Origin of the sequence: Corynebacterium afermentans subsp. lipophilum (assembly GCF_030408375.1) — a bacterium.
GTDB lineage: Bacteria > Actinomycetota > Actinomycetes > Mycobacteriales > Mycobacteriaceae > Corynebacterium > Corynebacterium lipophilum.
Map to the genome: position 1 here is coordinate 1,233,675 of NZ_CP046530.1, position 56,316 is coordinate 1,289,990.

Annotated in this window: 57 protein-coding genes (2 of these 57 running past the window's edge); 16 read left to right on the forward strand and 41 right to left on the reverse strand. The window is 66.9% G+C overall.

Annotated features, from left to right (window positions below; genetic code table 11):
• On the reverse strand, nucleotides 1-1,024 hold the 5' portion of the coding sequence (gene sufB, locus CAFEL_RS05910) for a Fe-S cluster assembly protein SufB (RefSeq protein ID WP_290171956.1). 422 nt of this gene lie to the left of the window's left edge; 1,024 of the gene's 1,446 nt are visible here — the first part of the coding sequence; its start codon is at nucleotides 1,022-1,024; its stop codon lies off the left edge, out of view.
• Nucleotides 1,017-1,673 carry a helix-turn-helix transcriptional regulator gene (locus CAFEL_RS05915; protein WP_194559815.1) on the reverse strand — a complete coding sequence of 219 codons (657 nt, stop codon included), beginning with the start codon at nucleotides 1,671-1,673 and terminating at the stop codon, nucleotides 1,017-1,019. Before CAFEL_RS05915 ends, sufB begins: the two co-directional genes overlap by 8 nt.
• Before the next feature lie 224 nt (nucleotides 1,674-1,897).
• On the opposite strand from CAFEL_RS05915, the gene mptB reads away from it, so the two are divergent.
• The 5 genes from mptB to CAFEL_RS05940 are packed head-to-tail and all read left to right on the forward strand — an operon-like array spanning nucleotide 1,898 to nucleotide 7,250.
• Nucleotides 1,898-3,610, forward strand: a complete 1,713-nt coding sequence (gene mptB / locus CAFEL_RS05920) for a polyprenol phosphomannose-dependent alpha 1,6 mannosyltransferase MptB (protein WP_290171958.1) — start codon at nucleotides 1,898-1,900, stop codon at nucleotides 3,608-3,610.
• A complete protein-coding gene (locus tag CAFEL_RS05925) occupies nucleotides 3,603-4,529 on the forward strand; it encodes an ABC transporter ATP-binding protein (RefSeq protein ID WP_194559299.1) in 927 nt (308 codons plus the stop codon). Before mptB ends, CAFEL_RS05925 begins: the two co-directional genes overlap by 8 nt.
• Complete coding sequence (locus tag CAFEL_RS05930; protein WP_194559300.1) at nucleotides 4,529-5,293, forward strand: ABC transporter permease; 765 nt, start codon at nucleotides 4,529-4,531, stop codon at nucleotides 5,291-5,293. The genes CAFEL_RS05925 and CAFEL_RS05930 overlap by 1 nt, the downstream gene beginning before the upstream one ends.
• Before the next feature lie 48 nt (nucleotides 5,294-5,341).
• A complete protein-coding gene (locus tag CAFEL_RS05935; RefSeq protein ID WP_194559301.1) occupies nucleotides 5,342-6,292 on the forward strand; it encodes a COX15/CtaA family protein in 951 nt (316 codons plus the stop codon).
• Between the two features lies 1 nt (nucleotide 6,293).
• Nucleotides 6,294-7,250: a quinone oxidoreductase family protein gene (locus tag CAFEL_RS05940; RefSeq protein WP_194559302.1), complete on the forward strand. Its 957-nt coding sequence runs from the start codon at nucleotides 6,294-6,296 to the stop codon at nucleotides 7,248-7,250.
• Here CAFEL_RS05940 and CAFEL_RS05945 read toward each other — a convergent pair.
• Complete coding sequence (locus CAFEL_RS05945; RefSeq protein WP_267238656.1) at nucleotides 7,247-8,164, reverse strand: heme o synthase; 918 nt, start codon at nucleotides 8,162-8,164, stop codon at nucleotides 7,247-7,249. The two genes, CAFEL_RS05940 and CAFEL_RS05945, sit on opposite strands and share 4 nt — an antisense overlap.
• Nucleotides 8,165-8,320: 156 nt before the next feature.
• Here CAFEL_RS05945 and tkt point away from each other — a divergent pair, with 156 nt between their 5' ends.
• From tkt to pgl, 5 genes are read left to right on the forward strand one after another with little or no spacing between them, the layout of a single operon-like run.
• Nucleotides 8,321-10,492: a transketolase gene (gene tkt / locus CAFEL_RS05950; protein WP_194559304.1), complete on the forward strand. Its 2,172-nt coding sequence runs from the start codon at nucleotides 8,321-8,323 to the stop codon at nucleotides 10,490-10,492.
• Between the two features lie 9 nt (nucleotides 10,493-10,501).
• A complete protein-coding gene (gene tal / locus CAFEL_RS05955) occupies nucleotides 10,502-11,593 on the forward strand; it encodes a transaldolase (protein WP_194559305.1) in 1,092 nt (363 codons plus the stop codon).
• A gap of 1 nt (nucleotide 11,594) precedes the next feature.
• Nucleotides 11,595-13,133: a glucose-6-phosphate dehydrogenase gene (gene zwf / locus CAFEL_RS05960; RefSeq protein WP_194559306.1), complete on the forward strand. Its 1,539-nt coding sequence runs from the start codon at nucleotides 11,595-11,597 to the stop codon at nucleotides 13,131-13,133.
• A 17-nt stretch (nucleotides 13,134-13,150) separates the two neighbouring features.
• Nucleotides 13,151-14,080, forward strand: a complete 930-nt coding sequence (locus CAFEL_RS05965) for a glucose-6-phosphate dehydrogenase assembly protein OpcA (RefSeq protein WP_194559307.1) — start codon at nucleotides 13,151-13,153, stop codon at nucleotides 14,078-14,080.
• A complete protein-coding gene (gene pgl, locus CAFEL_RS05970; RefSeq protein WP_194559308.1) occupies nucleotides 14,070-14,753 on the forward strand; it encodes a 6-phosphogluconolactonase in 684 nt (227 codons plus the stop codon). Before CAFEL_RS05965 ends, pgl begins: the two co-directional genes overlap by 11 nt.
• A 23-nt stretch (nucleotides 14,754-14,776) precedes the next feature.
• Here pgl and secG read toward each other — a convergent pair whose 3' ends face one another.
• From secG to CAFEL_RS06060, 18 genes are all read right to left on the reverse strand, one after another.
• Nucleotides 14,777-15,013, reverse strand: a complete 237-nt coding sequence (gene secG, locus CAFEL_RS05975) for a preprotein translocase subunit SecG (RefSeq protein WP_070473991.1) — start codon at nucleotides 15,011-15,013, stop codon at nucleotides 14,777-14,779.
• An 81-nt stretch (nucleotides 15,014-15,094) separates the two neighbouring features.
• Nucleotides 15,095-15,868: a triose-phosphate isomerase gene (gene tpiA, locus CAFEL_RS05980; protein ID WP_194559309.1), complete on the reverse strand. Its 774-nt coding sequence runs from the start codon at nucleotides 15,866-15,868 to the stop codon at nucleotides 15,095-15,097.
• 14 nt (nucleotides 15,869-15,882) lie between these two features.
• The gene (locus tag CAFEL_RS05985) at nucleotides 15,883-17,094 is read right to left on the reverse strand and encodes a phosphoglycerate kinase (protein WP_194559310.1); all 1,212 of its coding nucleotides are present in this window, start codon (nucleotides 17,092-17,094) and stop codon (nucleotides 15,883-15,885) included.
• Nucleotides 17,095-17,185: 91 nt separating this feature from the next.
• Nucleotides 17,186-18,196 (reverse strand): type I glyceraldehyde-3-phosphate dehydrogenase, encoded by a 1,011-nt coding sequence (gene gap / locus CAFEL_RS05990; protein ID WP_194559311.1) that lies wholly within the window; start codon nucleotides 18,194-18,196, stop codon nucleotides 17,186-17,188.
• Nucleotides 18,197-18,434: 238 nt separating this feature from the next.
• Nucleotides 18,435-19,403 (reverse strand): DNA-binding protein WhiA, encoded by a 969-nt coding sequence (gene whiA, locus CAFEL_RS05995; RefSeq protein ID WP_194559312.1) that lies wholly within the window; start codon nucleotides 19,401-19,403, stop codon nucleotides 18,435-18,437.
• Between the two features lie 50 nt (nucleotides 19,404-19,453).
• Nucleotides 19,454-20,419 (reverse strand): gluconeogenesis factor YvcK family protein, encoded by a 966-nt coding sequence (locus tag CAFEL_RS06000; protein WP_194559313.1) that lies wholly within the window; start codon nucleotides 20,417-20,419, stop codon nucleotides 19,454-19,456.
• 34 nt (nucleotides 20,420-20,453) lie between these two features.
• Nucleotides 20,454-21,365, reverse strand: coding sequence for an RNase adapter RapZ (gene rapZ / locus CAFEL_RS06005; RefSeq protein WP_228496168.1), 912 nt, complete (start codon nucleotides 21,363-21,365; stop codon nucleotides 20,454-20,456).
• Between the two features lie 55 nt (nucleotides 21,366-21,420).
• On the reverse strand, nucleotides 21,421-23,481 hold the full coding sequence (uvrC, locus tag CAFEL_RS06010) for an excinuclease ABC subunit UvrC (RefSeq protein WP_194559315.1): 2,061 nt from the start codon (nucleotides 23,479-23,481) through the stop codon (nucleotides 21,421-21,423).
• Nucleotides 23,482-23,484: 3 nt separating this feature from the next.
• Nucleotides 23,485-24,018 (reverse strand): PH domain-containing protein, encoded by a 534-nt coding sequence (locus tag CAFEL_RS06015; RefSeq protein ID WP_194559316.1) that lies wholly within the window; start codon nucleotides 24,016-24,018, stop codon nucleotides 23,485-23,487.
• 77 nt (nucleotides 24,019-24,095) lie between these two features.
• Complete coding sequence (gene ribH, locus CAFEL_RS06020) at nucleotides 24,096-24,581, reverse strand: 6,7-dimethyl-8-ribityllumazine synthase (protein ID WP_194559317.1); 486 nt, start codon at nucleotides 24,579-24,581, stop codon at nucleotides 24,096-24,098.
• Nucleotides 24,582-24,604: 23 nt separating this feature from the next.
• The gene (locus CAFEL_RS06025; protein WP_194559318.1) at nucleotides 24,605-25,858 is read right to left on the reverse strand and encodes a bifunctional 3,4-dihydroxy-2-butanone-4-phosphate synthase/GTP cyclohydrolase II; all 1,254 of its coding nucleotides are present in this window, start codon (nucleotides 25,856-25,858) and stop codon (nucleotides 24,605-24,607) included.
• A gap of 11 nt (nucleotides 25,859-25,869) precedes the next feature.
• Complete coding sequence (locus CAFEL_RS06030) at nucleotides 25,870-26,457, reverse strand: riboflavin synthase (protein WP_194559319.1); 588 nt, start codon at nucleotides 26,455-26,457, stop codon at nucleotides 25,870-25,872.
• Nucleotides 26,438-27,436: a bifunctional diaminohydroxyphosphoribosylaminopyrimidine deaminase/5-amino-6-(5-phosphoribosylamino)uracil reductase RibD gene (gene ribD / locus CAFEL_RS06035; protein ID WP_290171959.1), complete on the reverse strand. Its 999-nt coding sequence runs from the start codon at nucleotides 27,434-27,436 to the stop codon at nucleotides 26,438-26,440. Before ribD ends, CAFEL_RS06030 begins: the two co-directional genes overlap by 20 nt.
• Entirely contained in the window at nucleotides 27,433-28,095 is a 663-nt protein-coding gene (gene rpe / locus CAFEL_RS06040) for a ribulose-phosphate 3-epimerase (RefSeq protein WP_194559320.1), read from the reverse strand. The genes ribD and rpe overlap by 4 nt, the downstream gene beginning before the upstream one ends.
• 10 nt (nucleotides 28,096-28,105) lie before the next feature.
• Entirely contained in the window at nucleotides 28,106-29,584 is a 1,479-nt protein-coding gene (locus CAFEL_RS06045; protein WP_194559321.1) for an RsmB/NOP family class I SAM-dependent RNA methyltransferase, read from the reverse strand.
• Nucleotides 29,581-30,510, reverse strand: a complete 930-nt coding sequence (gene fmt, locus CAFEL_RS06050; protein ID WP_194559322.1) for a methionyl-tRNA formyltransferase — start codon at nucleotides 30,508-30,510, stop codon at nucleotides 29,581-29,583. Before fmt ends, CAFEL_RS06045 begins: the two co-directional genes overlap by 4 nt.
• A 13-nt stretch (nucleotides 30,511-30,523) precedes the next feature.
• A complete protein-coding gene (gene def, locus CAFEL_RS06055; RefSeq protein ID WP_194559323.1) occupies nucleotides 30,524-31,015 on the reverse strand; it encodes a peptide deformylase in 492 nt (163 codons plus the stop codon).
• A 40-nt stretch (nucleotides 31,016-31,055) separates the two neighbouring features.
• Complete coding sequence (locus tag CAFEL_RS06060) at nucleotides 31,056-33,065, reverse strand: primosomal protein N' (RefSeq protein WP_194559324.1); 2,010 nt, start codon at nucleotides 33,063-33,065, stop codon at nucleotides 31,056-31,058.
• 136 nt (nucleotides 33,066-33,201) lie between these two features.
• Here CAFEL_RS06060 and CAFEL_RS06065 point away from each other — a divergent pair, with 136 nt between their 5' ends.
• The 3 genes from CAFEL_RS06065 to CAFEL_RS06075 are packed head-to-tail and all read left to right on the forward strand — an operon-like array spanning nucleotide 33,202 to nucleotide 35,421.
• Entirely contained in the window at nucleotides 33,202-34,185 is a 984-nt protein-coding gene (locus CAFEL_RS06065; RefSeq protein ID WP_194559325.1) for a polysaccharide deacetylase family protein, read from the forward strand.
• A gap of 15 nt (nucleotides 34,186-34,200) precedes the next feature.
• Complete coding sequence (locus CAFEL_RS06070; RefSeq protein ID WP_194559326.1) at nucleotides 34,201-34,560, forward strand: hypothetical protein; 360 nt, start codon at nucleotides 34,201-34,203, stop codon at nucleotides 34,558-34,560.
• Nucleotides 34,561-34,563: 3 nt separating this feature from the next.
• Nucleotides 34,564-35,421: a hypothetical protein gene (locus CAFEL_RS06075; RefSeq protein ID WP_194559327.1), complete on the forward strand. Its 858-nt coding sequence runs from the start codon at nucleotides 34,564-34,566 to the stop codon at nucleotides 35,419-35,421.
• Here CAFEL_RS06075 and metK read toward each other — a convergent pair.
• The 11 genes from metK to pyrR form a co-directional block, all read right to left on the reverse strand.
• Nucleotides 35,418-36,635 carry a methionine adenosyltransferase gene (gene metK / locus CAFEL_RS06080; protein WP_194559328.1) on the reverse strand — a complete coding sequence of 406 codons (1,218 nt, stop codon included), beginning with the start codon at nucleotides 36,633-36,635 and terminating at the stop codon, nucleotides 35,418-35,420. The genes CAFEL_RS06075 and metK overlap by 4 nt on opposite strands.
• A 145-nt stretch (nucleotides 36,636-36,780) precedes the next feature.
• Nucleotides 36,781-38,034: a bifunctional phosphopantothenoylcysteine decarboxylase/phosphopantothenate--cysteine ligase CoaBC gene (coaBC, locus tag CAFEL_RS06085; protein ID WP_194559329.1), complete on the reverse strand. Its 1,254-nt coding sequence runs from the start codon at nucleotides 38,032-38,034 to the stop codon at nucleotides 36,781-36,783.
• An 89-nt stretch (nucleotides 38,035-38,123) separates the two neighbouring features.
• Nucleotides 38,124-38,420: a DNA-directed RNA polymerase subunit omega gene (gene rpoZ, locus CAFEL_RS06090; protein WP_194559819.1), complete on the reverse strand. Its 297-nt coding sequence runs from the start codon at nucleotides 38,418-38,420 to the stop codon at nucleotides 38,124-38,126.
• 35 nt (nucleotides 38,421-38,455) lie between these two features.
• Entirely contained in the window at nucleotides 38,456-39,043 is a 588-nt protein-coding gene (gene gmk / locus CAFEL_RS06095; protein WP_194559330.1) for a guanylate kinase, read from the reverse strand.
• Nucleotides 39,044-39,045: 2 nt separating this feature from the next.
• Complete coding sequence (mihF, locus tag CAFEL_RS06100; RefSeq protein ID WP_034999332.1) at nucleotides 39,046-39,369, reverse strand: integration host factor, actinobacterial type; 324 nt, start codon at nucleotides 39,367-39,369, stop codon at nucleotides 39,046-39,048.
• Nucleotides 39,370-39,591: 222 nt separating this feature from the next.
• Nucleotides 39,592-40,419, reverse strand: a complete 828-nt coding sequence (gene pyrF / locus CAFEL_RS06105; RefSeq protein ID WP_194559331.1) for an orotidine-5'-phosphate decarboxylase — start codon at nucleotides 40,417-40,419, stop codon at nucleotides 39,592-39,594.
• The gene (gene carB / locus CAFEL_RS06110; RefSeq protein WP_194559332.1) at nucleotides 40,419-43,802 is read right to left on the reverse strand and encodes a carbamoyl-phosphate synthase large subunit; all 3,384 of its coding nucleotides are present in this window, start codon (nucleotides 43,800-43,802) and stop codon (nucleotides 40,419-40,421) included. Before carB ends, pyrF begins: the two co-directional genes overlap by 1 nt.
• A gap of 23 nt (nucleotides 43,803-43,825) precedes the next feature.
• Nucleotides 43,826-44,305, reverse strand: a complete 480-nt coding sequence (locus CAFEL_RS06115; RefSeq protein WP_194559333.1) for a carbamoyl-phosphate synthase domain-containing protein — start codon at nucleotides 44,303-44,305, stop codon at nucleotides 43,826-43,828.
• A 3-nt stretch (nucleotides 44,306-44,308) separates the two neighbouring features.
• Nucleotides 44,309-45,592: a dihydroorotase gene (locus CAFEL_RS06120; protein WP_194559334.1), complete on the reverse strand. Its 1,284-nt coding sequence runs from the start codon at nucleotides 45,590-45,592 to the stop codon at nucleotides 44,309-44,311.
• On the reverse strand, nucleotides 45,589-46,539 hold the full coding sequence (locus CAFEL_RS06125) for an aspartate carbamoyltransferase catalytic subunit (protein ID WP_194559335.1): 951 nt from the start codon (nucleotides 46,537-46,539) through the stop codon (nucleotides 45,589-45,591). Before CAFEL_RS06125 ends, CAFEL_RS06120 begins: the two co-directional genes overlap by 4 nt.
• Nucleotides 46,536-47,111: a bifunctional pyr operon transcriptional regulator/uracil phosphoribosyltransferase PyrR gene (gene pyrR / locus CAFEL_RS06130; RefSeq protein ID WP_194559336.1), complete on the reverse strand. Its 576-nt coding sequence runs from the start codon at nucleotides 47,109-47,111 to the stop codon at nucleotides 46,536-46,538. The genes CAFEL_RS06125 and pyrR overlap by 4 nt, the downstream gene beginning before the upstream one ends.
• Before the next feature lie 130 nt (nucleotides 47,112-47,241).
• On the opposite strand from pyrR, the gene CAFEL_RS06135 reads away from it, so the two are divergent.
• The 3 genes from CAFEL_RS06135 to CAFEL_RS06145 are packed head-to-tail and all read left to right on the forward strand — an operon-like array spanning nucleotide 47,242 to nucleotide 49,528.
• Nucleotides 47,242-48,573 (forward strand): TIGR01777 family oxidoreductase, encoded by a 1,332-nt coding sequence (locus CAFEL_RS06135; RefSeq protein WP_194559337.1) that lies wholly within the window; start codon nucleotides 47,242-47,244, stop codon nucleotides 48,571-48,573.
• Entirely contained in the window at nucleotides 48,570-49,052 is a 483-nt protein-coding gene (locus tag CAFEL_RS06140) for a YbjN domain-containing protein (RefSeq protein WP_290171961.1), read from the forward strand. The genes CAFEL_RS06135 and CAFEL_RS06140 overlap by 4 nt, the downstream gene beginning before the upstream one ends.
• Nucleotides 49,052-49,528: a YbjN domain-containing protein gene (locus CAFEL_RS06145; protein WP_194559338.1), complete on the forward strand. Its 477-nt coding sequence runs from the start codon at nucleotides 49,052-49,054 to the stop codon at nucleotides 49,526-49,528. The genes CAFEL_RS06140 and CAFEL_RS06145 overlap by 1 nt, the downstream gene beginning before the upstream one ends.
• On the opposite strand, the gene CAFEL_RS06150 is transcribed toward CAFEL_RS06145, so the two are convergent.
• The 9 genes from CAFEL_RS06150 to CAFEL_RS06190 form a co-directional block, all read right to left on the reverse strand.
• The gene (locus CAFEL_RS06150; RefSeq protein WP_194559339.1) at nucleotides 49,525-50,367 is read right to left on the reverse strand and encodes a PPK2 family polyphosphate kinase; all 843 of its coding nucleotides are present in this window, start codon (nucleotides 50,365-50,367) and stop codon (nucleotides 49,525-49,527) included. The two genes, CAFEL_RS06145 and CAFEL_RS06150, sit on opposite strands and share 4 nt — an antisense overlap.
• A 113-nt stretch (nucleotides 50,368-50,480) precedes the next feature.
• Nucleotides 50,481-51,062 carry a transcription antitermination factor NusB gene (nusB, locus tag CAFEL_RS06155; protein ID WP_194559340.1) on the reverse strand — a complete coding sequence of 194 codons (582 nt, stop codon included), beginning with the start codon at nucleotides 51,060-51,062 and terminating at the stop codon, nucleotides 50,481-50,483.
• Nucleotides 51,062-51,625, reverse strand: coding sequence for an elongation factor P (gene efp / locus CAFEL_RS06160; protein WP_194559341.1), 564 nt, complete (start codon nucleotides 51,623-51,625; stop codon nucleotides 51,062-51,064). Before efp ends, nusB begins: the two co-directional genes overlap by 1 nt.
• Before the next feature lie 51 nt (nucleotides 51,626-51,676).
• Nucleotides 51,677-52,768: an aminopeptidase P family protein gene (locus tag CAFEL_RS06165; protein ID WP_194559342.1), complete on the reverse strand. Its 1,092-nt coding sequence runs from the start codon at nucleotides 52,766-52,768 to the stop codon at nucleotides 51,677-51,679.
• Complete coding sequence (aroQ, locus tag CAFEL_RS06170; RefSeq protein WP_194559343.1) at nucleotides 52,768-53,202, reverse strand: type II 3-dehydroquinate dehydratase; 435 nt, start codon at nucleotides 53,200-53,202, stop codon at nucleotides 52,768-52,770. Before aroQ ends, CAFEL_RS06165 begins: the two co-directional genes overlap by 1 nt.
• A 2-nt stretch (nucleotides 53,203-53,204) precedes the next feature.
• Nucleotides 53,205-54,257, reverse strand: a complete 1,053-nt coding sequence (aroB, locus tag CAFEL_RS06175; RefSeq protein WP_194559344.1) for a 3-dehydroquinate synthase — start codon at nucleotides 54,255-54,257, stop codon at nucleotides 53,205-53,207.
• Between the two features lie 31 nt (nucleotides 54,258-54,288).
• Nucleotides 54,289-54,804 carry a shikimate kinase gene (locus CAFEL_RS06180; protein ID WP_194559821.1) on the reverse strand — a complete coding sequence of 172 codons (516 nt, stop codon included), beginning with the start codon at nucleotides 54,802-54,804 and terminating at the stop codon, nucleotides 54,289-54,291.
• Nucleotides 54,805-54,953: 149 nt separating this feature from the next.
• Nucleotides 54,954-56,177, reverse strand: coding sequence for a chorismate synthase (aroC, locus tag CAFEL_RS06185; RefSeq protein ID WP_194559345.1), 1,224 nt, complete (start codon nucleotides 56,175-56,177; stop codon nucleotides 54,954-54,956).
• Between the two features lie 37 nt (nucleotides 56,178-56,214).
• A protein-coding gene (locus CAFEL_RS06190; protein WP_290171963.1) for a prepilin peptidase crosses the window boundary here: on the reverse strand, nucleotides 56,215-56,316 show its 3' portion. Its footprint extends 324 nt past the window's final position; the window shows 102 of its 426 coding nt (coding positions 325-426); its start codon lies beyond the right edge, outside the window; the stop codon is at nucleotides 56,215-56,217.

Sequence of the window (56,316 nt, forward strand, 5' to 3'; positions counted from 1 at the left end):
CCTGGAACTGGCCCTCGCCCGCGAACGCGACGGAAAGGACCTCGCCGCGGGCGTGCTCGCCGGTCATCCACACGGCCGGGTACTTCATGGTGACCTTGGAGCCGATGTTGCCGTCGACCCACTCCATGGTCGCGCCCTCTTCAGCCTTCGCACGCTTGGTCACCAGGTTGTAGACGTTGTTCGACCAGTTCTGGATGGTGGTGTAGCGGCAGCGGCCGCCCTTCTTCACAATGATCTCCACCACGGCGGAGTGCAGCGAGTCTGACTTGTAGATCGGCGCGGTGCAGCCCTCGACGTAGTGCACGTACGCGTCCTCGTCGACGATGATGAGGGTGCGCTCGAACTGGCCCATGTTCTCCGTGTTGATGCGGAAGTAGGCCTGCAGCGGGATGTCCACGTGGACCCCCGGCGGGACGTAGATGAAGGAGCCGCCGGACCACACAGCGGTGTTCAGCGCGGAGAACTTGTTGTCGCCGGCCGGAATGACGGAGCCGAAGTGCTCCTTGAACAGGTCCTCGTGCTCGCGCAGCGCGGTGTCGGTGTCGACGAAGATGACGCCCTTTTCCTCCAGGTCCTCGCGGATCTGGTGGTAGACCACCTCGGACTCGTACTGCGCAGCAACACCTGCGACGAGGCGCTGCTTCTCCGCCTCGGGGATGCCCAGCTTGTCGTAGGTGTTCTTGATGTCCTCCGGCAGGTCGTCCCAGCTGGCGGCTTGCTCCTCGGTGGAGCGGACGTAGTACTTGATGTTGTCGAAGTCGATGTCGGACAGGTCCGCGCCCCAGGTGGGCATCGGCTTCTTGTCAAAGACCTCCAGCGCCTTCACACGCTGGTTGAGCATCCATTCCGGCTCACCCTTGATGCCGGAGATGTCGCGCACGACCTCTTCGTTCAGGCCGCGGCGCGCGGAGGCGCCGGCGGCGTCAGAGTCGTGCCAGCCGTAGTTGTAGGCGCCGATCGACTCGATGATCTCGTCGTCGTTCATCGGCTTCTCAAGGCCTGGTGTGGGCTTCACTTCAGTCATGGTCAGCCGCTCCTTTCGTTGCTGTTCCCGCCGGGCGCGTTCGGGTCCGCGCCGCGGCAAGGGGGATGTTAGTTGTGCAGATGCCGTCGCCGTCGGAGATGAGGGCGAGCGGCTGCACATGCGTATCGACGATCCGTGCCACCGCTTCCCTTTCTGCCTCGCAGAACTCCGGGTGCGCCGCGGCGACCGCGGACACCGGGCAGTGGTGCTGGCAGATCTGGATGCCAGCGTCGGTGCGGTGGACGCTCGGGGCGTAGCCGTGCTTCTCCAGCGCGGCGGCGACGCGCCTCGCCGTCACCTCCGGGTCGTCTGATGGCTCTACGTCGCCGAGGATCTTTTCCACGCGGGCGCGGGCGAAGTCGCGCACCGCGGCCTCGCCCCCGATCTGCTGGATCAGTTCCACGGCGTCAAGCGCGAGTCCGTCGTAATGCGAACCGAAGCGCTCGCGACCTGCGGCGGTGAGCTGGAAGTGCTTGGCCGGCCGGCCGCGCCCCTGCTCCTCGCCCGCGACGGCGCGTGGCGCGCAGGGTTCCGCAAGCTTTTCCTCGACGAGCTTGTCCACGTGCCTGCGCACGCCGGCCGCCGAGAGGTCGAGCTCTTCCGCAATGTCGCTGGCCGTTACCGGGCCCCGCTTGAGCAGGACCGACATCACCTGCGAGCGCGTGTCGCCGCCAACGCGGGACGCGTCCGCAGGAGCGGGGGTGCGGGTATTCGGCGTAGCCGCAGTATCCGCTGTTTCCGCTGTTTCCACGATGGCACCACCTTTCGCTCAATGTGGTCTGGGTCGCTGCCTTTTAACAACACTAGTGTGTTCTAAATATTCCCGCTGCACCGGGTGGGCGCGTGTCGGGGCGCACCTTAGACTGTTCAACCGTGACTGCACCCGACCGCCCGCACGGCTCCCGACGCCCACGCCGCGCCCCGCGCCTGAGCGTAGCCAGCGAGCTGCCCCGCTTCGGCAGGCCCGGGTCCCGCTCAACCCTGCTGCATGACCCGGCTGCGTCTGCGCAGACCGCTCCGTCGAGTGTCGCGGTGCGCGCCCGCGAGCGCGGCCGGTTCTCGGTGCTGCGCTGGGTGGGTGCCGCCGGGTCGTGCCTGACCGCCTTCGCGGGCATCGGCGGCGGCGCCCTGCCGGTCGTGGAAAACCCGTGGCAGAACTTCCCCTTCGGCGCGGAGATGGGCCGCATGATGCTCACCGCCAACGCGCTCGTGCTCATCGGCGTCGGCGTATTGGTTGCCGCATGGCTGGCTATGGCCCCGTTCGTCGGGGCGTCGCCGGGCGCTGCGCGCGGAGCGCGGGTGAGCAACCCGGAGATGCTGCGCACCTTCATCGCCTGGGTGATCCCGCTGCTCGCCACCGCCCCACTGTTCACCCAGGACATCTACTCCTACCTGGCTAACGGCAGCATCGTGCGCCAGGGGCTCGACCCGTACTCCTCCGGCCCCGTGGAGCTGCTGGGCGTCGAGCACCACCTCGCCCGCTCCGTGCCGTTTATTTGGGCGCACTCCCCCAGCCCATACGGTCCGGTGGCGCTCGGCACCGCGGCGGTGATCTCGCAAATCACCGGCGACTCGATCTTTTGGGGCGTTCTCGCCCACCGCGCCGTGTCGGTCGCGGGCATCCTCGCCGCGGCCTGGGCAGTGCTCGCGCTGGCGAAGCGCTGCGGCGTGACCGGCCCGGCCGCGCTGTGGCTGGGCATCCTCAACCCGCTGACGGTGCTGCACATGGTGGGCGGCATCCACAACGAGGCCATCATGACGGGCCTGCTGCTCGTCGGCCTCGAGGTGGGGCTGCGAGGAATCGACCGGCTCGAGCTCGACCGCCGCTCCGGCTGGGCGCTGCTCGCCGCCTCTGCCGCACTGATCAGCTGCGCCGGCATGGTGAAGGTGATCGGCTTTTTGGCCCTCGGTTTCACCGGCATGACCCTCGCCCGCCACCTGCGCACCCGCCCGCAGCGCCAGCGCAGCGGCCCCCGCGCAATCGCCACGTCCGCCGCCCTGCATGCAGCCATGCTGGTGGCCACCGCCATCGCGGTCTCGCTGGCCTCCGGCATCGGCCTGGGCTGGGTTACCGGCCAGGGCGGCGCCGCCCAGATCCGTAGCTGGCTGTCGCTAACCACCGATATCGGCATCGCCGGCGGGTTCCTCGGCATGAACCTGGGCCTAGGCGACCACACGGACGCCATGCTCAGCGTGACCCGCTGGGCGGGCCTCAGCGTCGCCGCGGCGTTCGCGGTGCGCATGCTTTGGGCGACCTACCGCGGCACCATCCACCCGGTTGGCGGGCTCGGCGTGTCCACGTTCGTTTTGGTGGTGCTGTTTCCCGTCGTGCACCCCTGGTACCCGCTGTGGGCCGTGCTTCCCCTGGCGGCGTGGGCGAACCGTTTCACCTTCCGTGCCTCGGTGGCCGGGTACTCGGCGCTAGTAAGCTTCCTCGTCCTCCCGCGCGGTCTGAAGCTCCAAGCGGGGGCCGTGGCCACGATTTACGGCTCCGCCATCGTCGGGTTCGTCCTCCTCGCGGTGTGCGTGACCCTGACGCTTCGGGTGTGGCGGCGCAGGCGGTCTACACTCATCAGCCATGAGTGATCACGCGCTGGTCGTCGAAAGTGTTGTCAAGCGCTTCGGCGAGAAAACGGCGGTTGACGGGCTCTCTTTCACGGCGCGGCGCGGCGAGCTGCTGGCGCTTTTGGGCCCCAACGGCGCCGGCAAAACCACCACCATCGAGATGTGCGAGGGCTTTACCAAGCCCACCTCCGGGTCGATCCGGGTGCTCGGCATCGACCCGGTCGCACAACCGCAAAAGGTGCGCGACCGCATCGGCATCATGCTTCAGGGCGGCGGCTCCTACGCCGGCGTGTCCGTGGAGGAGATGCTCAACCTGGCCGCCAGCTACAACAAGCACCCCCACGATCCGCGGTGGCTCATGGAGCTGGTGGGCCTGGAAGGCGCGGCCAAGACCACCTACCGGCGTCTGTCGGGCGGCCAGCAGCAGCGCCTGTCGCTGGCACTGGCGTTGATCGGCCGGCCCGAGCTGATCTTTTTGGACGAACCCACCGCTGGCCTGGACGCCCAGTCTCGCATGGCGGTGTGGGACATCATCTCGGCGCTCAAGCGCGACGGGGTGAGCGTCCTGCTCACCACCCACCTCATGGACGAGGCGGAAAGACTCGCCGACGACGTGGTCATCATCGACCACGGCACCGTCGTCGCCCAGGGCTCCCCCGATGCGCTGACCAGCCACGAGGAGTTTCCTCTGCTCGCTGTCGAGACGGCGGAGGCGCTCGACGTGCACAGGCTTAACGACGAGCTCACGCCCGCCGGCCTCACCGTCGAAGAAATCCGCCCCCGCAGCTACCGAATCAAGGGCACGGGGTCGCCGGAGGTCGTCGAGAAGCTGGCGCGCGAGGCCGCACGGCAAGGAGTGCTGATCCGCGAGCTGAGCGTGTCCCACCGCAACTTGGAGGACGTGTTTTTGGACCTCACAGGAAGGGAGCTGAGGAGCTGATGGAAAAGCTCACCCCCGGCATTTTCGCCCCGGCGCCGCAGCGGGCGTCCTTCGGACAGATGGCCGCGGCACAAGGGCGCATCGAGGCGAAACTGATGCTGCGCCACGGCGAGCAGCTGCTGCTCAACGTGCTGATCCCCGCGGCGATCCTGCTGGCCGCCCACTTCGCGCCGATCCTCGGCGACAACACCGAGTTCGACGTGCTGGTGCCAATGGTCTTCGCCGTGGCCGCAACCGGCGCCGGCTTCACCGGGCAAGCCATCGCCGTCGCCTTTGACCGCCGCTACGGGGCGCTGAAGCGCACCGGCGCGTCCGGGGTGCCGCCCTGGACCATCATCGTGGGCAAGATCCTCGGCGTGCTGGCCACGGTGGTGGTGCAGCTGGTGGTGCTCGGCGCGATCGCGCTGGCGCTGGGGTGGCGTGTCTCCCCTGGCGGCGCTGTGTTCGGGCTGGCGACGCTCCTCGTCGGCGTCGCCGCGTTCACCGCGATGGGGCTGTTGATGGGCGGCACCCTGCGAGCCGAGCTGGTGCTGGCCCTTGCGAACCTGATCTGGCTGGTGCTCATGGGCATCCTCGGCTGGGTGGGCTACTCCGGCGACATCGCGCACGCCGGGTGGTGGAACGCAGTGCCCACCGTGGCGTTGGCAGGCGCGCTGGTGCAAGCACTGTCGTTGCAGGTCAACTGGGTGGCGTGGGCCTCACTCGCCGCCTGGGGGGTAGCCGCGATGACCGCGGCCGTGCGCCTGTTCCGCTTTGACGGCTAGGCGCGATACACTCACCACGATCAACATCGTCCGAAAGTTGGAGAAACAGTGACCGCAACCACAGCTGAGACCCACCCGCGTTCCTGGAGGGAGGCCTGGCGCGACCCCTCGCTGAAGCTGCAGCGCACCCTCGCCATAGTGTTGCTGCTGTGCCAGGGCGGCATCACCGTCACCGGCTCGCTGGTGCGCGTGACCGGCTCCGGCCTCGGCTGCGACACCTGGCCGCTCTGCCACGAGGGGTCACTCGTGCCGGTCGCTGGCGCGGCACCTTGGATCCACCAGGCCATCGAGTTCGGCAACCGCCTCCTCGCCTTCGTGGTCGCCGCGGCCGCCGCGCTCGTGCTCCTTGCCGTGATCCGCGCCGGGCGCCGCAAGGACATCAAGACGCTGGCTTGGATCTCCCTGATCGGCGTGGTCGTGCAGGCCGTCATCGGCGGCATCTCCGTTCGGCTGGACCTGCGTTGGTGGTCCGTGGCGGTGCACTTCCTGCCGTCGATGGTGCTCGTGTTCGTCGCCGCGATGCTGTACATGCGCATTGCCGAAACCGACTCCGCGGTACCCACCCGCCGCTACCCCGGCTCGGCACAGACGTGGACGCTCATCGCCGCCGCGGCACTGTGCCTCGTGCTCGTCACCGGCACCATGGTCACCGGCTCCGGCCCGCACTCCGGCGACGCGGGCGCGGGCATGCAGGGCCGCCTCGAGTTGGACACGCGCGTGCTCGCCTACGTGCACTCGGCGTGCATGTACCTCTACCTCATCGCCACGATCATTACCACGGTGCTGCTGCGCAACTCCGGTGCCCCGGACGACGCCAAGCGCACCGCGTACGTGCTCATCGCCATGATCCTGGTGCAGTGGGCCATCGGCGTGATCCAGTTCCGCATGGGGGTTCCGCGCTGGACAATTCCTGCGCATATCGCCATGTCGTCGGTCGTGGTTGCGTTTAGCGGCTTCCTTTTTGCACATCGGAAGCGCAGGTTGCCTACGCTCGTGTGACATGAAAGCAATCGTTGTCACATCCCATGGCGGCCCGGAAGTCCTCGAGTACAAGGACGCCGAGCCGCCACAGCCGTCTGAGGGGCAGTTGCTTGTCGACGTCACCTACGCCGGCATCAACTACATCGACACCTACTTCCGCTCCGGAACGTACCCCTCGAATCCGCCCTACATCCCGGGCACGGAGGGCTGCGGCCGCGTGGTGGAAGATCCCTTGGGCAAGATCGCGCCCGGCACCCTAGTGGCCTGGCACGCCGCCGAAGGCTCCTACGCCGAGCAGGTGGCGGTGGACCGCAACCGTTTGGTGGCCGTGCCGGAAGGTGTGGCGCCGGAAGTGGCGGCCTCGATGCTGCTGCAGGGCATGACCTCGCACTACCTGCTCCACGGCGTGCGCGAGACCAAGCCTGGCGACACCATGGTGGTCACCGCCGGCGCCGGCGGCGTCGGGCTGATACTGACCCAGATGGCGGCAGCCGAGGAGGCGACCGTGTACTCGGTGGTCTCCACCGACGAGAAGGAAAAGCTCGCCTACGAGGCTGGCGCAACCAAGGTGTTCCGCTACGGCGAGGACTTGGCTGAGCGGATCAAGGCCGAAAACGGCGGCGGCGTGGACGTGGTCTACGACGGCGTCGGGCAGGACACCTTCGAGATGTGCCTGGACGTCACCCGCCCGCGAGGGTTGGTGTGCTCCTTCGGCTCCGCCTCGGGCGACGTCGAGCCGTTCAAAATCCAGGAACTCAACGCCCACGGCGCGCTGTTTCTCACCCGCCCGTCGCTGAAGCACTACGTGGCCACCGACGACGAGTTCCTCATGCGCGCTCAGGCCGTGGCCCGGGCGGTGGAGGAAGGCACGGTGAAGATCCGGGTCCACCCGCCCTACGCACTAGAAAATGCCCGCCAGGCCCACGAGGACCTGCAGGCGCGCAAAACCACCGGCTCGGTTGTGCTGAAGGTCTAGAACAGCAGCTGGCCCACGGTCTCCCAGCCGAGCACCGCGTCGAAGGACAGCCCCAGAAACAGCGCGGCGAGGTAGTTGTTAGAGAGGATGAACAGCTTCAGCGGCTTGACGTTCTCACCGCGCACAATCCCTTGGTGCAGCTTGGTCGCCATGACCAAAAACGCCACGCCGGAGATGATCGCGGCTGCCAGGTAGATCCAGGACGCGGCCGGCACCAGCAGAAGGGACACCGCCACGGTGAGCCAGGAGTAGATCACGATCTGGCGCGAGGTCTCCTCGGCGGAGGCCACCACTGGCAGCATGGGTACGTTGGCCCGGGCGTAGTCGTCCTTGTACTTCATCGCCAGCGCCCAGGTGTGCGGCGGGGTCCAGAAGAAGATGATCAAAAACAGCACGATGGCCTGCCACCAGTTGTCGGCGGAGCCGTCGTGGACGTTGTCGCGGATCACGGCCCAGCCCACCATCACGGGCATGCAGCCTGCGGCGCCGCCCCAGATGACGTTTTGCCATGTGCGGCGCTTCAGCCACTTCGTGTAGACGAAGATGTAGAAGAAGTTGGTCAGCAGGATGAAAAACGCCGCCAGCCAGGAGTTACACAGCACCCCGAGCCACAGCACGGACAGCACCAGCATGACCCAGGCGAACACGGCCGCCTTCTGCTTGGACACCGAGTGCCGCACCAGCGGGCGGGCGCGGGTGCGGCCCATCTTTTGGTCGATGTCGTAGTCCGCGACCATGTTGAACGTGTTCGCGGCCGCGGCACCCATCCAGCCGCCGAGCAGGGTGCCCAGCACGAGCCAGAGGTGCACCTCGCCGCGGTGTGCCTGCAGCATCGCGGGGATCGCGGCGACCAAGAGAAGTTCAATGACCCTCGGCTTCGTCAACGCGAAATATGCCTTGATGGTCTCCAACAACTCTCTCCTTTTTGTACCGCCGTCGGGCGCGGGCAATCATACCTTTGGACGATGGTAGCTCCAACCTGCGTGAGTCAACGAATCGAGCAACGGGTGGGGCCGGTGGCGTCGATAAGCGATATGCTTTTGTGCGACCTTAAAGAAAGCGAGGAACCCATGACGCTGCCCCCGAAACTGCAGGCAATGACCGAGCGTAACTACCCGCAGGACTGGACCGAGACCGACACCCGCGCCGTTGACACGGCCAGGGTGCTCGCGGCGGACGCGGTGGAAAACTGCGGCTCCGGCCACCCCGGCACCGCCATGAGCCTCGCGCCGCTGGCCTACACCTTGTTCCAGCGCGTGATGGACGTGGACCCAGCCGACAAGGACTGGGTGGGCCGCGACCGCTTCGTGCTGTCCAACGGCCACTCCTCGCTCACGCAGTACGTGCAGCTTTACCTCGGCGGCTTCGGGCTGGAGCTGCAGGACCTTAAAGACTTGCGCACCTGGGGCTCGAAGACCCCGGGCCACCCGGAGTACAACCACACCGACCACATCGAAATCACCACCGGCCCGCTCGGCCAGGGCCTCGCCTCGGCCGTGGGCATGGCGATGGCTTCTCGACGTGAGCGTGGCCTGTTCGACCCCGACTCCCCCGCCGGCGAGTCCCCTTTCGACCACTACATCTACGTCGTGGCCGGCGACGGCTGCCTGCAGGAAGGCGTGACCGCGGAAGCCTCCTCGCTGGCCGGCACGCAGCAACTGGGCAACCTCATCTTGTTCTGGGACGACAACCGCATCTCCATCGAGGACGACACCCAGATCGCGTTCACCGAGGACGTGCTGAAGCGTTACGACGCCTACGGCTGGCAGACCCTCACCGTCGAATCCGGCGAGGACGTCGCCGCCATCGAGGCCGCCGTGGCCGAGGCGAAGGCGGAGCCGACAAGGCCGACGATTATCCGCGTCAAGACCGTGATCGGCTACCCGGCCCCGAACCTGATGAACACCGGTGCCATCCACGGTGCGGCACTCGGTGCCGAGGAGGTCGCCGCGGTGAAGGAAGCGCTCGGCTTCGACCCAGCCGTGAACTTCCCTGAAGAAGACGAGGTGATCGCCCACACGCGCAAGCTGCGCGAGCGCGCAGCTTCCAAGCGGGCTGCCTGGGACGAGAAGTTCAACGCCTGGGCCGAGGCGAACCCGGAGCGCAAGGCGCTGCTTGACCGCCTCACCGCCCGCGAACTGCCGGCCGATTGGAAGAAGGACTTCCCCACCTGGGAGCCGGATGCGAAGGGGGTGGCCACCCGCAAGGCCTCCGCCGCCGCGATCCAGGCCGCCGCGGTCGCGCTGCCTGAGCTGTGGGGCGGCTCCGCCGACCTGGCCGGGTCCAACAACACCCTGATCGAGGGCGAGAAGTCCTTCGGCCCGCGCTCCATTTCCACCGAGATGTTCTCCGCCGACCCCTACGGCCGCAACCTGCACTTCGGCATCCGCGAGCACGCCATGGGCGCGGTGATGAACGGCATCGCCCTGCACGGCGGCACCCGCGTCTACGGCGGCACCTTCCTCATCTTCTCCGAGTACCTCTACCCCGCCATCCGCGTCGCCGCCCTGTCCGGCATCGACGGCTACTACGTGTTCACCCACGATTCCATCGGCCTTGGCGAGGATGGCCCGACCCACCAGCCGGTGGAGACCCTCGCCGCCCTGCGCGCCATCCCAGACGTGGCCGTGATCCGCCCGGCAGACGCGAACGAGACCTCCGCCGCCTGGATCGCCGCGCTGGAGGCGAAGGAGCAGCCGAAGGCGCTGGCGCTGTCCCGCCAGAACCTGCCGGTGCTCGAGGGCACCAAGGAGAAGGCTTTCGAGGGCGTGGCCCGCGGCGCCTACGTGCTAGTCAAGGAGTCTGCCGAGATCCCGGATGTGATCCTTTTGGCCTCCGGCTCCGAGGTGCAGTACGCCGTGGGTGCCGCCAAGGCGCTCGAGGCCGAGGGCACCGCGACCCGCGTGGTGTCCGTGCCGTCCATGGACTGGTTCATGGAACAGGACGACGCCTACATCGACTCCGTGCTGCCGCGCGACGTAAAGGCCCGCGTCTCCGTGGAAGCCGCGACCTCGATGCCGTGGTTCCGCTTCCTGGGAGAGTACGGCCGCGCCGTGTCCCTGGAGCACTTCGGCGCCTCCGCCCCTGGTGCGGAGCTGTTCGAGCGCTTCGGCTTCACCACCGACAACGTCGTGCGCACCGCACGCGAGACCCTCGAGTGCGTGCGCGAAGAGCGCAGCGTGGCCACGAGCGTGCGCGTGGGAGACACCGAGGCTGAGCCGACCCGCGGCGACGGAAAGTAGGGTTGCGGCATGACTGCTATCGACGATCTGTACCAGGCCGGCACCTCCACCTGGCTCGACGACCTCTCCCGCGAGCGCATCGCCACCGGCAACCTCGCCGAGGTGAAGGACGCGAAATCCATCGTGGGTGTGACCACGAACCCGGCGATCTTCGCCGCCGCCATGGGTTCCGGCAACCACTACGACGAGCAGCTCGCCGAGCTGAAGCAGGCTGGCACCACCGCCGACGCCGCCGTCTACGCCATGAGCGTGAAGGACGTGCAGGACGCCTGCGACCTGTTCCGCGACACCTACGAGGCCACCGGCGGCAAGGACGGCCGCGTCTCCATCGAGGTGGACCCGCGCTTCGCCGCCGACGAACAAAAGACCATCGCGCAGGCCCGCGAGCTGTGGCAGCTGGTGGACCGCGACAACCTCATGATCAAGATCCCGGCGACCGACGAGTCGCTGCCCGCCGTCACCGCCGCCTTGGCCGAGGGCATCTCCGTCAACGTCACCCTGATCTTCTCCGTGGAGCGCTACCAGCAGGTCATCGACGCCTACAAGGACGGCATCCGCAAGGCCGCCGCCAACGGCCACGATGTCAGCCGCATCCACTCGGTGGCGTCGTTCTTCGTCTCCCGCATGGACACCGAGGTGGACAAGCGCCTCGAGGCCATCGGTACCGACGAAGCGCTGGCGCTGCGCGGCAAGGCGGGCATCGCCAACGCGCGGTTGGCGTATGCGCTGTTTGAGCGTGAGTTCGGCGAAGTTGACGTCGCTAAGCTTCCTGCAAATGCGAACGCCCAGCGCCCCCTGTGGGCGTCGACCGGTGTGAAGAACCCGGACTACCCGGCGACGATGTACGTCACCGAGCTCGCCGGCCCGCAGACCGTGAATACGATGCCGGAGAAGACGCTCGACGCCGTGCTTCGCGACGGCGGCGTGCACGGCGACACCCTCACCGGTACCGAAGCCGTCTCTCGCGAGACCTTCGCGGCGCTGCGCGGCGTGGGCATCGACCTCGACGACGTAGTGGCGGTGTTGGAGCGCGAAGGCGTGGAGAAGTTCGTGGACGCGTGGCAGGAGCTGCTCGATTCCATGACTGCTAGGCTCGCCTAACGTGACTTCTCCGCACCAGCAGTGGGCCAACCCGCTGCGCTCCCCCGCCGACAAACGTCTCCCCCAGATCGCCGGGCCCTCCGGCATGGTGATCTTCGGGGTCACCGGCGACCTCGCCCGCAAGAAGCTGCTGCCGGCCGTCTACGACCTGGCTAACAGAGGTCTTCTGCCCGGCGGGTTCACGCTGGTCGGCTACGGGCGGCGCGACTGGTCCAAGGCGGACTTCGAGGCGTACGTGCGCAAGGCTATTGACGAAGGCGCGCGCACCGAATTCCACGAGAACGTCTGGCAGCGCCTCGCCGAGGGCCTAGAGTTCGTTCAGGGCAACTTCGACGACGACGCCGCCTTCGACCGGCTCGCTGCCACCTGCAAACGCAGCGACGCCGAGCGCGGCACCGCAGGCAACTGGGCCTACTACCTCTCCGTGCCGCCCGAGTTCTTCGCGGAGGTGGTTCACCAGCTGGACCGCTCCGGCATGGCGCACGAGGGCGAGAACCAGTGGCGCCGCGTGATCATTGAAAAGCCGTTCGGCCACGACCTCGAGTCCGCCAAGGAGCTCAACGAGGTCGTCGGTGCGGTGTTCGACGAGCGGTCCGTGTTCCGCATCGACCACTACCTGGGCAAGGAAACTGTCCAGAACATCCTTGCGCTGCGCTTCTCCAACCAGATGTTTGAGCCGGTGTGGAACTCCCACTACATCGACCACGTGCAGATCACCATGGCCGAGGACATCGGCCTGGGCGGGCGTGCCAGCTACTACGACGGCATCGGCGCTGCCCGCGACGTGATCCAGAACCACCTGATCCAGCTGCTCGCCCTGGTGGCTATGGAGGAGCCGACCTCGTTTTCTCCCGGACAGCTGCGCGCCGAGAAGCTCAAGGTACTGCGCGCCACCTCGGCGGTGGGCCCGTTCGGCAAAACCACCGCACGCGGGCAGTACACCGCCGGGTGGCAGGGCTCGAAGAAGGTGGTCGGCCTGCGCGAGGAGGAAGGCTTCGACCCGAACTCCACCACCGAGACGTTCGCGGCCTGCACCCTACAGATCGATTCCCGCCGCTGGGCCGGCGTGCCGTTCTACCTGCGCACCGGCAAGCGGCTGGGCCGACGCGTCACCGAGATCGCGCTAGTGTTCAAACGCCCGCCGTACCAGCCGTTCTCCCAGGGGCAGACGGACCTTCTGACCAACAACGCCGTCGTCATCCGCGTCCAGCCCGACGAGGGCGTGCTGATGCGCTTCGGCTCCAAGGTCCCCGGCCCCGGCATGGAGTTGCGCGACGTGAACATGGACTTCTCCTACTCCGAGGCGTTCACCGAGCAATCGCCAGAAGCCTACGAACGCCTCATCCTCGATGCCCTTTTGGATGAATCGAGCCTGTTTCCCACCAACTCCGAGGTGGAGCGCAGCTGGGAGATCCTGGACCCGGTGCTGAACTACTGGGCCGATCAGGGCAGCCCCGACGACTACGCGGCCGGCACCTGGGGGCCGGCCTCCGCCGAGCGCATGCTGTCGAAGGACGGCCGTGCCTGGCGGCGTCCATAAGCACGAAAGGCTCGAGCATGATCACCGAATTGCCGGACACCACCACCAAGGCCATCGCCGCCGAGCTCGCCCACGCGCGCGAGCGCCACTCGCTTGCCACCGGGCGCGTGCTCACCCTGTTGGTGGCTATTGACGACTCCCGCGATGACAGCATCGACGAGACCCTCGCGACCCTGCGCGACGCCTCCTTCGAGCACCCCGCCCGTGTGCTGGTGCTCATCTCAGGCGACTCGGAAGCCGACACCCGCCTCGACGCGCAGGTGCTGGTGGCCACCGACGCCGGCGCCTCCGAAGTGGTGGTCATGCGCCTGTACGGCGAGCTGACGGGGCATATGGGAGCCGTAGTCACCCCGCTGCTGCTGCCCGACACCCCCGTGGTGGCGTGCTGGCCGCAGAAGGCCCCGAAGCACCCGGCCGGCACGCAGCTGGGCAGGATTGCGCAGCGCCGCATCACGAACCTGCGCCGCGGCACGAACGGCGTGACCCTCCAGCAGCTCACGGACGGCTACGAGCACGGCGATTCCGACATGATGTGGTCGCGCATCACCCCGTGGCGCGGCATCGTCGCATCCGCACTGGACCGCCACCCCGGCACGCGCGTTGACAGCGCCGAGATCGCGGGCGCTGCCGGAGACCCGAGCGTGGATCTCGCCGCGGGCTGGCTCGCCTCCAGCCTGGGCGTGAAAGTGACCCGCTGCGAGGCCGAGGCGGCCGGGGACTTCCCCATCGCCCGCCTCGTGCTGCACTGCGACGGCGGCGACGTGGAGGTCGCGGTCCAGGACAGTCACACCGTGCGCATTTCCGCGCCCGGCCACGCCGATTCTTTCGTGGCCATGGGCGAGCGCAGTGACGCCGAAAGCCTCGCCGAGGACCTGCGCCACCTCGGCCCGGACACCACCTACGAGCGCGCGTTGCGCGGACTTCAAGGAGTGCACAATGAGCTTTAACGACCTTGCATCGCTTCTCGACGAAGCAACCTCCCGGTTTAGCGCCCTCATGTCCGACATCCACGCCGAGGGTCGCACCGCGCGTGTGGTGCTTACCGGCGGCACCGCCGGCATCGCGCTGCTGGAGCGCCTCGCCGACGAGGATATCGACTGGTCGCGCGTGGAGGTCTTCTTCGGCGACGAGCGCAACGTGCCCGCGAGCCACCCCGACTCCAACGAGGGCCAAGCGCGGGCGGCGCTGCTGTCCAAGGTGGACATCCCGGAGGAGAACATCCACGGCTACGGCCTCGACGGCGGCCCGATGGACGCCGCGGTTCAGCGCTACCGCGAAATCGTCGGCGACGGCGGCTTCGACCTGCACCTTTTGGGCATGGGCGGCGAGGGCCACATCAACTCGCTGTTCCCCCACACCGACGCGGTGCGCGAGCGTGACGCGATGGTCGTGGCGGTGACGGATTCGCCGAAGCCGCCCGCCGAGCGCGCCACCCTGACCCTGCCGGCGGTGCAGTCCGCCGACCGGGTGTGGCTGCTGGTCTCCGGCGCCGAGAAGGCGGAGGCCGCGAGCCATGCCGGCGACGGCGCCGAGGCCGCCGACGACTGGCCGGTCGCCGGCGCTATCGGGCGCAAAGAAACGGTCCTGTTCGCCACGAAGGACGCAACAGGACCGTTCTAGTTTCGCGCGCGCGATCCGCGCGCTTAGACCGCGTAGGTCTGAATCAGGTTCAGGCCGATGATGCAGAGGATCCAGATCAGGGCCAGCAGCACGGTGACGCGGTCGAGGTTCTTCTCCACCGTGGTCGAACCGGACAGGTTTGCCTGGACGCCGCCGCCGAACAGGCTGGACAGGCCGCCGCCCTTACCCTTGTGGAGCAGGACGAAGACGGTCATGAGGATCGCGGCGATCACCAGCACAATCTCAAGGGCTAAAGCCATGTGTGCGACACCTTTCAAAATGGGCGATGGTGCAAACTCCCGATGAGCTTACACCACCGCTAAGACGAACCCAGCAGCGACTTACATCACCGCGTTGGCGGCCGCCGCGGCGAGCTTGGCAAAGTCCTGCCCGTCAAGGGAGGCGCCGCCGACCAGGCCGCCGTCCACGTCCGGCTGCGAGATGATCTCGGCGACCGTGTCGGCCTTGACTGAGCCGCCGTAGAGAATACGGATCGCGTCGGCGACGGAGTCGTCGCTAAGCTCGCGTACGAGCTCGCGGATGCCGTGGCAGACCTCCTGGGCATCTTCCGCTGAGGCAACCTTGCCGGTGCCGATCGCCCAGACCGGCTCGTAGGCGATGACGGCCTTGGACAGATCCACGCCGGCGAGCGACTCGCGCGCCTGCTGCACCACGTAGGAGACGTGCTCGCCCGCCTCACGCACCTCGAGCGGCTCGCCCACGCAGACGATCGGGGCGATGCCGTGCTCGATGGCCTTGGCAGCCTTCGCCGCGACCTGCTCGTTGGTCTCGCCGTGGTACTCGCGGCGCTCCGAGTGGCCCACGACCACCCAGGAGCACCCCAGTTTTTCCAGCATGGACGCGGAGATGTCGCCGGTGTAGGCGCCGTTGTCGTGCTCGGAGACGTCCTGGGCGCCGTAGGTGATCTTGAGCTTGTCGCCCTCCACCAGGGTCTGGATGGAGCGCAGGTCCGTGAACGGGACCGTCAGCGCGATGTCGACGTACTCGTAGCCGTCCTTCGGAAACGCGAAGGCGAGCTTCTGGGCGCTCTGGATGGCCTCGAGGTGGTCGTGGTTCATCTTCCAGTTGCCCGCGATAAGTGGCGTGCGTGCCATAGGTAGCAAACCTCCTAGTTCAGTACGGAAACGCCCGGCAGTTCCTTGCCCTCGATCAGCTCGAGGGAGGCGCCGCCGCCGGTGGAGATGTGGCTGAAGCCGCCCTCGTCCAGGCCGAGGGTGCGCACCGACGCCGCGGAATCGCCGCCGCCGACGACGGTGAAGGAGTCGTTGTCCTTCGTCGCCGCGATCATGGCCTCGGCCACAGCCTTGGTGCCGTCTGCGAAGTTCGGGAACTCGAACACGCCCATCGGGCCGTTCCAGAACACCGTCTTGGAGTCCTTGATGGCCTCGGCGTAGTTCTTGGCGGTCTCCGGGCCGATGTCCAGGCCCATCCAGCCCTCCGGGATCTCGTCCAGGCCGACGATTTTTTTCTCGGTGTCCTTGTCAAACTCCGCGCCGGCGGCGACGTCCACCGGCAGCAGCAGCTTGTCGCCGAAGCGCTCGATGAGCTCCTTGCAGGTGTCCACCATGTCGTCTTGCAGCAGCGACTTCTGCACGTTGTGGCCCTGGGCGGCGAGGAAGGTGTAGCACATGCCGCCGCCGATGATGATCTTGTCGGCCTTCTCCGCCAGCGCCTCGATCACACCGAGCTTGTCCGAAACCTTGGAGCCGCCCAGCACCACCACGTACGGGTGCTGCGGGTCGTCCTTCACGGAAGACAGGGTCTCCACCTCCTTGTCCACGAGGTAGCCGGCGTACGCCGGAAGCTTCTTGGCCACGTCGAAGACGGAAGCCTGCGCGCGGTGCACGACGCCGAAGCCGTCGGAGACGAACGCGCCGTTGTCGGCCGCGAGTGCGGCGAGTTCCTCGGCGAACGCGGTGCGCTCCGCCTCATCCTTGGACGTCTCGCGCGCGTCGAAGCGGACGTTTTCGAGCAGGAGGATTTCGCCCTCGGTCAGGCCGTTGGCGCGCTCGTGGGCGTCCTCGCCGGAGACGTCGCCCGCCAGCGGGACGAACTGGCCCAGGCGCTCGGACAGCGCTTCCGCCACCGGGGCGAGGGAGAACTTCGGGTTGACCTCGCCCTTCGGGCGGCCCAGGTGCGCCATGACGATCACCTTGGCGCCGCCGTCCAGCAGCGCCTTCAGGGTGGGCAGGGAGGCGTCGATGCGGCCGGCGTCGGTGATGTTGCCCTCGTCGTCCAGGGGGACGTTGAAGTCGGACCGCACCAGGACGTGGCGGCCGTCCACGCCTTCGTCGAGAAGCTGCTGCAAGTTCTTGGTCATAGGTATCTCCTTTGCTTTGTAGACACTCACCATCGTATGAAAAACGGGCCCGCCGTGCCGGAAGGCACCACGGGCCCAGAGGCCGAAGCCTTTAGAGCTTGTCCGCCACGAACTTGGTCAGGCGGATGTACTGGGCGGTGTAGGACCACTCGTTGTCGTACCAGGAGATGATCTTGGCCAGGTTGCCGTCGATCACGCGGGTCATGCCGGCGTCGAAGATAGCGCCGTGCGGGTTGCCGATGATGTCGGAGGAGACGATCGGGTCCTCGGTGTACTTCAGCGCCCGGCCGAACTCGGCGTCCTCGGCCGCCTTCTTCACCGCCGCGTTGAGCTCCTCAACGGTGGTCTCCTTGTTCAGGGTGACGGTGAGGTCGGTGGCGGAGCCGGTGATGGTGGGCACGCGCATGGCGAAGCCGTCGAGCTTGCCGTCCAGGTTCGGCAGCACCAGGCCGACGGCCTTGGCGGCGCCGGTGGTGGTGGGCACGATGTTCTGGGCGGCAGCACGGGCGCGGCGCAGATCCTTGTGGGGCGCGTCCTGCAGGCGCTGGTCGCCGGTGTAGGCGTGGATGGTGGTCATCAGACCGCGCTCGATGCCGAAGGCCTCGTCAAGCACCTTGGCCACCGGTGCCAGGGAGTTGGTGGTGCAGGACGCAGCGGAGATGACTTCCTCGGAGCCGGTGTAGTCGGTGTGGTTGACACCCCAGACGTAGGTGCCGTCGACTTCCTTGCCCGGTGCGGAAATGATGACCTTCTTCGCGCCGGCGTCGATGTGCGCCTTGGCCTGCGGGCCCTTGCGGAACACGCCGGTGCACTCGAGCACGATGTCCACGTCGACGTCGCCCCATGCGAGGTTGGCCGGGTCCTTCTCCGCGGAGACCTCGATGCGGCGGCCGTCGATGGTGATGGAGTCGTCGTCGTGCTCGATCTCGTGGTTGAACTGGCCGTACGCGGTGTCGTACTTCATCAGGTGCGCCAGGGTCTCGTTGTCGGTGAGGTCGTTGATCTTCACAACCTCGAGCTCGCCCTTGTACTCGTCCTCGATGATGCGCAGTGCTGCGCGGCCGATGCGGCCAAAACCGTTGATGCCAATGCGGGTAGTCACAGTCAACACTCCTCGTGCTCGTGGTCTGTCGGTCCACCCCCGAGTGTAATGACCAGGGCTCTCACCTGCAGAGAGCTTTCTGCCTATCGACGAAACCAGGGGTGCTAACCGCAATCAGCACCCGCCCTGGATGTTGGTTTATGCCCGGTTCCGGTCGTCAGGGGGAGCTTTTCCCGTCGCTTCTACCCCCGACTCAGACCGTAAAGGCCCACTGTGAAGTGCATCACCCGCGCGGGTTTTAGGTGGTCGGGCTCCCGTGCGTGTCCTCCACGCCCAGTTCGGCGGCGCGTTTGTCTGCGAGTGAGAGCAGGCGCCGGATGCGCCCGGCCACCGCGTCCTTGGTCATCTGCGGTTCCGCCAGCCGTCCCAGCTCCTCCAGGGAGGCGTGGCGGTGCTCTGCACGCAGGTAGCCGGCTTCGGCGAGGTGCTCCGGGACGTCGTCGCCGAGGATCTCCATGGCGCGCTCCACGCGTGCGGCGGCCGCCGCCGCGGCCTGGGCCGAGCGGCGGGTGTTCGCGTCGTCGAAGGTGGCGAGCCTGCTGTTGGCTTTCGCCTTCACGGCGCGGGATTCCCGCTTGGTGTCCCACTCGATGCGGGTGGCAGGCGCACCCATGCGGCTCAGCAGGATGCCGATAGCCTCGCCGTCGCGAAGCGTCACCCGCTCGATGCCACGGGTCTCACGCGTCTTGGCGGTCAGCCCCATGCGGCGAGCAAGCCCCACAAGCGCTAGCGCCGCCTCCTGGCCCGGGCAGGCGACCTCGAGGGTGGCGGTCCGGCCCGGTTCGGCCAGGTGCCCACGGGCGAGGAAGGCGCCGCGCCACGCAGCCTCCACCCCTGACATGTCGCCGGAGATGATTTGGCGTGGCATCCCCACCACTGGGTGTCCGGACGCGGTGACCAGCTTCAGGCGGCGGATGACGTCGGCGACACCGTCGTCGACACGCACCTCGTAGCGGGACTCGCGGCTTCCAGACGTCGGCGGGAGCAGTTCCACACTCGCCTCGACTGCGCACAGGTCCGTCAGCGCCACAGCTAGGCGCCGGGCAACCGCCTCCTCCTCGAAGTCGGCAACGATAGCGACACCGTTCTCGGACGGCTGGAACTCCCCGCCGAACCGGATCAACGCGGTCGCCTCCGCCGCGCGCATCTCGAGCCCGCCGCCGGTGGCGCGCAGGAGTTCGTCCTTGGCCTTCGCCGTGAGCGCCACGGGCGCCTCCCCTCGTTTACGTGTGTTGAAGCTTTGAACCGCCCAGCATTCTAGCGCGCCGGCCGGAGGGCCTTGAGAGCAGCTGCCAATTGCATCGGGTCGTGGCGGTTCAGCGGGGCGCCTTCGGCGTCGATTTCGCGCATGGGAGCGAAGACTACCTCGGCGTCGAGGCGGGAGGCGGCGCGCGCGATGTTGTCACGCTCGCCCTCGGAGGTGGCGGTGTTCTCGTCGGCGAGGAAGTAGTCCACGTCGAGCTGCGGGGCGTGCTGGGAGAACACGTGGATGTGCCGCTCGGTGGTAAACCCGTGGGTCTCCCCCGCCTCCGGCGACAGGTTCAGGATCACCACCACCGTTGCCGAGGTTTCGTTGAGCGCCTGCGCGATGTCGGGCACGAGGATGTGCGGGATCACCGAGGAGAACCAGGAGCCGGGACCGATGGTCACCACGTCCGCGTCCATGATCGCCTGCACCGCCGCCTCGCTCGCCGCCGGCTGTGACGGGGTGAGTCGAACGCGCCGCACCGCCCCAGGTGTGGTGGCCACCGCCACTTGACCACGCACGGAGCGCAGCACGCGTGGGTCGTCGTCAAGGCCCGCCACGTCCGCCTCAATGTCCAGCGGCTGCGGGCAGACCGGGATCACGCGGCCGGCCGATCCGGTCCACGTCGCAACTTGATCCAGCGCCGCCTGGGTGTCCCCGAGGCGCTCCGCCAGTCCCGTGATCAGGAGATTGCCTAGCGCGTGGCCAGCCATGGCGCCGTGCCCGCCGAAGCGGTGCTGCAAAGTGTCGCGCCACTGAGCGCCTCCCTCACCGTCGGCGGTTAGGGCCGCGAGCGCCATGCGCAGGTCCCCCGGCGGAACGATCTCCATCTCGCGGCGCAGGCGGCCAGAGGAGCCGCCGTCGTCCGCCACGGTGACCACGGCGTTGATCGTGGACGCACCAGCCTCACGCGCGGCGGTGAGCGTCTGGTACAGGCCGTGCCCTCCCCCAAGGCAGGTGAACGACGTATGGCTCAATTGACCCTTCTTTCTTACGGCCTAACCGACTCGCTTAGTGGCGCTCAAGATCGCGGTGGATCACGTTGACATCCACCTTGCCCTGCTGCCTCAAACGCTTTCCGACGGCCTCCGCCACCGCCACCGAGCGGTGGTGCCCGCCCGTGCAGCCGATGCCGACAGTGATGAAATCCTTGCCCTCGTGGCGGTAGCCGCCCAAAGTGCTGGAAAGCAGGTCGACGAAGTTGTCCACGTATTCGCGGGCACCGTCCTGGTTGAGCACATAGTCGGACACCGCCTGGTCGACGCCACGGAATTCCCGGAGCTCTTCCACCCAGTACGGGTTTGGCAGGAAACGAACGTCAAGCACAATATCAGCGTCGCGCGGCGAGCCGTGTTTGAACCCGAAGGATTCGATGGTGACGTGCTGGCGGCCCACCGGCAGCTCGCCGACGGAGGCCTCCACCGCCCGGCGCAGGTCGTGCACCGACAAGTTGGATGTGTCAATGATGACGTCCGCGGAGGCGCGCAACTCCTCCATCTCCTCCCGCTCGTGCTCGATGCCGGACTGCAGAGTGCCGTCGCCCTGCAGAGGGTGGGTGCGGCGCACCGAGTCGAAGCGGCGGATGAGCACGTCGTCGCGGGCCTCCAAGAACAGCACGAACGGCTCGTGGCCGCGCTCCCGGATCGTCGCGATGGTGCCGAGGAGCGAGCCGTTGAATTTCGCCGCGCGGATATCGCTGACCACCGCGAGCCGCTGCACCGGAGAATCGTCCGCAGCGGCCAAGTCCACCAGCTCCAAAATCAGCTGCGGCGGCAGGTTCTGGGAGACGAAAAAGCCTTTGTCCTCGAAGATCTTCGCTGCCGTGGACAAGCCGCCGCCGGACAGACCCGTGATGATCACGGGGCGCATCGTTGTCGCGGAATCTTCCTGGGGCAATGCGTGTGCGGAGGATGTCGTGGGCATAGGGATCATCCTAGACAAGGACGGGGCGAAGCGCCGGCGATTAGCAGTCTGCCTTTTACTGGTGCAGGTGCTGGTAGATAGTCTCCGCGAGTTTCGGGCCGACGCCCTTGACCTGCTGGATCTCCTCCACCGAGGCCTCCTTGATCTTCTTCACGGACCCGAAGTGCTTGACCAGGTCCGTGCGACGGGCGGGGCCAAGCCCCGGCACCGCGTCTAGCGCGGAGGCGCGCATCCGCTTGGAGCGCTGCTGGCGGTGGTATGTGATGGCGAAGCGGTGCGCCTCGTCGCGGATCTGCTGCAGCAGGTACATGCCCTCGGAGTTGCGGGGCAGGATGATCGGCTCGTCGTCGTCCGGCACCCACACCTCCTCCAGGCGCTTGGCTAGTCCGATGAGCTGCACGTCCACGATGCCCAGCTCGTCAAACACCGCCTGCGCAGCGTTGACCTGGGGCTTGCCGCCGTCGACGATGAACAACTGCGGCGGGTAGGCGAACCGCTTCGCGCCTGTGGACTCGTCCGCCTCGTCCGCGAACGTCTGCGCATCTGCGACCTCATCCGGGTTCGCCAGCTTGTCCTCGTTGTAGCGCTTGAAGCGGCGCCGGGTCACCTCGGCGATTGAGCCGACGTCGTCGGAACGGCCGTCGCCAGCGGCCTCCTTGATGCGGTAGCGGCGGTAGTCGTTCTTTTTTGGCAGGCCGTCCTCGAACACGACGAGCGACGCCACCACGTCCGTGCCCTGGATGTGCGAGATGTCGGTGCACTCGATGCGCAGCGGCGCCTCGTCCATGCCGAGGGCGTCCTGGATGTCCTGCAGCGCCTGAGAGCGGGCGGTGAGGTCGCCCACGCGCTTGAGTTTGTGCTGGTGCAGTGCCTCAGAGGCGTTCTTGTGCACCGTCTCCATCAGCGCGCGCTTGTCGCCGCGCTGCGGCACACGGATCTCCACCGGGCCGCCGCGCAACTCCGCGAGCAGCTCGGCGACCTCGGGCAGCTCCGCCGGCAGCGTTTCCACGAGGATCTCGCGCGGCACCGGCATCGGTGTCTTTGCCTTCGCGCGCGACTCCTGGTCCACGCCGCGGCGGCGCACCTTCTGCGCCTCAATCGTGCGGTCTTCCTCCTGCTCCTGCCGCACGCGCTCCACCGCGTCGGAGTAGTACTGCACCAGAAAGTTCTGCATTAGCGTAGGCAGGGTCGGGTCGGCCTGCCCCTGTTCCAGACGCTCGGCGGCCCCGGGCTCGTCGCCCGTTTTTTCCACCACCCAGCCGCGCTGGGCGCGGATGCGCCCGTCGCGGACGTTGAAGATCTGCACCGCCGCTTCCAGCTCGTCGGTGTCGAAGGCGATGACGTCGGCATCGGTGTCCTGCCCCAAAACCACAGTCTGGCGTTCCATGACCTTGTTTACGGCGCCGAGGTCGTCGCGAAGCCTGGCGGCCTTCTCAAACTCCAGGTTCTCGGACGCTTCCTGCATCTGCGCGGTGATCCCGCGCACGAGCTGGTCCGTGCGGCCCGACATGAAGCTCAAAAAGCCCTGCACGATCTCGTCGTAGGCGGCCTCGTCCACGCGCCCGACGCACGGGGCGGCGCACTTGTCGATGTAGCCGAGCAAGCACGGCCGCCCCAGCGACTCGTGCCGGTTGAACACGCCGTTGGAGCAGGTGCGGATGGGAAACACTCGCGTGAGCAGGTCGAGGGTTTCGCGCACAGCCCACGCGTGCGAGTACGGCCCGAAGTAGCGCACGCCCTTGCGCTTCGGCCCGCGGTAGAAGAACGCGCGCGGGTAGCGCTCCCTCACACTCACCGCGAGCATGGGGTACGTCTTGTCGTCGCGGTACATGACGTTGAACCACGGGTCGAAGCGCTTGATCCACGTGTACTCCAGCTGCAGCGCCTCCACCTCGGAGGCCACCACGGTCCACTCCACGGAGGCGCCGGTGTAGACCATCTGGCGGGTGCGCGGGTGCAGCGTGTGCGGCGGCTGGAAGTAGTTGTTCAGGCGCGCGCGCAGGTTCTTGGCCTTGCCCACGTAGATGACGCGGCCGTCGCGGTCGCGGAACTTGTATACCCCAGGGTCGGTCGGGATGGTGCCCGGCGCCGGGCGGTAACTTTGCGGATCCGCCAACGCTTAATCCTGCGGCATGTACTTGGCTTCGAGCGCGCGGAAGTCTTCCACGGCCTTCAAGGCGTGCTCCTTGTCGCCGGACTGGATGGCCCACAGGGGCACGTACTCGAACTCCGGCAGCTCAAGGCGCGCCATGCGCGAGCCCTTCGGAAAGCTCAGCCCGTAGATCACGGCCCACGGGTAGAAGCGGGTGCCGATGATGTTGCGCACCTGCACGCCGTCCTCGTTCGCGCGCACCCGCGGGCGCGTCAGCGCGATCCAGGACAGCACGGAGATGATCAGGCCGACACCGATGAAGGCGAACTTGTCCAGGCTGGTGATGGCCACGCCGGTGAACTCGGCGTCCACAGCCCAGGACATGAACACGTGCACAGCCATGACCAAAACAATCCAGCCCACGGCCACCTTGCGCAGAAACTTCGAGGTCAGTTCGAGTTCCCAGGGTTTCGTGGTGGTGGTGGCGTGCGGGTCGAGCGCGTTGAGGTAGGCAATCTCGTCCCGGTCCGAAAGTCCCGCGGTTTGGTGCTGTTCAGCCACTGCCTTACTCCTTACAAGCGCTCGAGCATTGTTGCGTGTCGACGTCCCAAAGGCCGCCCCACGCCCTCCGAGTTACCTTAACCCTTCAACGGCAGAGCGCGAACTTTGCGCAGTTCCGCAGCAGTGCCGGCGGCGGCGCGCATGGCTTCCGCGCCCTTATCTTCCTTGGCGTCCTCGCCGCCGGCGCGCTCGTAGGCCTGGTCCTCGTCGTCCACGGTGAGCACGCCGTTGCCCACCGGGGTCTGTTCGTCCAGCGCCACGCGGGTCAGTCCGGCGGTCACGGAGTCGCACACATACTGGAAGTGGGCCGTCTCGCCGCGGATGACGCAGCCGAGGGCGACCACTGCGTCGTAACGCTTGGCGCAGGCCTGCGCAACCACCGGCAGCTCGAGGGCGCCTGCGACGGCGTACTCCTCCACCTTCACGCCGAGCTCCCGGGCCTCATCCCGCGCGCCGGCGCGCAGCAGGTCGACGATCTTGTCGTTCCAGCGGGTGTAGACCACCGCGATGGTCATACCCTCCGCCTGTATGGAATAGTCCTCGGGTGCTCCGCTCGATGCCACTTACAGCTCCTTTTGGGTCCGTTTTAGGTTCCGTACCCCGGATGGGCGTGGAGCCACTCGGCCACGCCAGGAAGGTCGTGGCCCATCCGGTCGCGCTTGGTGCGCAGGTACTCGATGTTGTCGTGTGTGGGAACGATCTCAATCCTACTGCGGCGCGCCACCTCGGGGCCGTAACCCGCCAGCGCGTCGGACTTGTCCGGATTGTTGGTGAGCAGCTCGAAGGTGTCCACCCCCAGATCCGCCAGGATCTGCCCTGCCGCGGAGTACTCCCGTGCGTCCGCCGGCAGGCCCTGCTCCAGGTTCGCGTCCACGGTGTCGAGGCCCGCGTCCTGCAGCCGGTAGGCCTGCAGTTTCGCCATCAGCCCGATGCCGCGTCCCTCGTGCCCGCGCAGGTAGACCACCACCCCGCGGCCGGCGGCCTGGATGCGCCGCATGGATTCGCGCAGCTGCGGGCCGCAGTCGCAGCGCGTGGATCCGAACACGTCGCCGGTGAGGCACTCGGAGTGCACCCGCACCAACACATCGGAAGCGTGCGCAAGCTTCTCGACGCCTCCGGCAACCAACGCCACATGCTCCACCCCGGAGACAGTGTCGCGGTAGCCCACCGCGGTGAACTCACCCAACTCGGTGGGAAGCTTCGCCTGCGCGACGCGCTCGACGGTGCGCTCGTGGTGGCGGCGGTACTCGGCCAGCTGCTCGATGGAGATCATGGGCAGCCCATGGATGCCGGCGAAGCGGCGCAGCTCGCCGACACGCGCCATGTCCGTCGGGTCGTCCTCGGAGACGATCTCGCAAAGCGCACCAACCGGGGTCTTGCCCGCGAGCCGCGCCAGGTCCACGGCCGCCTCCGTGTGGCCGGGGCGTTCCAGCACTCCGCCTGCTTTGGCGCGCAGGGGCACCACGTGGCCGGGGCGGGTGAAGGACGCGGCGGTGGCGGAGTCGTCGGCAAGCAAGGCGATCGTCGTTGCGCGCGAGCGCGCGGAGATGCCGGTGGTGCCGGTGGCCGCGTCCACGGTGACGGCGTACGCGGTGCCGTGCAGGTCCTGGTTGTTCGCCACCATCGGCGGCAGCTCGAGCGCGGTGGCGCGCTCGTCCGACATGGACACGCAGATGTAGCCGGAGGTGTGGCGCACCATGAAGGCAACCAGTTCCGGGGTGGCGTCCTCGGCGGCGAAGATGAGGTCGCCCTCGTTCTCGCGGTCCTCGCTGTCCACCACAACGACGCCCTTGCCAGCGCGGATGGCGGCGAGAGCCTCCTCGACCGTATTCAACGTCATACCGTCCAAGCCTATCCCTGCACCATTTTCTCAACGTATTTGGCCACGATGTCCGCCTCCAGGTTCACTGGGTCGCCGGGTGCGAGCTCGCCGGCGGTGGTTTCGCGCATCGTGGTTGGGATAAGCGAGACTTCGAAGTAGCCTTCACCCACCGCTGAGACGGTCAAAGAGGTGCCGTTGACCGCGATGGAGCCTTTCTCGACGACGTAGCGGGAAAGCTGGCGCGGCAGCGTGAAGCGCACGACTTCCCAGTGCTCCGACGGGGTGCGCGAGACCACCTCGGCCACGCCGTCGACGTGGCCCTGGACGATGTGGCCGCCCATGCGCTGGCCCGCGGCGAGCGCCCGCTCAAGATTCACCTTGGAACCGGCCTTGTAGGTGCCGAGCCGGGAGCGGTCCAAGGTTTCGCGCATCACGTCCGCGGTGAAGGTGCCGGAGGCGTTGTCCACCACCGTCAGGCACACCCCGTCCACGGCGATCGAGTCGCCGGGTGCGGCATCTTCGGTGACTTTGGGGGCGCGGACGGCGATCCGGACGGCGTCGTCAAGCTGCTCAAGCTCCTCCACCACCCCGATTTCCTCAACGAGTCCCGTAAACATCTCTCTCCATTTCTATGAACACGTCGTTTCCCACCGGCCGCACGAGCGTCGTGCGGAAGCGGCGGGCGTCGGCGATAGTGCCTGCAATGGCGCGGTCCAGCACCCCGCGGCCGGCGCCGAGGAGCGCGGGCGCGATGTATGCCTGCACCGCGTCAACCAGATCGAGCTCGAGAAAGCTCGCGGCGAGTGCCGCGCCGCCTTCCACCAGCACGTCGCGCGCACCGGTCTCCCACAGCGCGTCCAGCGCCTCCGCAGGCGTGGCGTACTGCTCGAAGCCTAAGCGGGTGAGGTTGCCCTCGGGCACCTCCCGAGACCCGATTACCACGCGGCGCGGCTGGTGCTCGCGCAAGCTGCCGTCCGGGAACCGGGCGGTCAGCGACGGGTCGTCGGCGATCGCGGTGCCGGTTCCGACGATAATCGCGTCGAGCTTCGCGCGGTCCGCGTGCACCAGCTCCCGGGCGTCCTCGCCGGTGATCCACTTGCTCGTGCCGTCCGCCGCGGCGGTGAAGCCGTCGAGCGTGGAGGCGAACTTCAGCGTCACGCTCGGCCGGCCCAGGCGCACCGAGCGCAGCCAGGGCTGCAGCGCCGCGACCCGCACCGGCTGAAAGTCCACCTCGACGCCGTGGGCGCGCAAATAATCGGCTCCGCCGGCGGCCGCTTCGTCGGGGTCGGCGGTGAAATACACCACCCGCCGAATTCCCGCGTCCACGAGTGCGTGTGAGCAGGGCCCGGTGCGGCCGGTGTGGTTGCACGGCTCCAGGGTCACCGCGGCGGTAGCGCCCCGGGCGCGCTCGCCCGCTTCGCGCAGGGCGTTGATCTCTGCGTGCGGCCCGCCTGCCGGCGAGGTCGCGCCGGTGGCGATGAGCTCGCCGGAGGCGTCGACAAGCGCACAGCCCACCGGAGGATTTGGCGAGGTAGCGCCCCGGACGGACTCGCCGGCCTCGATCGCCGCGGAGATGGCGCCGAGTTCCTCGGTCACCCCTGCGCCGCCTCCCGGGCGAGCTCGCGCAGGCGCTCCACCGCCTCTGCCGGGTTGTCGGCGCCGAAGACCGCGGAACCGGCCACGAACGCATCCACGCCAGCCTCCGCAGCCTGCGCGATGGTCGCGCTCGCGATGCCGCCGTCAATGCCGATGATGGTGTCCAGGCCCGCCTCCTTGATGCGGTCTCGCAGCACCATCACCTTGCCCAAGACCTCCGGCATGAACTTCTGGCCGCCAAAACCCGGCTCCACACTCATGACCATGACCTGGTCGAAGTGCTCCAGATCGTCCAGGTACGGCTCAATCGCGGTACCAGGCTTGATGGCAAATCCGGACTGCACACCCAGCTCGCGGCACTGCTTCGCGGCCGCGACGTGGTCGCCCACGGCTTCGACGTGGAACACGAGACGGTCGCCGCCGGCTTTGACGTAGGTTTCGAACCAACGCTCCGGCTCTTCGATCATCAGGTGCATGTCCAGGAACTGATCCGTGACACCGTTGACCGCCTTGGTCACGTCCGGGCCGAAGGAGAGGTTGGGCACGAAGTGGCCGTCCATGATGTCCACGTGGATCAGGTCCGCGTTAGCCACCTTGCGCACGTCGTCGCCGAGCGCGGCGTAGTTCGCGGCCAGAATTGAGGGGGCGATCTGAATCATGGGCCCTACCTTAGCTTTTGCGCAGCACAGCGAAGAACATTGCGTCGGTGCCGTGGCGGTGCGGCCACATCTGCACGCTCGGGCCCTCGCCCACATCCTCCATGCCGGCCGCCCACTCGCGGGCGTCGAGCTCCTCCACGCCGCCTTTCGCCAATTGCTTTTCGACGATCCTCCGGGTCTCGCGCACATCCGGCGAGCACGTGGAGTAAACCACCACTCCACCCGGCTTGGCCAGGTTCACGGCAGATTGGAGCAGCTCTTCCTGCAGCTGGGTCAGCTCCGCGATGTCGTCTTCGGACTTCGTCCAGCGCGCCTCCGGACGCCGACGCAGCGCGCCCAGCCCGGAGCAGGGGGCGTCCACCAGGATGCGGTCGTAGCCCGGCTCGAGCTTCGGGTCGCGCCCGTCGGCGGTGTGGACGGTCACCGGCAGGCCGCGCACCGTCTTGGAGATCAGCTCCGCGCGGTGCGGGCTGACTTCGACGGCGTCGACCGTGGCGGCATCGATAGCCGCGATCGCCCCGATGAGCGCAGCCTTGCCGCCAGGGCCCGCACACAGGTCAAGCCAACGGCCTTGATCCTGCTCGACGGGGACCTCGGTGACAGCGCGCGCGATGATCTGCGAGCCCTCGTCCTGCACCGCAGCGAGGCCCTCGCGCACCGGCTCGAGCTGGCCTGGGTCCCCCTCCGGCAGGTACACCGCGTACGGCGAGTACGTGCCCTGCTCGCCGCCGGTGCTAAGCGCAAGCTCTTCCGCGGAGATCTCTCCCGGGCGCGCCACCAGGTGCACGACGGGGCGGGCCGAGTCCGCCTCGAGCGCGGCCTCCAGCTCGTCGCGCTTGTCGCCGAGCGCCTCAGAGAAGGAGTGCGCAATCCACTCCGGGTGGGCATGGGTGAACGCCAGCGCACCCAGCTCGCTGTCCGGGGCGAGGGTGCGCAGCCACTCGTCGGCGGGCGTGCGGGCGATGGAACGCAGCACACCGTTGGCGAAGCCCTTCGCCTTCTCGTGGCCGGCAGCCTCGACGAGCCGCACCGAGGTATCCACCGCGGCGTGATCGCCCACGCGGGTGTAGAGCAGCTGGTAAGCACCCAGGCGAAGCGCGGCGAGCACCTCGGGCACGATCCGTTCGAGCTCCCGCGAAGCGTTCTTCGCGATCACCGCGTCGAGCACCCCGAGGCTGCGCAACGTGCCGTAGGCCAGCTCGGTGGCGAACGCGGCGTCTCGGCCGGTGATCTTCCGCTCGCGCAGGATGCTGGGCAGGGTGAGGTTGGCAAAGGCGCCGTCACGGACGACGCGCAGCACCACCTCGAAGGCCGCCTCGCGCGCCGGGTCGCCGATGCTGGCCGGGCGCCCTTTCACCGTGTAGCGCTGGCGCCCGCCGCCCTGCTTGCGAGGCTGCTGCGCTGCACCGCGGCCCTGCTGCCGGTTGCGCTGGTGCGCCGGCTTGTCCTCGCGCCGTCCCGCGGAGCGCGACCTGAATCCTCCGCTCACTCGAACACCACTCCTTCTTTCGCGTCAGCGGCCAACCCGCGGGCCCAGTCCGCCGCGTTCATCATCTTCTTGCCCGGCGGCTGGATCGTGCCCAGTCGCACGTCCCCGTCGGCGGTGCCCACGAGCACCTCATTCTTGCCAAACGCGGCCTCACCCGGAGCCAACGAGCCCTCCCCGGTCGGGGTGACCGGGCCGAGCTTGAAGCGGTTCTCCCCGCGCATCGTCCACGCGCCCGGCGCCGGAGTGTGGGCGCGGATGCCGCGGTCGATCACGGCGGCCGGCTGGTTCCAGTCCACTCGGGCGTCCGTAGGGGTGATCTTGTGGGCGTAGGTGCCCTCTTCCGGTTGCGGTGTCGGTTCCGCGGTGCTTGCCTCCAGCGCATCCATGGTTTCAACCAGCAGGTCAGCACCCGCGTAGGCGAGGCGCTCCAGCAGCTCGCCGCTGGTTTCCGCCTCGCCGATCTCGGTTTCCAACGTGTCCAGGATGTCGCCGGTGTCCAGGCCCTCGTTGATTCGGAAGGTGGTCGCGCCGGTGACCGCGTCCCCGGCGGCGATCGCAGCCTGCACCGGTGCCGCCCCGCGCCACTGAGGCAGCAGAGAGAAATGCAGGTTTACCCAGCCGTGCTTCGGGATGTCCAGCATGTCGGCCGGGATGAGGTTGCCGTAGGCCACCACCGGGATCGCGTCAGGTGCCAGCTCCTCCAGTTGCTGCCGGATGGCGTCGTCGCGCGTGAGGCTTTCCGGGGTGAGTACCTCAATGCCGTGCTCGACGGCGAGCGCCTTGACCGGCGACGGGTGCAGCGTGCGCCCACGGCCGCGGCGCGCGTCCGGGCGGGTGAGCACCGCGACGACCTCGTGGTCGGAGGCGATGAGCCGCTCGAGTGCCGCGGCGGCGGGTTCGGGGGTGCCGGCGAATACGAGTCGCATAAAAACGTTCTCCTTAGCTCCAGTCGGCGGCCCGGATCGCCGCCATCGCTTCCTTGCGTTGCTCCGATGCCATCCTGCGCATGAACATCACGCCATCCAAATGGTCCGCTTCGTGCTGGATGCAGCGCGCCAACAACCCGGTGCCGCGCAGGGTAAGCGGGCGCCCGTAGCAGTCCTGGCCGCGGGCCACCACCGTCCTGTGGCGGGTGACCTCCCCGCGCACGTCCGGCACCGACAGGCAGCCCTCGACGCCGGTCTGCATCTTGTCGCCCAACGGTTCCCACACGGGGTTGACGATATGCCCGCGCATGCCCTGGCAGTCGAAAACAAAGATCCGGCGCGCAAGCCCGATCTGGTTCGCGGCCAGGCCCACCCCGCCAGCGTGGTCCATGGTTTCCAGCATGTCGGCGACCAGCCGTTCGAGGGCGGCATCGAAAACCGTGACCTCTGCCGCAGCGGTGTTGAGCACTGGGTCGCCGAACAGGCGGATGTCGCGGATAGCCATGGGGTGCAAGTGTAGTGCCACGCCCAAACACGCGACCCAGCTAGCCGATGTCCACCGGATTGACCTGGATGCGAAGCGGCAGGTCCTGCTTCGCCGTCGTCCACGCTACCGCTCCCGCGCGAAGGGCCTTGCCCAGCGCGGTGCGCCCGGCTAGCGGGGTGCGCACCAGTATCCGCTGCGCGGGGCCGAGCGCCTGCCTGTTCCATTCGCCCGGCAGCCGCACCCCCGGCGGCAGGTCCACCGGGCCGAGCAGCTCGGCGTGCTCGGGTAGCTCGGTGCGGGCGAAGAACTCGTCTAACCCGTCGCGCGGGGCATCCACCACCGCCACGTGCACCGCCGGCGGGAAACGCGCCTCGCGCCGCAGCGACAGCTCGAGGGCTGCGAACCCGCGCGCGTCCCAGCGGATCAGGTGCTGCACCACCGGCAGCGAGGGCTCTGCCACCACGACCACTTCCCCGCCGGCGCTGTGCGGCTGCACCAGCGTGGCCGCCCCCATCCACTTGGCAAAGGTGTCCTCCACCGCGCGCAGGTCCGGCCGTTGCATCAGCGCCCAGGCGTCCAGGAGCACTGCCGCACCGTAGCCTCCCTCAACGTGCGGCTCCGCACCCGGCGTGGCTACCACCAACGCCGGACCCGGCTGCACCTGCGCACGCACGTTCTCGCCGCCAGAGGTGATCACCTTGTACTTGGCAAAGGCCCGCCCCAGCTCCTCCGCCGTGCGCTCCGTGCCCAACACCACCGCGCGCAGCCTGCGCGAGCCGCAGGCCGGGCACACGTGCGCCGGGTCCATCCGCCCACACCACCGGCACGTCGGCGCCGCGGCCTCGCCGCCCGAAGGCAGGCTCAGCGGCCCGTTGCACCACCGGCAGCGCGCCGGTGTCCGGCATTGCCCGCACGCGAGCGACTGGATGTAGCCGGTGCGCGGCACTTGGAACAGCACAGGGGTACCGCGCGCGAGCGCTTGTGCCGCCGCTTGGAACGCCGACGACGGCAGGCGAGCCTGCTTCGCGCGCGGGTCGCGCTCCATCTCAAAGTCCGAATCCCCCGCGGCGTGGATGTACGGCGAACGGGTGCGCAGGCTCTGGCGTGGGGCGACCAGCTCATGCATCCACCCGGATTCCACCAGCAGCTGCGCCTCGGCCGTGCGTGCATGCCCGCCGAGAATCAACGAGCACCCCTCCTGCGCCGATCGCGTTGTCAGCACCTCGCGCGCGTGCACGTACGGCGCGCGCGGGTCCACCAGGTTGTCGTCGCCGTCGAACATGAGCGCCGCAAACCGCAGGTTTTCCACCGGCGCGAACGCTGCCGAGCGCGTGCCCACCACAATCCGGCCCTGCCCGTGCAGCACCGATAAGTAGCGCGAGTACCGCGCCTGCGGTCCCTGCGATGCCGTCAGGATTGTCACCTGCCGCGCACCGACGATCTCTTTCAGCGCCGCCTCGCACGCGTTCACGTCTTTCTGGTCCGGCACCACAATCAGCGCGCCCGCCCCGTCCAACGCCACCTTCGCCGCCAGCGACGCCAACGCCGCAGCCCAGTCGTCCCCCGGTGCAACCTGCCACGCCGCCCGCGCAATCTTGCCGGCCACCACCGCGTCCACGAAGGACTCGCCAAAGGTGTACGCAGTCCACGCCGACAAGTCCGGCTCCCTGGCCTCCCCCAATTCCTCCCAGGGAGTGGAGGTGTCCGTTTCCTCCGCCTTCGCGTGGCGCGCCGGGATAGCAGAGCGGTAGATATCGGATCGCACGCCCGCATAGCGGTCCGCGAGTGCGTCGATAAGCTCGCGCGTTTTCGCCGGAGCAACAACCTCCGGCGAGATGACCCGCTCGATGAAGCGCAACGACCCCTCGTGCCGCGATTTCGAAGCGCGCTCGAGTACCACCGCGTCCACGAGCCGACCCGCAAAGCGCACGCGCACCCGCACCCCGGGCTGCACCGCGTCCGCATCCTGGGAGGGCACCAGGTAGTCGAAGGGCCTGTCCAGATGCGCGAGACCGAGCATGGGCAACACGCGCGCGACTGGGGCTTCGGCGGCGGGCGTGTCAGACATGACCCCGGATTCTAAACCACCGCCCGACACCGCCTTCGAGCGCGAACACCCCAATCGCCCACTCGGGGCTTGTTTGGGGTACTAATAAGGCTGAAGGAATCATTCTCACGCGCGTTTGAAAGACCCCGCCACCCTAATGAAACGCCTGTTTACCGTAGTCGCCTCCGCCACCCTCCTCGCCGCAGCGGCGCTCTCGCCTACCCCCGCCTCCGCTGATGCGGCGAAAGTGACGCAGCTGGCCCTGCGGGAAGGCGCGCAGATCATCCCCGGCGATTCCTTCGGCCCCATCCTCGCGCAGGGAGCAGGTTCGCCTATCGACGGCAGCTCCGCTTTCATCACCGGCTCCTCCGACCACGCACGCAGCGTCGTCGAGGATGGCTGGCGCCGCGCCTACGACGGCCTCCCTAACCAGATGAAGCAGGCCGTGCCCCCGCACCTGCGCCCGCCGGAACCGGCGAAACCGGCCGACGTCACCGTGGTGCCCGCGCAGGAGCCTTCTCCTTCGCCCGTGCCGCCGAAGTGCTACAACTGCGTCGCCATCACCTACGACGACGGCCCGGTCCCCGGCTCCACCGAGCGTCTGCTGGACATCCTCAAGCGCAAGGACGCGCACGCCACCTTCTTCGTGGTGGGCCGCAACGCCAACGCCTACCCGCAGATTCTGCGCCGGATCCGCGACGAGGGCCACACCATCGGTAACCACTCCGTCGACCACCCCGACCTGGCCAGGCAGTCCGATGCCGCAATCGCCGCCCAACTGGACGGCACGAACGCCGCGCTGAACAAGCAGGCCGGCGTGGAGCCGCACTGGATTCGCCCGCCGTACGGTTCCTACGATTCGCGCGTGGCCTCCGCCGCCGGCGATCGCGGCATGTCGCTGGCCATCTGGGACGTGGACACGGCAGACTGGCAGCACCGCAACCCAACCACCACCTGCAAGCGTGCGGTCGACGGCGCGCGCGAAGGCTCCATCATCCTCATGCACGACATCCACGAGCCCACCGTCGACGCGGCGGAGTGCGTCATCGACGGTCTGCGCGCCAAGGGGCTCAATCCGGTCGGGCTCGATGAAATGATCAAGCGCCCCGAAATCGGTCACGTGTACACGAGGGCGGATTAGACCTAAACTGCGGGCGTGAGTGAACAAACGCAGAAGACCGCCCGCACCGGTTGGCTCAAAGCGGTTCCCTACGCCACGGTGGCCGCCTACGCCCTCGGCCCGCTGCTGCTCATCCCCGCGGTGAGCAGCCCGTGGCCGGTCGTGGCCTACATCTTCGCGGTGGCCGCCATCGCCGGGCTTATCGACGGCATCGCGTTCCGCCCGAACTGGTCCTTGCCACTGCTAGCCGGATTCGGCTTCTGGATTGCTAAGGCCCTCTACTTCAACGACGGCACGTTCATCTATGTGCTTGGCGCAGCGTTGACCTGCGCGGCGGCGATGGGGCTTGGGTCGTTGGTGGGCGGCAGCTCGTCGAGAAGCGAAGCGACGGTGTAGCCGGTGGAGACTTGGAGCCTGAACCACCCCGACTACGGCCTGATCGAGGTCCGTGTCGGCTTCGACCGCGACTTTGCCGCAGAGGACGCGAGCTGGCCCGGCGAGGAAGCCGAGAAGCCGGGGACGATAGCAACCGCGGAAAGTTCGTTGAAAGAACGCCTTCAACTGTGGTCGAAAAACCCCTCCGAGCGCATGGAGGTGCGCGTCGACAGCGCGGTGCAGCACCGCTACAACGACATCACCAGCACCCGTCTACCGCTGTTCGGCGACGGCCCGAAAGACGAGCTGGAAACACCGATGCTGGTGGGACTCGACCGTGCGAAGCCGCACCTGAAGCTGCGGGTCAGTGGCTTGGATGAGCTGCTGAGCGTGGAGTTCCGCGAAGGCGACACGGTGGTGGAGTTCGACCCTCCCGCTGGCTCACGCGGCGCGCACCGTCGCGAAACCATGGAGTCCAGCGAGCTCAAGCGCACCCTGATCCCCATGGCCGAAGGCTTGGGCAAGGGTGGATGGGCGCTCGCCGTGCTGCTGCTCGGGCCGATCCTCTCCCGGTTTTTCAAGTGGTTGCTGGGTTTTCTGCCCGACTGGGACCTGCCGGACTGGCAGCTGCCGCACATGGACCTGCCGGTACCTGAGTTGCCGAAGCTCGATTTGCCGCTGCCCGACATCAACTGGCCAAATTTCGACCTGCCCGAGGTGCCCGAGTGGGCGCTCTGGCTGATGGAGTACTCCAAGATTTGGGTGCCGGTGATCATCGGCATCGTTGTCGGCGTAGTCGCGCTGCGCAACCACAAGCGCTCCGAGAGAGAAAAAGCCGCCTGGAGCAACCACCAGGCGGCAGAAAAGATGGAGACGGACTAGACGCCGGCGGCGGCCTTGAGGTCGTCGACCTTGTTGGTGCGTTCCCACGGCACGTCGATGTCCGTGCGGCCGAAGTGGCCGTATGCGGCAGTCTGCGCGTAGATCGGGCGCTTGAGGTCCAGTTCGCGGATGATCACCTCCGGGCGCAGGTCAAAGACCTTCTCCACCGCCTGCTGGATGCTCTCGTCCGTCTGCCCCTCGGTGGCGGTGCCGAACGTCTCAACGTACAGACCCACCGGGTTCGCGCGGCCGATGGCGTAAGCGACCTGCACCTCGACGCGCTCCGCCAGGCCCGCGGCGACGATGTTCTTGGCCACCCAGCGCATCGCGTACGCGCCGGAGCGGTCCACCTTTGACGGGTCCTTGCCGGAAAACGCGCCGCCGCCGTGGCGGGCCATACCGCCGTAGGTGTCCACGATGATCTTGCGGCCAGTCAGGCCTGCGTCACTCATCGGGCCGCCCTGGATGAAGGAGCCGGACGGGTTGACCAGCACCTTGGTGTCTTCACGGTAGTAACGCTCCAGGTCGGCGTCTTTGAGCACCCAGTTGATCACGTGCTCGCGCAGCGCCGCCTCCAGCGGCTCGCCGGTGAAGTCCGGGTCGTGCTGCGTGGAGATGACGATCGTGTCGATGAACACCGGGGTCTGACCATCATAAGCGAAGGTCACCTGTGTCTTGCCGTCCGGGCGCAGCCCGTCCACGATGCCCTCGTGGCGCACCTGGGACAGTCGGCGCGCCAGGCGGTGCGCCGTGGAGATCGGCAACGGCATGAACTCCGGTGTCTCGTTGGTGGCGTAGCCGAACATCAGGCCCTGATCGCCCGCGCCGGTCTGGTCCTCCGCGCCGGTGGAGGTGTTCTCGCGGACCTCCTGGGAGGTCACCACGGAATCGTGGATCTCCGTGGATTGGTCGCCGATGGCGATGTTCACGCCGCAGCTGCGGCCGTCGAAGCCGACCTCGGAGGAGTCGAAGCCGATCTCCACCAGTTTCTCGCGCACAATCCGGGCGATGTTTGAGTAGGCGGAGGTCCGCACCTCTCCCGCCACGTGCACCTGACCGGTCGTGGCGAGGGTCTCCACGGCCACCTTCGCGTCCGGGTCCTGGGCGAGCATGTCGTCCAGGATCGTGTCCGAGATCGCGTCGCAAATCTTGTCGGGGTGGCCCTCGGTGACCGATTCGCTTGTGAACAAGCGGAAGTACGTATCAGTGGACAAAGCAGTCTTTCCTTTGCATTTGGGCGGACGGGTTGCGTTCCGGCGCACCTGCTGGGCGGCTCAGCTGAGTACAGGCTGAAACGGAAGCGGCACGTCGTTTAAGCCATGCCCACGATAGACCAAGCTGTCTAAATGTGCAATGTCACTACGCGAGACGCTCTACCGCGTCCCAGATGTGCACTGCGACCTCGTGCTTAGTGCCGTCCGGAATCTCCTCTTCGCCCCCGCCGGCGCTGAGCAGCCAGCCACGGTTGCGGGCCTGCCCGAACACGCCACCGCCGGCCACGGAGTTGAGCATGAGCATGTCCGCGCCCTTTCGCTTGAGTTTCGCGCGGCCGTTTTCCAGCTCGTTGTCCGTCTCCGCGGCGAACCCGATAATGGTCGCGGCGATCTGTCCCGCCTCGCGCATGCCTACGAGGTCCTTGAGAATGTCCGGGTTTTCGGTGAGTCGGATCGTGGACAACGCGTCGTCTGCCTGGCCCTTCTTCAGCTTCGTGTTCGCTTCCGCTTCTGGACGAAAATCTGCCACCGCGGCCGCCATGATCACCACGTCAGCGTCCGGTGCGCGATCCACCATCGCCTGCCGCATCTCGCGGGTGGAGCCGACCTTGACTACCTCCGCACCCGACGGCGGTTCCAGCTCGTCGGTCGCGCCCGCCACGATGGTCACTTTCGCGCCGCGCTGCGCGGCGATGTCGCCCAGGGCGTAGCCCTGCTTGCCGGAGGACCGGTTGCCGATGTAGCGCACCGGGTCGATGTTCTCCTGGGTGCCACCCGCGCTGATCAGCACTCGTTTGCCCGCAAGCGTCTGGGTGAACGCTGTCGTGCCGTTCGTGCTCAAAACAGTGCGCGCCAGCTGGGCGATCACATCCGGCTCCGGCAAGCGCCCAGGACCTGTGTCTTTACCGGTAAGCCGCCCGTGCGCGGGCTCGAGCACGGTGATCCCGCGCTCGCGCAGCGTTGCGACATTCACCTGCGTCGCCGGGTTGAGCCACATCTCCGTGTGCATGGCTGGCGCCAGCACCACCGGACACGTAGCCACGAGAATGGTGGAGGTGAGCAGGTCGTCTGCCCGTCCGGCGGCCACCCGGGCAATCAGGTCCGCCGTCGCGGGCGCCACGACGATCAGATCCGCCTCCTGCCCCACCCTCACATGCTGCACCTCGTCCACGCGGGTGAAGACGCTGGTGTCCACCGGGTTGCCGCTCAGCGCTTCAAACGTGGCGGCGCCAACGAAGTTCAGCGCGTTTGTGGTCGGGATGACGCGAACCTCGTCCCCCGCCTCTTTGAAGTTGCGAACCAGGTGGCACGCCTTGTACGCGGCGATTCCGCCGGATACTCCAATGACTACACGCAGCGGTTGCGTTGGATTCTGGGCCGAATTCTGGGCTTCGCTCATGAGCCCCAAGCATACAAAAACCGCCGCCGCCCAGCGGTGTTGCTGGGCGGCGGCGGTGACCTACCGTGCGCTACTGCTGCGCGACAGGCTTACTGGCCTTCCTCGTGCTCGAGCAGGCCTGCCTCGATCTCGCGCAGAGCGATCGACAGCGGCTTCTCGCCCGGCTCCGGGGAAACCAGCGGTCCCACGAACTCGAAGACACCGTCCTCGGAATTCTGGTAGAAGCTGTTGATCTGGCGGGCACGCTTCGCTGCGAAGATGACGAGCGCGTACTTCGACGACACTTTCGTCAAAAGCTCGTCGATCGGGGGCGCCGTAATGCCCTCCGGAGTGTCGTAGACGTTTTCCTGCTGGGGGGTTTCCTCGGCAGCGGACGTCTCGGACAGATCCTTAGTTGTGTTGCTCACGTGTAACCCACTCGCTAACTGTTGTTGGAAGATGTGCCTTGAAGAATGCCGGCGATGGCCGCCACCGCCGCATCCACGTCGTCGTTGACCACCACGGTGTCGAATTCGCCCTGAGCGTCGAGCTCCTTCCGGGCGGTGGTGAGCCTGCGCTCAATCACCTCTGGAGTCTCAGTGCCGCGCCCAGTGAGGCGCTGGACGAGCACATCCCACGACGGCGGCGCCAAAAACACGGTCCGCGCTTCCGGCAGCAGTCGTTTGATGTTGCGTGCGCCTGCCAGGTCAACTTCGACGAGAACGGGGCGTCCGGCTTCCATGGCCTCCTGCACCGGACCGGCAGGTGTGCCGGAGCGCTGTAGGCCTCCGTGAATGTCGGCCCACTCCAGCATCTCTCCGCGGTCAATTCGGCCCTGGAAGTGTTCGGGGGTGACAAAGAAGTAGTCCTTGCCGTCCACCTCACCCGGACGCGGTGCGCGGGTAGTCATGGAGACGGAGAAGTACAAATCCGGTACGGCAGTGCGAAGGCCGCCCACCACCGTCGACTTTCCCACCGCAGACGGGCCAGCCAGAACGACCAGCTGTCCGCGGGGAGCCACCTCGGACACGTTTAGTTCTCTTCGTAGCCGAAGCGCTCGAGCAGCGCGCGACGCTGACGGTCGCCGAGGCCGCGCAGACGACGGGTCTGAGCGATCTCCAGCTCCTCCATGATCTCGCGAGCCTTGACCTTGCCCACCTTCGGCATAGCCTCGAGGAGTGCGGAGACCTTGGTCTTGCCGATGATCTCGTCGGTGTCAGCCTTGTCCAGGACGTCCTTGAGCGTGGTCTCGCCGCGCTTGAGGGATGCCTTCAGCTCGGCACGAGCCTTGCGGGCCTCAGCAGCCTTCTCAAGTGCTGCCTTGCGCTGCTCATCGGTCAACTGTGGAAGTGCCACGGGTTCCTCCATGTGATAGTTACGAACATTTGTCCAGTCCGACATGTGCCGGATCCGGGGCGCACTCCGCCGAATGTCATCGGTGCAATTCGCCACGTCCGGCACAGTCTAACACTGCTTTTTCTGCAACGGTGCTGCGGAGCGCGTTATGCACCGCATTTCTCCACGTCACCGTGCGACGGAATTAAACTACCAGGGATTTTGCTAGGCGGTAAATACACCCTAGCCTTTCGCCTGTTTCCCCAGGTCAGATACGCGTTTACGCAGCTCAGCGACTTCCGGTCCTGCCGCGAGGACCGAGCGGGAAACGCTGGGGAAAACGAGGTGTCCAACCTCACCTGCGATCGCCTGGGCATCGTCCATCGTCGCTCCTTGCGCACCCACGCCCGGCATCAGCACCGGCGCGTTCAGCTGGTCCAGCACCGGAGGGTTTTGCACAGTCGCGCCGACGACCACACCGACGTGCCCAATGTATTCAGGATCGTCGCCACGGTTGTACTCCGCGCACTCATCCACCATCCGCTGCGAGAGCATCTTTCCGTCGATAGTGCCGGTCTGCAGCGCCACCGCTTCCGGGTTGGAATTGGCGGCCATGACAAACACGCCCTTGCCGTGCTGGGCCGCCAGCTCGATCGCCGGGTTGAGCGAGCCGACACCAAGGTACGGTGTCAAAGTCAGCGCGTCGGCCTCCAGCGGAGAACCCGGCGCTAGCCAGGCCGCCGCGTAGCCCGCCATGGTGGACCCGATGTCGCCGCGTTTCGCATCGGCGATTACCAAGGTGCCGCTCTCACGCAGCTGCGAGAGCGTGTCCTCGAGCACCGCGAATCCGGCTGAGCCGAAGCGCTCGAAAAACGCCACCTGCGGCTTGACCACCGCGGTGTGGCCGGCGAAGGCCTCCACACAGGTCTCGGAGAACGCCCGCAGGCCCTCGACATTGTCCTCGAGACCCCACTGTTCAAGCAGCGCGGCGTGCGGGTCGATGCCCACGCACAGTCGGCCGTACTCCCGACCGGCCTCAACGAGGCGCTCGCCGAAGCCCTGTGCCGCCATTACTTCGCCTCCGTCTTGCCGTGTTCGAGCTCTTGCAGGCTGGTCACGGAGAACTCCTTGGCGCGGGTCGCCTCGATGCCCTGCACTGCTGCGGTGACGCCCTGCACGGTGGTCATGATGGCCACATTGGCGATAACGGCGGCCGCGCGGATGTCGTAGCCGTCATGGCGCGCACCTGCGGAGCCAGCTGGAGTGTTAAGCACCAGGTCGATCTCGCCCTCCAGGATGCGGTCCACGATGGACTTGCCCTCAGCGCCCTCACGCACCTGCGATCCCTTGAGCACGACCTCGCATTCGATGCCGTTGCGGCGCAGCATCTGCGCCGTGCCCTCCGTTGCCAAGACCTTGAATCCCATGGTGGACAGGCGCTGGATCGGGAAAATCAGGGTGCGCTTGTCGCGGTTGGCAAGCGAGACGAACACGGTGCCTTCGGTGGGCAGTTCGCCGAATGCCGCGGCCTCCGCCTTGGCGTACGCCACTCCGAAGGACGGCGCCAGGCCCATGACTTCGCCGGTAGATTTCATCTCCGGGCCGAGAATGGTGTCCAGCAGCGCGCCGTCCGGGCGGCGGAACCGGGTAAACGGCAGCACCGCTTCCTTCACCGCGATCGGGTGCTCCATCGGCAGCGAACCGCCGTCGTAGTCGGACGGGATCAACCCTTCGGTACGCAGCTGCGCAATCGTGGAGCCCATCATGATGCGCGCGGCGGCCTTGGCCAGGTGCACGCCGGTGGCCTTGGACACGAACGGCACGGTGCGCGACGCGCGCGGGTTGGCTTCGATGACGTAGAGGATGTCGTCCTTGAGCGCGAACTGCACGTTCATCAGGCCCTTCACGCCAATGCCGTGCGCGAGAGCTTCCGCGGAACGGCGGACATTGGCAATGTCGTCCGGCCCCAGCGTCATCGGCGGCAGCGCGCAGGCGGAGTCGCCGGAGTGGATGCCGGCTTCCTCGATGTGCTCCATCACGCCGCCGAGGTAGACGTCCGTGCCGTCACAGAGCACGTCGACGTCGATCTCGATGGCGTTGTCCAGGAAGCGGTCCACCAGCACCGGGTGGTCCGGGGACAGCTCGGTGGCGCGGTTAATGTAGTCGCGCAGGTTGTCCTCGTCGTAGACAATCTCCATGCCTCGGCCACCTAGCACGTAGGAGGGGCGCACCAGCACCGGGTAACCAATGCGGTCCGCAACCTCGCGGGCGCCTTCGAAAGTGGTGGCGGTGCCGAAGGCCGGTGCCGGCAGGTTCGCCGCGTCGAGCACCTTGCCAAACTCGCCGCGGTCCTCCGCCATGTCGATGGCCTTGGGAGAGGTGCCAACCACGGGCACGCCGGCGTCTTCAAGCTGCTGCGCAAGCCCCAGCGGAGTCTGGCCGCCCAGCTGCACGATCACGCCGGCGACGGTTCCGGTGGCGGCTTCGGCGCGGTAGATCTCCATGACGTCCTCGAACGTCAGCGGCTCGAAGTAGAGGCGGTCAGCGGTGTCGTAGTCGGTGGAGACGGTCTCCGGGTTGCAGTTGACCATCACCGTCTCGTAACCCACGCGCGACAGTTCAAGCGCCGCGTGGACGCAGGAGTAGTCGAACTCGATGCCCTGGCCGATGCGGTTCGGGCCGGAGCCGAGGATGATCACCTTCTCCCGCTCGCCAGCGCTCGCGGGAGAGGAAGCAGAAGCAGAACCGGAGGAGGACACAACCTCCGACTCCGCGTCCGGGTCGAGCTCGTAGGCGGAGTACAGATACGGCACCTTCGCGTCGAACTGGCCGGAGCAGGTGTCCACCGTCTTAAACGTCGGGGTAATGCCCAGCGACCAGCGCAGCTGGCGCACACCGGACTCCCCCGCCAGTTCCGGGCGCAGCGCGGCGATCTGGGCGTCGGACAGGCCAAACGCCTTCGCCTCGCGCAAAAGCTCGGCGTCGAGCACCGGGGCGTCGACAAGCTGCTGCCTAAATTCGATGAGTGCGACAAGCTCCTCCAGGAACCACGGGTCGATGCCGGAGGCCTCGTACACCTCGTCCACGCTGGCGCCGAGGCGCAGCGCGAGCTCCACGTCGTAGAGGCGTTTGTCGGTGGGCACCTTCAGGTCCTCAAGCACCGCGGCGACGTCGGTGGCGCGCTCGCCGGCGAAGTACTCGTCCGGGCGGGTCCAAAAGCCGCTCGGCTTGTCCTCCATCGAGCGCATGACTTTATTCAGGCCCTGGATGTAGTTGCGGCCGATGCCCATGGCCTCGCCCACCGCCTTCATGGACGTGCCCAGGGTTTCGTCGGAGCCCGGGAACTTCTCAAAGGCGAAGCGCGGCATCTTCACAATGACGTAGTCCAGCGACGGCTCCGCTAGCGCCGAGGTCTCCCCGCCGGTCATGTCGTTCGGGATCTCGTCGAGGGTGTAGCCGATGGCGAGCAAGGTGGCCATCTTCGCAATCGGATAGCCGGTGGCCTTGGACGCCAACGCGGACGAACGCGACACGCGCGGGTTCATCTCGATGGTGATCATGCGGCCGTCTTTAGGGTTGATGGCGAACTGGATGTTGCAGCCGCCCGTTTTCACACCGACTTCGCGGATGATGGCCTTGCCCTGCTCGATCATGGTGGTCACCTCGGGCTCGGTCATGGTCAGCACCGGAGCCACGGTGACGGAGTCGCCGGTGTGCACGCCCATCGCGTCCACGTTCTCGATGGTGGCGATGGCGATGCAGTTATCCGCGGAGTCGCGGATAAGTTCCAGCTCGATTTCCTTCCAGCCCAGGATGGATTCCTCGATCAGCACGTTCGCCTCCGGCGAGGCCACCAGGCCGTCGCCGGCGATGCGGTGCAGATCCTCCATGTCGTAGGCCAGGCCGGAGCCGAGGCCGCCCATGGTGAACGAGGGGCGCACCACGCACGGGAAGCCCAGCTCCGCGACGGTTTCCTCGACCTCTTCCATGGTGTAGCACACGCGGGAGCGCGCGGATTCGCCGCCGATCTTCTCCACGATGTCTTTGAACTTCTGACGGTCCTCGCCGCGCTCGATGGCCTCGATGTCGGCACCGATGAGCTCCACACCGTGCTTTTCCAAAATGCCGAGGCGGTCCAGCTTGATTGCAGCGTTCAGGGCGGTCTGGCCGCCGAGCGTGGGCAGGATCGCGTCCACCGGGTGGCCCTGCTCTGCCTCGCGGGCGAGGATCCGGTCGATGTAGCCGGGCTCGATCGGTTCCACGTAGGTGTGGTCGGCGAACTCCGGGTCGGTCATGATCGTCGCCGGGTTGGAGTTCACCAGCGTCACCCGCAGGCCCTCGTTTTTGAGCACGCGGCACGCCTGGGTGCCGGAGTAGTCGAACTCGCAGGCCTGGCCGATCACGATCGGGCCGGAGCCGATAACCAGGACGTGGTTTAGGTCGTTGCGCTTCATGTCTGTATCTCCTGGTCTTTCTCTTAGGCTTCGTGCTTATCGACGGTGACCTGGCCCCGCACCGTCTTTCCCTCGCGGGCGGCGTTTGCCAGGTGGCGGACAAGCTTGCGGGTGTCCACGCCCCACAGGCCGGTGACGCCTTGCGCCACAAGCTCTTCGGCGAGGGTGCGCTGGGCGTTGTGGTTGGAGGCAATGCGCGCGACGTCGCGCACGATTACGGCTGCGGCGGTGATCTCGGTGCTGCCGGACGCGCCCTCGCCGGTCCAGCCGACGTTGCCCACCTGCGGGGAGGCGAAAACAAGGATCTGGCCTTGTCGTTCGGCCTCGCACAGTTCGCGCTCGTAGCCGAACATGTCGGTGGTGAAGGCGACCTCGCCGGCGATCTCATCCGAGGTGTTTGCTGCGGGCGTCGCCCCGAAGATGAAGCCGGGGAAGGCGGAGCCGTCGTCAAGCACGAGCGTCGCGCGCGTGCGCTGGGGTTGCTTGGTGGTGTTGTCAGACATGGTTTACGCCTTCTTCGCGTCGTAGGTTTGGGTGCCGCGCAGCCAGGTGCCAACCACGCGGGCGGAAAATTCGATGCCTTCGTACGGGGTGTTGGACGCCTTGGACGCCATCTCATCGCCGTAGGCGGTCCACGGCGACTGCGGGTCCACCAGCACCAGGTTGGCCGGCTCACCGACGTCGATCGGTCGGCCCTGATCCTCAAGTCGCAGGATCTCAGCCGGACGCTCGCTCATGACCTTGGCCACGAAGCGCCAATCGGCGTCGCCCGACTCCACGAAGATGCGGTGGACCACGGCAAGCGAGGTCTCCAGGCCGAGCATGCCGGGCTTGGCGTGCTCGAACTCCACGCATTTGTCCTCGGAGCCGTGCGGGGCGTGGTCGGTGGCGACTACGTCGACGGTGCCGTCGAGAAGCGCCTGCTTGAGCGCTTCGGCATCGCGGGCCTCGCGCAGCGGCGGGTTCACGCGGAACAGGCCGTCGTACGTCGCGAGCTTCTCGTCGGTGAGCATGAGGTGGTGCGGGGTGACCTCGGCGGTGACGTCGATGCCCTGGTTCTTGGCAAAGCGCAGAAGCTCCACGGTGCCCGCCGTGGAGGCATGGCACAGGTGGTAGCGGCCGCCGTAGTCGCGGGTCATGATCGCGTCGCGCGCCACAATGGACTCCTCCGCCACGCGCGGCCAGCCGCGCAGGCCCAGACGTGCGGCCTGCTCGCCCTCGTGGGCGACGGAGCCTTCCGTCATGCGGTGGTCCTCGGCGTGCTGCGCGAGGATCACATCGTGCGCCTTGGCGTACTCGATGGCGCGGCGCATCAGCTGCGGGTCGTTGACGCACTTGCCGTCGTCGGAGAACATGCGCACGCCGCTGCGGGACATCAGCCCGATCTCGGTGAGCTGCTCACCCTTCAACCCCTGGGAAATGGAGCCGACCGGGTATACGTCGCACTTGCCGTACTCCTGGCCCTTCGTCCACACCGCCTCAGCGAGGAACGGCTGGTCGATCACCGGGGAGGTGTTAGCCATGGTGAACACGGCGGTGAACCCGCCCTTGGCCGCGGCGTCGGAGCCGGTGGCGATGGTCTCGGTGTCCTCTCGGCCCGGCTCGCGCAGGTGCACGTGCATGTCCACTAGGCCCGGCAGCAAGACGTTGCCGCCGCAGTCCACGACCTCGTCAGCGTCGTCGAAGGGGTTCTCCCCGACCGCGTCGATCACGCCGTCGGTGACGTCGATGAGAATGTGGGTCACGTCCTCGCCGTACGGGCGGACGTTGTTCAAAGCGAGCGTGGTCACTTGATGGCTCCTTCCTCAGCGCTGCCCCGCTCGTCAGAGCTGGCCAGCAGGGTAAACAGCACGGCCATGCGGGTGTAGACACCGTTGGAAACCTGGCCCAGCACCACGGCGTTGTCGCGGTCCGCGACATCGAAGTTGATTTCCATGCCGCGCAGCATCGGTCCCGGGTGCATGATCAGCGCCGAGTCCTTCATGCGGTTCGCGCGGTCCTTGCTCAGCCCGTACAGGGTGGCGTACTCGCGGTGCGACGGGAAGAAGCCGCCGTGCATGCGCTCAGCCTGCACGCGCAGCATCATCACCACGTCCGCCTTCTCGACCTCCGCGTCGAAGTCGTGTGAGACGCGCGCCGGCCAGTACTGCACCCCGGTGGGCAGCAGCGTCGGCGGGGCCACCAGCACAACGTCGGCGCCGAGGGTGTGCAGCAGGTCCACGTTGGAGCGCGCCACGCGCGAGTGCAGGATGTCTCCGACGATGAGCACGGTCTTTCCCGCCACGTCGCCGATGTGCTGGCGCATGGTCACCGCGTCCAAAAGCGCCTGGGTGGGGTGCTGGTGCTGGCCGTCGCCGGCGTTGATGATGCTGGTCTCCGGCAGCCACTTGCGCAACAGCTGCGACGCACCCGAGGCTGGGTGGCGCATGATGATCGCGTCTGCGCCGACCGCCTCCAGGGTCGCGGCGGTGTCTTTGAGCGACTCGCCCTTCTTCACCGACGACGAGGAGGCGGACAGGTTGATCACGTCCGCGCTCATCCATTTGCCCGCGGTCTCAAACGATGACCGGGTGCGGGTGGAGTTTTCGTAAAACAGTGTCATCACCGTGCGGCCCCGCAGGGTGGGCAGCTTCTTAATTTCGCGGCCGTCCAGCGCCTCGCGGAAACGGTCCGCCTCGTCCATCAGGCCGACAATTTCCTCGCGGGACAGATCCGCGATGTCGATCAGGTGCTTCATTTCGTGCCTCCCTCTGCAGGCCTGGCCAGGGTGACCCGGTCCTCGTTGTCGAGCGGCTTCAGCGAGACGGTGACGTCCTCGTCCTTCGAGGTCGGGATGTTTTTGCCCACGTAGTCGGCGCGGATGGGCAGTTCTCGGTGGCCACGGTCCACCAGCACCGCCAGCTGAATGACTGCGGGGCGGCCGATGTCGCGCAAAGAATCCAGCGCCGCGCGGATGGTGCGGCCGGAGTACAGCACGTCATCGACCAGGATCACCACCGCCCCGTCGATATCCACCGGGATATTGGTGGGCCGCAGCGCGCGGTGGGGGCGGTTGCGCAAGTCATCGCGGTACAGCGTCGTGTCCAGGCTGCCCACGGGGATTGCCACCCCGGAAAATTCTTCAACGGCTACTGCAATTCGCTGCGCCAGCGGCACTCCCCCGGACGGAATTCCCAACAGCAGAACCTGTGGGCTGGTTTCATCGTCCAACGCCGTTTTCTCAATAATCTGGTGCGCGATGCGTGCAACAGTGCGGCCGACGTCTTGAGCGTTCAACAACTCAACGGTCGACCGTTCGTTCTCACTCATCGAACCTCCTTCCCCGCCTCACAGTGCGGAATTTAAAGGATTTCGAACCGGCCCCACTTGCCGGGGCCGTGTGTAGTCTTGAGACCGCGTTTCACTTTAGCACCTGCATGTATAAACCGGGAAGGATTCCATGGGCATCCGCGCCGAGTACACCTTGCCCTTCGACCGCGACACCGTGTGGCGCTGGCACACCCGCCCGGGTGCCGTCACCCGCCTCACTCCCGGGTTCCTGCCGATGCGGGTGCAAAGCGAAGCTGCGTCGATACGCAGTGGCACCACGGTGTTCCGCCTCCCCGCGGGCCAGCAGTGGGTCGCGCGCCACTGCGCCGACGGCTACATCGCGGGCGGCCAGTTCACTGACGTCGCGGCGAACCAGCCGCTGCGCGCGGCTACCGGTTGGCGCCACGTGCACCGCTTCGAGGACGCGGGCGAGGGCACATTGCTTATCGACGACGTCGCGGCCCGCATCCCAGAAGCCCTGCTACGCCCAGCTTGGGCCTACCGCCAGCGCCAGTTGGTGGAGGACCTGCGCTTCCTCGCCTCCCTGCCGGATGCCGCCCCGAAGACGGTGGCCATGACAGGTTCCAGCGGCCTCGTCGGCACCCACCTGCGCGCGCAACTGACCACTGCAGGGCACACGGTGATCCCACTGGTGCGCGGCACCGCGCGTCCGGGCGAGCGGCACTGGGACATGGACGATCCGGCACCTGACCTGCTGCGCGGCGTCGACGGGGTGATCCACCTCGCGGGAGAAACCATCATGGGCCGGTTCACCGATGAAAAGAAGCGCAAGATCCGCGACTCGCGTGTGGAGCCCACCCGCAAGCTCGCCCGTTTGGCCGCGGACTCCGGCGTTGAGGTCTTCGTCGGCGCCTCCGCGGTCGGCTACTACGGCACCGACGCCGGAAGCGTGCCTCGCACCGAAGCTGACGGTCCCGGCGAAGGCTTCTTGGCCGAGGTCTGCGAGGCATGGGAAGAGGCGGCCCGCGTCGAGGGGTTGCGCAGCGTACACATCCGCACCGGGCTGGCGCTTTCCAGCGCGGGCGGACTGCTGCCGGTGCTCAAGGCCAGCGTCAACGCGGGGCTCTCCGCCCAATTCGGGCGCGGGGATTTTTGGATGAGCTGGGTGGCGCTGGACGACCTCACCGATTTCTACGTGCGCGCGCTTCTGGACGACACGGTCTCCGGGCCCGTCAACGCCACCGCCCCGGAGCCTGTGACCAACGCCGAAATGTCTTCCACCCTCGCTCGCCTGCTGCGCCGGCCGGACCTGTTTCCCATCCCGACGTTCGGCCCGAAGCTGCTGCTGGGCGAAGAAGGCGCGCACGAGCTCGCGCTGGCGGACCAACGTGCTCTTCCCACCGTGGCGGCCGAGCACGGCTGGCGGCTGCGCTACCCCACCCTCGACGCAGCCCTGCGCCACGAGTTGGGCCGCGAGCAGCTGCTAGTCTCGCAGGCGTGACTACAGATCAAACCGAAGAGCCCGTCCAGCCGAGCGAGCACCCCGAACGCAACGTGACCGAGAAGGTCACGCCCGAGTCGATCGCTGCGATATTCGAGGAGGAAAACCTCGAGTACCGCATCGAAGACCAGGTGGTGCGCTCCGGCTTCGTAAACGCCGCCATCGTTGTCGCCATCGACGGCGACCACCTCGTGTTCGAGGCGCTGTGGCGCGGCGAGTTTCCCCGCGAGATGGCGCCGAAGGTGCTTTACGCGTGCAACGAGCACAACCAAACGCACTTCGCGCCCACCCTGCGCTTCTTCGAACGTGGCGAGGACCGGCTAGCCATCAGCGCCATCCGTTCGATGCGCGTTGCCGAAGGCGCGTCGTTCAACCAGCTCGGCGCTTTCATCGTCAGTTCCATCGACGCCACTTTGCAGGCCTTCGACTTTTTGAAGAACACTTTCCCCACCGTTGTCACCTGGGAGGAGCCGCAGTAATGAGCAACGCAACGCTCGTGACCATCGACCGCGTGATCAAGGCTATGGCCGACCACGACGTGGAGGTCGCCGACGACCCCTCCGGCCGCGCGGCCCACGCCAACGTCAACGGCTACAACCTTCTTTTCGTGCTGCTTGATTCCGTGCTCATCGTCCGCGCGGACTCCGTCACCGACACACCGGCCGACGACCCGGACGCCACTTTGTACCTGGCAGCGAACCAGGTCAACAGCTCCTATCTGGATGCCCGCGCAATCGTGGTCAACCGCACCGAGAGCCTCGTCGTGCGCACCGAGTCCGAGATCCAGGTCGGCGCGGGGCTTGCGGACGACCAGCTCTCCAACGCGCTCAAGGCCGCCGTCGACGGCGTGCTGGCCACCCAGGACGCGATGCGCGCGCTCGTCAGCGAAATCCAGAAGCAGGCCGAAGCCGCAGGCACCGCCCCGGCAGACGGCGAAACCGACTCCGCCGACTAAGAGTTCTCCAGGCGCTCCAGCTCAACCTCGGGGTCGAAGTCGGCGGCAGGCCACTCGAGGTTGAGCGACTTTAGTGCGTCGAAAAGCAATGCCTTGACCACCGTGCGGCAGTACTTTTTGTTGTCGGACGGGATGCAGTACCACGGCGCTACCTCGGTGGACGTGCGCGTCATGGCGATCTGGTAGGCGGCCATGAACTGGCTCCACAGCTTGCGGTCCTCGATGTCGCTCGGGTTGTACTTCCAGTGCTTGTCCGCCCGCTCGATGCGGTCTTTGAGGTTCTCCGCCTGGAACTCGCGCGAGATGTGCGGCATCACCTTGATGATCTTCGTGCCGTTGGCCGCCAGCTCGTTTTCAAACTCCACGATCGCGCCGTAGCGGCGCTCAATCTCCTCCGGCGGTGCCATTTGCTTCACGCGCTGCACCAGCACGTCCTCGTAGTGAGAGCGGTCGAATACCGCGATCTGCCCCGGCTTGGGCAAGTGCGGAGTAAAGCGCCACAAAAAGTCGTGCGCCGCCTCCTCCTCCGTCGGCCGCCCGAAGCCCTGGACGTGCACGCCTTGCAAGTCCATGGTCGCGCCGATGACGTTGCGGACAATGCCCCCTTTGCCGGAAGTGTCCATGCCTTGCAACACCAGCAGAATCGAACCGGCGTTATCGTTGCCAACACGGCCGTTGGCGAAGAGCATCTCCTGCAGCTCGTCCAGGTCGTCGTCGTAGTCGTTGAAGGCGTCGTCCACGTCCGAGACTCCTGGGGTGGCGGCCGGGTCCACATCCGCGAGCTGGAAATCGGGGCCCACGAAAAACTGCTTGGCTTCCTCGACGGTGAGTTTCGACATTTCGGTTCCTTTCGGTGGTGTTCGGTCTGGAAGTCGAGTGAAGGAGGTCGAGTACGCCGCTCAATGGGCGTGTACTCGACCTCCTCTACTCGACTTTCTGCCGGGGCCCGGTGCTAGCCGCGGGTCCCGTCCGTCGCCGGTTCCCCGGCCTCCAGGCCCTCGGTGGATTCGGCGACCTCCGCTGCCCCGTCCGCAGCCTCGTTCTCAGACCCGTCCTCGGCGTCCGCCTCCGGCTCCTCATCGGCGAACGGCGAGTTGGACGCTGCGCGCTGGGCGATGCCGTCGAGCACGACGTTGATGTACGGCGCTGCCTGGGCCCCGGAGTACTCGGCAGCCATCTCCACGCCCTCGGCGATGGAAACGGGTGCGTCCACCTCGTCGTTGAAGAGGATCTCCCAAGCGGCAACGCGCAGAATCTGTCGGTCAACCGCGGGCAGGCGGAACAGCTCCCAGTCCTCGTTGAGGTGGCGCTCGATCGCGTCGTCGAGATCGTCCAGCTTCTCCGCGGCACCCGCGACAATGGTGCGGGTATAGTCCGCTACCGGGGCGACCGCGTTGAGCGGGTTCTGCGACAGCTGCGCACGGTCCTCAACGATGGCGACCGGGTCGACGTCGCGGGTTTCCGCCTCAAAAAGAATGTCTACTGCCCGGCGGCGCGCACGGTAGCGCGCGCCGTGTCGTTTGTAATCGGGCATTAGTTGTTCACGCGAGACAGGTACTCGCCGGTGCGGGTGTCCACCTTGACCACGTTGCCGGTCTCCAAAAACAGCGGCACCTGGATCTCGGCACCGGTCTCGAGGGTGGCCGGCTTAGTGCCGCCGCTGGAGCGGTCGCCCTGCAGGCCCGGCTCGGTCTGCTCGATCTTCAGGTCCACAGAGATCGGCAGCTCCGCAAAGAGCGCGTCGCCCTCGTGGAAGGAGACCTGCACGCGCATGTTCTCCAGCAGGAAACGGGAGGCATCGCCGAACTTCTCCGCCGGCAGCTCGAACTGCTCGAAGGTCTTGTCGTCCATGACAACGTAGTTGGTGCCGTCGTTGTACAGGTAGGTCATGTCGCGACGGTCCACGGTCGCGGTCTCCACCTTCACGCCCGCGTTCCAGGTCTTCTCCACGGTCTTGCCCGAAACGACATCCTTGAGCTTGGTGCGCACGAACGCCGGACCCTTACCCGGCTTCACGTGCTGGAATTCGACAATCTGCTGCAGCTTGCCTTCGTTCTTCAGCACCAGGCCGTTCTTGAAATCGGCGGTAGTTGCCATTTTGAGTACCTTCCTCCTGGGGGTATCGGGGCGTGTACAAACACAGCAATGTTACAGCACAGTCAATTCCTTGGTGTACTCCGTGATCACCTTCGGTGCCGCCGAGGTGATGATGAGGGTGTCCTCGATGCGTACACCCGCCTTGCCGGGGATGTAAATTCCGGGCTCGATAGTCAGCGTCATGCCCTCTTCGAGCACGCCTGTGCCAGTCTTCGCGGCGCTGGGAGCCTCGTGCACATCTAGGCCCACACCGTGGCCGGTGGAGTGCACGAAGTACTCGCCGTAGCCGGCTTCTGCGATTACGTCGCGGCAAGCCTTGTCCACGTCCACAAGCTGTGCCCCCGGCACCGCGGCCTCCACTCCCGCCAGCTGGGCGGCGAGGGTCACCTCGTAGATCTCGCGCTCAAGCTCGCCGATTTGACCGATCGCGAACGTGCGCGTCATATCGGAGTTGAAGCCGAGGCGGTGCATGCCGAAATCGATGGTGACTAGGTCACCGTCCGCGATGACACGGTCGCCCGCGCCGTGGTGCGGCTTCGCCGAGTTCGGCCCGGAGGCGACGATGGTGTCGAAGCTGACGCGCTCCGCGCCGAGGACCCGCATGCGGTACTCCAGGTCCGCGGCCACCTCGCGCTCAGTACGGCCGGCGCGCAGCTGACCGGCCTGAAGCAGTCCGTCGAGCGCCTCGACCGTCAGCTCCGCCGCCTCCGTCAAGCGTGTGAGCTCCAAGTTGTCTTTGGTTAAGCGGATCTCCTCGATCACCCCGCTGACCGGGACGAGGGTGACACCCTCGGGGCAGGCCTCGCGCAGCTTTTCCAGCTGGGCTACCGAAACATAGTCGGCCTCGAACCCCACGCGGTGGCCCTCAGCGGCCGTAGACAGCATGGCGACACCGACGTTGCGCTCGATCGTGGCCTCGATGTCCGGCACCTCTTCGCCGATCTGGGTGGTGTAGCGCCCGTCGGTAGCAATGGCGGCGGTGCGGTCCTTCGACACCAGCATGGCGCCGTTCGACCCTGAAAAGCCCGAAAGGTAGCGCACATGTGTCAGGTGCGTGACCAGCATGTCGTCGATGCGACGCTCCGCTAGCTTAGTGGACAGTTTGCGGCGACGGTCCTCAAATCGGGTGTCTGCCAGTGCCATCAGAGCCTCCTTGCGTAGTAGTCGAGCGCGTGCCGGTAGCCGTCCACCCCCAACCCGGCGATGACGCCTTCGGCGATCGGCGAAAGGTAGGAGTGCGCCCTAAACGGCTCGCGTGCGTGCACGTTAGAAATGTGCACCTCGATAAAGCCGTGGTGATCTTTCAGTTCTACCAGCGCGTCACGCAGCGCGACGGAGGTATGGGTAAATCCGCCGGGGTTTATTACCACGGCCCAACCGTTATCCGCCGCCTCGTGCACCCAGTCGATCAATTCACCCTCGTGGTTGGACTGGCGGCATTCCACCTCCAGGCCGAGCTCGCCGCCGCGCTCAAGCATTTGCTTTTCGACGTCCGCCAGCGTCACCGACCCGTAGATCTCCGGCTGCCGCTTGCCCAGCCTGTTCAAATTCGGCCCGTTGAGCACCAAAATCTTCATCGTTACTCCGAAATCGCCTCATAGGCGGCACGCATCTCGTCCACCGTCGCGTCCTCGATCCGGGTGCAAGAGCCCAACCCGTCGAGAACGACGAAGCGGATGCGGCCGTCACGATTTTTCTTGTCCAACAGCATCGCGTCGTGCAGCTCGTCGAATGCGCCCGCCTCGTAGCGGGTGGGAAGGCCAGCTGTGGTCAGGATTTTTTCGTGGAGGGCGACCAACGGTGCGTCGATAAGCTTCCTGCCCAATGCCAGGTGAGCCACAAACATCATGCCCACCGCGACCGCGTTGCCGTGACGCCAGGAGTAGTGTTCGCGGCGCTCGATGGCGTGGCCGAGCGTGTGGCCGTAGTTGAGAATTTCGCGCAGGCCGGACTCCTTTAAGTCCTGGCCGACAACGCTCGCCTTCACCGCCACGGAACGCTCTACCAACTCCGGCCAGTGCTTATCGGCACCGTCCTGGTAGAGCTCGAGGATGCGCGGGTCCGCGATAAAACCGGTTTTGATCAGCTCCGCGGAGCCGGAGACGACCTCCGCTTCCGGAAGAGTGTCGATGCGCGCGAGGTCAATGAAGACGCTGTCCGGCTCGTGGAACGCGCCGACGAGGTTTTTGCCGGCCGAGGTGTTGATTCCGGTCTTGCCGCCGACGGCCGCGTCCACCATGGCTAGCAGCGTGGTGGGCACCTGCACGACCTTGATGCCGCGCATCCACGTCGCAGCGGCGAAACCGGCGAGATCCGTCACCGCGCCGCCGCCGAGGCCGATCACCGCGTCTTGGCGGGAAAAACCGTGTTCACCGAGCGTGTCCCAGAGATTGGAAAGGACCGCAAGGTCTTTGCCGGCTTCCGCGTCCGGCACGCACACCGTCACCGGCTGCACTCCGACGGCATCAATCCTGCGGGCAAGTTGATCTGCCGCATCTGCTAGTGGTGCCTGGTGCACAACGAGCGCCCGGCGGGCTCCGATGCGTGCGACACGCTGGGCAGCCTGGTCCGAATTGTCACGCTCGATATGGATGGAGTACGGGTTTTGGCCCGTGACCTCAACTACGGCCATGCGTCTCGCCTTTCTGATGAGTTAGCCCACGTTAATCCACGTCGATGAACCCGAGGATCTCCGCCACCACACGCTGGGGCGGGCGTTCGTCGGTGCGCACGCGGAAGCTGGAGACCTCGCGGTACAACGGCTCGCGCTGCTCCATCAGGTCGCGGTAGCGCTGCTCTCGGTCGTCGCCGTCAAGCACGGGACGCGACGCGTCCTCAGCAGTGCGGCGGATGCCCTCCTCCGCGGTGACGTCTATCCACACAACGGTGTGGCGCTGCAGCAGCGTGCGCACCTGCTCGGAGACGACCGCACCGCCGCCGAGGCTGACTACCCCGCCGGTGGCGAGCGCGCGGGCGACATAACCGACCTCGAGCTCGCGGAATCCCTCCTCACCCAGCTGCGCGTACACCTCGCCGCAGGCCTTGCCCTCGCCTTGCTCGATCAGCAAGTCGGAGTCCACGATCGGCAGGTTCAACGCGCTGGCGATGCGGCGGCCAATGGTGGACTTTCCGGCCCCCGGCATGCCAACCAGCACTACCCGCGGTGCGGCGTACACCATCGTCGGTGTGGCAGCGACAAGCTCGGTCGCACTAGGCGTGTCGGTTTCGTCGAACGGCGTCGCCCCCTTCTCGCCCGCCGCAGGTTCCGGGGCAAGTTCATCCACCAAGTCGTTCACGATATCTACCGGGGCTCCCCCGGCCTGGGTGGTCATGCCATGTCCTCCTCTTGGGCAAACGTGAGCCGGTCCGCAGCGTACGCGCGGTATGCCTCCACGTTGCGCCGCACCTCGTCCACAGTATCGCCACCGAACTTCTCGGACACGGCTTGCGCCAAAACCAACGCGACCATCGCCTCGGCGACCACACCGCCGGCGGGCACCGCGCACACATCCGAGCGCTGGTGGATGCCGGTCGCGGCCTCGCCGGTGGACATATCCACGGTCTTCAGCGCGCGCGGAACCGTCGAGATCGGTTTCATCGCCGCACGCAGACGCAACTGCTCGCCGTTGGTCATGCCTCCCTCGAGGCCACCTGCGCGGTTGGTGGAGCGCTCGATGCCGTCGGCGCCTCGGACCATCTCGTCGTGCGCCTGGGAGCCGCGTCGGCGCGCCTCCTCAAAACCGTCGCCGACCTCGACGCCCTTTACGGATTGGATGCCCATCAGCGCGCCCGCCAAGCGCGCGTCCAGGCGGCGCTCGCCGGAGACATGGGAACCCAGGCCGACGGGCAGCCCGTCCACGATCACCTCGACGATGCCGCCGAGGGTGTCGCCGTCCTTCTTCGCCGCCTCAATGCGGGCGACCATGTCCGCTTCCGCGTTCTTGTCGTAGGCGCGCACCGGGGAGGCGTCGATAGCCTCGATGTCTTTGAAACTCGGATGCGGGCCCGCGTACGGTGCGGACTCACCGATGGAGATCACATGCGAGAACACCTCGACGCCCAGCGTTTCGCGCAGAAAGCTGCGGGCCACGGTCGCCGCCGCCACGCGCGCGGCAGTCTCGCGCGCAGACGAGCGTTCAAGCACCGGGCGCGCGGAATCAAAGCCATACTTGATCATTCCTGCAAAGTCCGCGTGGCCCGGGCGCGGGCGGGTCAGCGACGCTCCGCGCCCCGACGCCATCGCCTTCGCCACATCGGGGTCCTGCATGTCCGCTGGCTCGGCGGACATGATCGTGGTCCACTTCGGCCACTCCGTATTTCCGATCTGGATGGCAATGGGGCTGCCGATTGAAGTTCCGTGCACCACTCCGGTGAGGAGGGTGAGCTCATCGGCTTCAAACTTCATGCGGGCGCCACGCCCGTAGCCGAGGCGGCGCCGCGCCAATTGATGGGCAATCTCATCTTTACGCACCGGCAGACCTGCCGGCGCATTTTCCACCAGCGCAATGAGGGCTTGGCCGTGCGATTCACCGGCCGTTGTCCAACGAAGCATGGCGACATTCTTGCACAAGCACTGTGCGAATCTGCCCTTAAACCCCCGAATACATACACAAAAAAGGAAACAGCACCCACAGCGCGCAGAGCATCGACGGGCCATGCGGAACAGAACGCTTCCGAAACACCACCGCCAC

Coding starts and splice junctions, on each gene's coding strand:
- CAFEL_RS06065 (WP_194559325.1), top strand. CDS start 33,202: ATGAAACGCCTGTTTACCGTAGTCGCCTCCGCCACCCTCCTCGCCGCA.
- CAFEL_RS06060 (WP_194559324.1), bottom strand. CDS start 33,065: ATGTCTGACACGCCCGCCGCCGAAGCCCCAGTCGCGCGCGTGTTGCCC.
- def (WP_194559323.1), bottom strand. CDS start 31,015: ATGGCTATCCGCGACATCCGCCTGTTCGGCGACCCAGTGCTCAACACC.
- CAFEL_RS05915 (WP_194559815.1), bottom strand. CDS start 1,673: ATGTCGGTCCTGCTCAAGCGGGGCCCGGTAACGGCCAGCGACATTGCG.
- nusB (WP_194559340.1), bottom strand. CDS start 51,062: ATGCCCGATTACAAACGACACGGCGCGCGCTACCGTGCGCGCCGCCGG.
- rpe (WP_194559320.1), bottom strand. CDS start 28,095: ATGATTCAGATCGCCCCCTCAATTCTGGCCGCGAACTACGCCGCGCTC.
- pyrR (WP_194559336.1), bottom strand. CDS start 47,111: ATGAGTGAGAACGAACGGTCGACCGTTGAGTTGTTGAACGCTCAAGAC.
- CAFEL_RS06115 (WP_194559333.1), bottom strand. CDS start 44,305: ATGTCTGACAACACCACCAAGCAACCCCAGCGCACGCGCGCGACGCTC.
- CAFEL_RS06165 (WP_194559342.1), bottom strand. CDS start 52,768: ATGGCACTGGCAGACACCCGATTTGAGGACCGTCGCCGCAAACTGTCC.
- CAFEL_RS06150 (WP_194559339.1), bottom strand. CDS start 50,367: ATGTCGAAACTCACCGTCGAGGAAGCCAAGCAGTTTTTCGTGGGCCCC.
- tpiA (WP_194559309.1), bottom strand. CDS start 15,868: ATGGCACGCACGCCACTTATCGCGGGCAACTGGAAGATGAACCACGAC.
- carB (WP_194559332.1), bottom strand. CDS start 43,802: ATGAAGCGCAACGACCTAAACCACGTCCTGGTTATCGGCTCCGGCCCG.
- pyrF (WP_194559331.1), bottom strand. CDS start 40,419: ATGGCGGCACAGGGCTTCGGCGAGCGCCTCGTTGAGGCCGGTCGGGAG.
- aroC (WP_194559345.1), bottom strand. CDS start 56,177: ATGCTTCGTTGGACAACGGCCGGTGAATCGCACGGCCAAGCCCTCATT.
- tal (WP_194559305.1), top strand. CDS start 10,502: ATGACTGCTATCGACGATCTGTACCAGGCCGGCACCTCCACCTGGCTC.
- CAFEL_RS05940 (WP_194559302.1), top strand. CDS start 6,294: ATGAAAGCAATCGTTGTCACATCCCATGGCGGCCCGGAAGTCCTCGAG.
- CAFEL_RS06180 (WP_194559821.1), bottom strand. CDS start 54,804: ATGGTGTACGCCGCACCGCGGGTAGTGCTGGTTGGCATGCCGGGGGCC.
- coaBC (WP_194559329.1), bottom strand. CDS start 38,034: ATGAGCGAAGCCCAGAATTCGGCCCAGAATCCAACGCAACCGCTGCGT.
- CAFEL_RS06030 (WP_194559319.1), bottom strand. CDS start 26,457: ATGTTTACGGGACTCGTTGAGGAAATCGGGGTGGTGGAGGAGCTTGAG.
- tkt (WP_194559304.1), top strand. CDS start 8,321: ATGACGCTGCCCCCGAAACTGCAGGCAATGACCGAGCGTAACTACCCG.
- aroB (WP_194559344.1), bottom strand. CDS start 54,257: ATGGCCGTAGTTGAGGTCACGGGCCAAAACCCGTACTCCATCCATATC.
- CAFEL_RS05965 (WP_194559307.1), top strand. CDS start 13,151: ATGATCACCGAATTGCCGGACACCACCACCAAGGCCATCGCCGCCGAG.
- CAFEL_RS06125 (WP_194559335.1), bottom strand. CDS start 46,539: ATGAAGCACCTGATCGACATCGCGGATCTGTCCCGCGAGGAAATTGTC.
- CAFEL_RS05925 (WP_194559299.1), top strand. CDS start 3,603: ATGAGTGATCACGCGCTGGTCGTCGAAAGTGTTGTCAAGCGCTTCGGC.
- fmt (WP_194559322.1), bottom strand. CDS start 30,510: ATGCGACTCGTATTCGCCGGCACCCCCGAACCCGCCGCCGCGGCACTC.
- CAFEL_RS05985 (WP_194559310.1), bottom strand. CDS start 17,094: ATGACCAAGAACTTGCAGCAGCTTCTCGACGAAGGCGTGGACGGCCGC.
- secG (WP_070473991.1), bottom strand. CDS start 15,013: ATGGCTTTAGCCCTTGAGATTGTGCTGGTGATCGCCGCGATCCTCATG.
- rapZ (WP_228496168.1), bottom strand. CDS start 21,365: ATGCCCACGACATCCTCCGCACACGCATTGCCCCAGGAAGATTCCGCG.
- CAFEL_RS06135 (WP_194559337.1), top strand. CDS start 47,242: ATGGGCATCCGCGCCGAGTACACCTTGCCCTTCGACCGCGACACCGTG.
- CAFEL_RS05930 (WP_194559300.1), top strand. CDS start 4,529: ATGGAAAAGCTCACCCCCGGCATTTTCGCCCCGGCGCCGCAGCGGGCG.
- aroQ (WP_194559343.1), bottom strand. CDS start 53,202: ATGAAGATTTTGGTGCTCAACGGGCCGAATTTGAACAGGCTGGGCAAG.
- CAFEL_RS06025 (WP_194559318.1), bottom strand. CDS start 25,858: ATGACGTTGAATACGGTCGAGGAGGCTCTCGCCGCCATCCGCGCTGGC.
- efp (WP_194559341.1), bottom strand. CDS start 51,625: ATGGCAACTACCGCCGATTTCAAGAACGGCCTGGTGCTGAAGAACGAA.
- pgl (WP_194559308.1), top strand. CDS start 14,070: ATGAGCTTTAACGACCTTGCATCGCTTCTCGACGAAGCAACCTCCCGG.
- CAFEL_RS06145 (WP_194559338.1), top strand. CDS start 49,052: ATGAGCAACGCAACGCTCGTGACCATCGACCGCGTGATCAAGGCTATG.